Here is a 54,983-nt window from a genome sequence, read left to right as displayed (position 1 = left end):
CGGACCACTGGGCGAAGCTCTGCGACGAGCACGCTCCGCATGGTGAGGACATGGTCGTCAGCGTCGTCACGAACGACTGGTCGGACGACTGCAACAGCAGGCTGCTCGACGCACCGGCCGTCCACCTCCGGGTCGCGCGGGTGGGCAGCGCCTTCGCCTTCCACGCCTCGTCGGACGGTCGGACCTGGGACTTCGTCCGCACGTTCCGCCTGCGGTCCGGCTCGGCGCCCCTGTCGGTCGGCTTCCTCGCGCAGGCACCCACCGGCGACGGCTGCACGGCCGTCTTCGACGAGATCGCCTACGCCGAACGCACCCTGCCGGACCTGCGGGACGGTCGCTGACGGCCCCGACGCGACCAGCGGACGGACGGGAGGACCGTGGCGGCCCCGCCACGCGCCTCCAGTCCGGTCCTGGTCGCGACCAGACCTGCACGCCGGATGCACGCGCGTCAGACGCCGGCGGGCACCGCCACCCGCGTCAGACGCACCGGGACGGCCTTCGACACCGGGGTGTTGCTGCCCTTCGCCGCGCTGTCCAACGGCACGAGCACGTTCGCCTCGGGGAAGTAGGCGGCGGCGCAGCCGCGCGCACTCGGGTACGCGACGACCCGGTAGTCCCGCAGCACGCGCTCGACGTCGTCGTCCCAGACCGTCTCGACGTCGACGTGGTCGCCGTCGGTCAGCCCGAGCTCGGCCAGGTCGTCGGGGTTGACGAAGACGACGTGCCGGCCCTTCTTGATGCCGCGGTACCGGTCGTTCAGGCTGTAGATCGTCGTGTTGTACTGGTCGTGCGAGCGCAGGGTCTGGAGCAGCAGCGTGCCCTCGGGGCGCTCGACGTGCTCGAGCTCGTTCACCGTGATCATCGCCTTGCCGGTCTTCGTCGCGAACGTCCGCGAGTCCCGCGGGCCGTTCGGCAGCACGAAGCCCTCCTTGCTGCCGGCGCGGCGGGAGTAGTCCTCGAAGCCGGGCACGACGTGGCTGATGTGGTCGCGGATCACGTCGTAGTCGTCCCGCATGGCCTGCCAGTCGACCGGGACGCGGTCGCCCAGGGTGGCCTTCGCGAGCTCGCACACGATCGCGACTTCGGAGAGCAGGCCGGGGGCGACCGGCGGGACCTGCCCGTGGCTGCCGTGCACGGAGCAGACGGTGTCCTCGACCGAGACGAACTGCGGGCCGGCGGCCTGGACGTCGATCTCGGTGCGGCCCATGGTCGGCAGGATCAGGGCTTCCTGTCCGACGACGGCGTGCGAGCGGTTGAGCTTCGTGGACACCTGGACGGTCATCTCGGTGCCGCGGAACGCCTGCTCGGCGAGCTGGCTGTCCGAGATCGCGGCGACGAGGTTGCCGCCCATGCCCATCCAGAACCGGATGTCGCCGCGCTGCATCGCGTGGATGCCCTTGAGGGCGTCGACCCCGTGCTCGCGGGGCGGCTCGAAGTGGAACTCCTTCGCCAGGGCGTCGAGGAACGAGTCCGGCATCTGCTCCCAGATGCCCATCGTCCGGTCGCCCTGCACGTTGCTGTGCCCGCGGATCGGCGAGGCGCCGGCGCCGGGTCGGCCGATGTTCCCGCGGAGGAGCAGGAGGTTGATGATCTCCTTGATCGTGTCGACGGCCTTGGTGTGCTGCGTGATGCCCATCGCCCACGTGATGATCGTGCGCTCGGACCGCAGGTACCGCTCCGCGAGCTCGTCGATCTCCTCGATCGTCAGGCCGGTGGCGCGGACGACCTCGTCGTCGTCGACCTGCAGGATGTGCTCGACGAACGCGTCGTACCCACTCGTGTGCTTCTCGATGAACGCGTGGTCCACGACGGACCCGGGCGTGCGCTGCTCGGCGAGGACCACGCGCTTCGCGATCGCCTGCAGCAGCGCCATGTCGCCGCCGAGCCGGATCTGCAGGAACTGGTCGGCGATCTCGGTGCCGTGCCCGACGACGCCGCGGACGCGCTGCGGGTTCTTGTAGCGGCGCAGGCCGGCCTCGGGCAGGGGGTTCACCGCGACGATCTCGGCGCCGTTGCGCTTGGCGTCCTCGAGTGCGGTGAGCATGCGGGGGTGGTTCGTGCCGGGGTTCTGGCCCATCACGATGATGAGCTCGGTGTGCTCGAAGTCGTCGTACGCGATGGTCGACTTCCCGATGCCGACGGTCTCGGCCATCGCCAGGCTGGTGGACTCGTGGCACATGTTCGAGCAGTCGGGCAGGTTGTTCGTACCGAAGGCCCGGACGAACAGCTGGTAGACGAACGCCGCCTCGTTCGAGGTGCGGCCGGACGTGTAGAACGACGCCTGGTCGGGGGAGTCGAGGCCGTTCAGCTTGTCGGCGATGATCCGGAACGCCCGCTCCCAGCTGACCGGTTCGTAGTGGTCCTTCCCGGCGGGCTTCCACACCGGTTCGGTCAGCCGGCCCTGCATGCCGAGCCAGTACTCGGTCTTGTCGGCGAGGTCGTCGACGGAGTGCTCGGCCCAGAACTCCCGCGGGACGAGCACGGGCGTCGCCTCCCAGACCACGGCCTTGCCGCCGTTCTCGCAGAACTCGGCCGTCTTGCGCTTGTCCGGGTCCGGCCAGGCGCAGCTCATGCAGTCGAAGCCGCCCTTCTGGTTCAGGGAGAGCATGAGCTTGGCGGTGCGCGCGAGCCCGAGCTGCTCGATCGCGGGTCCCATCGAGTGCAGGACGCCGGGCACGCCGGCCGCCCAGTCCTTGGGTTCGCCGACCGTCATCTCGGCGTCGGTCACGTCGTCCTTCGGGGGCTGCTCGGTCACGGGGCGCTCACTGTCTCTCGAGGGGCGGTTGCTGGTTCGACGATCCGCTCGGGCCGGCTGTAGACGACCATGCTCTGGCCGCGCAGGAAGCCGATGATCGTGATGCCGACCTCCTTCGCCAGGTCGACGGCGAGCGACGAGGGTGCCGACACCGCCGCCAGGACCGGGATCCCTGCCATCGACGCCTTCTGTGTCAACTCGAAGCTCGCGCGGCCCGACACCATCAGGACGGTGCCGCTCAGGGGCAGTCTGCCTTCCTTGACCGCCCACCCGACGACCTTGTCGACCGCGTTGTGGCGCCCGACGTCCTCGCGGAGGACGAGCATCTCGCCGCTCCGCCCGTCGAACAGCGCCGCGGCGTGCAGCCCTCCGGTCTTCTCGAACACGTCCTGCGCCGCCCGGAGCCGGTCGGGGAACGTCGCGAGGAGCGCCGGGTCGAGCACCAGGTCGTCGTGGTGCACCGCGTGCTGCGAGGTCGTCCGGACTGCGTCGATGCTCGCCTTGCCGCACAGCCCGCAGGAGCTCGTCGTGTAGAACGCCCGCTCCAGGCTGGGGTCCGGGGCGGGGACGCCCGCCGCGAGCGTGACGTCCAGCACGTTGTAGGTGTTCAGGCCCTCGTCCGTGGCGCCGGCGCAGTACCGCGCGGCGGCGAAGTCCTCGCCCCGGGCGATGACCCCCTCGGACACCAGGAACCCCGCCGCCAGGTCGACGTCGTTGCCCGGCGTCCGCATCGTGATCGCGAGCGAGTTCCCGCCGACGCGGATCTCCAGCGGTTCCTCGACGGCGAGCAGGTCGTCACGCACCGACCGGGACGTCGCGACGGTGATGCGGGTGACGCGCTTCCGCGCCGTGATCCGGCTCATGGTCCGGGTCTACCACCCGAGTCGGTGACCCCGCCAGCGTGGTGCGGTTCGCGGTGGGATCGCACGCTTCTCCACAGGGTCGTCGCCCACAGGCTGCGGTCGTCGCGTCACCGTGTCCACGGCAGCCGGACGGGAGGCACGGCCTCGCCCGCCACGCGGCCCCCGGACCCGACGACCATCAGCCCGTCGGCGTCGGCCAGGCCCCGGAGCATCGCCGACGTCTGGTAGGCGGCCGGCACGGCTCCCCCGGGGGTGTCCCGGTAGGCGAGGACGAGGTCACCCGGACGTTCGTTCGGGACGTCGACGGCCAGTCGGACGGACCCCGTCGGCTCCGGCGCGCGTCCGAGCACACCGGCGACGAGCGGGCCGCCGAGCAGCACCGCCCCGACCATCGCCGCCATCGGGTTGCCCGGCAGGCACAGGTAGACGGTCGCCCCGCGACGGGCGAGGAGCATCGGCCGACCGGGGCGGACGGCGACCCGGTCGATCAGCAGCTCGGCGCCGATCCGGGCGAGCGCGCCGCGGACGTGGTCCGTCGAGGACCCCGCCGTGCCGCCGGTCGTGACGACGATCCGCTCCTGCGCGCCGTCGAGCACGCGGGCGGTGGCGTCGGCGTCGTCGGACACGCGCTCGGCTGCGACGGGGTCGGCCCCGAAGGCCCGGAGCACGGTCGGCAGCGTGTGGGTGAACACGTCGCGGACCTGGCCGGGGCGTGGGACGCCCGCGCCGACGATCTCGTCGCCGAGCACCGCGACCCGGGCCGTCGGGGCCGGCGCGACGAGCACGTCGTCGACGCCGGACGCCGCCGCGAGGGCCGCCCGCGGCGGGGTCAGCACCGTGCCCGCGGGGAACAGCGTGCTGTGCCGGGCGACCTCCTCGCCGGCGGGACGGACGTGGCGGCGGTCCGAGGGGGTGTGCCGGACGAGCCGGCCGTCGGCGTCGACCGCGGCGTCCTCCGAGCGCACCACGGCGGTCGTCCCGGGCGGCACCGGTGCACCGGTCGTGATCGGGCGTGCGTGCCCGGCGGCCAGGGTTTCCGTCGACGGCACGGCCCCCGCGACGATGCCCGCGCCGAGCGTCCACGGCCCGTCGCCCGCGACCGCCCACCCGTCCATCGCGGCCCCGTCGTGGCCGGGGACGTCCCCCGGGGCGACGAGGTCCCCGACGAGCGTCCGGCCGATCGCCGCCGCGAGGTCGAGTCGCAGGGGATCCGACCCGAACCCGGGGCCGGACGCCGCGAGGTCCGCCGTCAGTCGGACGCCCTGCCGGTGCGCCTCGGCGCGCGCGGCCTGCCAGGGGAGCAGGACCGCCGTCACCGGGCGCCGGCGTCGGTGCCGGAAGCGGTGCTCGCGTCGGTGCCCGGTTGCGTGCCCGGTTCGCTGCCCGTACCGCTGCTGTCGGCTCCGCGGGCGAGGGCGGCGCGGGTCGCGGTCGCCGCAGCGGCCTCCACGTCCGCCGGCGAGCCGCCCCGGAGCCCAGCGGCGTAGCCGACCAGGAACGTCGTGAGCGGGGCGGCGGGCCGGGCGACACCGTGCGCGGCGTCCCGGGCGAGGTCGAGCACGACGTCGCGGTCGAGCGTGAAGTCCTCGGGGAACCCGAGCGCCTCGGCGAGCTCTGCGGTCCATGCGGCGAGGACGTCGTCTGTGGTCATGCGGTCAGTCAAGCAGCCCGCTCGTCCCCGTGACCCGGGCGGCGTCCGCCGGTTCGTCCACGTCCGCACAGAGACCGCCGGACAGCGGCACCTCGACGAGCCGGAGCCCCGCGGTCAGTCGCCGCACGGCAGCGTCGGTCGGGTCGCCGAGCGCCCGGACGGCGTCACGCAGTGCGGACGACCGGTAGAGGGCGAGGAGTGGCTGCCGACGCCCGTCCTCGTCCACGGCGACGAAGCCGTCGGCGTCGACGGTGTCGTCCGCCGACCGCAGCAGCGCGTCGACCGCCCGCTCGGGCCGCACGAGGTCGCACGCGAGCACGAGCGTCCACGGCGCGGGCGCGGGGACCGCCTCGAGCCCCGCGGCGATCCCGGCCACCGGTCCGCCGAACGGCGGTTCCTCGCGCGTGACGACGACCCCGTCCGGCGCGGTCCGGCCCTCCCGGAGCCCGACGAGCACGACGCTGCGGGCCCTGGCTGCCGCGGCGACCGCGTGGTCCGACAGTGCCAGGCCGTCGGCGACCAGGGCCGTCTTGTCGATGCCGCTCATCCGCGACGCCCGACCCCCGGCGAGCAGGACGGCGTCGTGTTCCACGCTCGCGGTCTCGACCATCCCTGCACCCTACGTTCACCACTCCCGGCCCCGCTCGACCGGGGATCGCCACTAGCGTGACGGGTGTGACCCTCCGAACCCGACGGCGTGCGACGTGAGCGGCCTGCACGCCGTGCCGACGATCCACGACGTGGCGGCGCTCGCCGGGGTGTCGAAGTCCGTGGTGTCCCGGGCGCTCGCCGGGGCGTACGGGGTGGCGCCGGCGACCGTCGAGCGGGTCAAGCGCGCCGCGGTCGAGCTCGGGTACGTCGCGAACGCGAACGCCCGCGGGATGTCCGCCCACCGCACGCACACGGTCGGGGTGTTCGTCCGCGACGCCGCGACGCCGTTCTACGGGCACCTGCTCACGGCGTTCCAGCTGCAGGCGGCGGCCCGCGGCTACCGGGCGGTGACGGCGACGGGCGCCGGGTCGTTCCCGCTCGCCGAGGAACGCCGCGCGCTCGAGACCCTCGTGTCGCTCCGGGTCGAGGGGCTCATCGTCTGCAGCGGCGCCCTGCCGGTGGAGGACGTCCTGCCGTTCGCCCGACGCATCCCCACGGTGATCGCCGGACGTCCGGAGCGCGACCCGGCGGTCAGCAGCGTCTACTGCGACGAGCGCGGCGGCGGCCGGGCCCTGGCAGACCACGTGGCCGACGCCGGGCACGTGCGCGTCGCGGTGCTCACGATCAGCGCCGCGGGCTCCCTCACCCAGTCGGCCCGGACGGACGCGATGGCCCGACGGCTCCGGTCCCGCGGGGTCGACGTCCTGCGGATCCGTGCCGAGGACCACGGCAACGACCCCCGGGCGCTCGACTCCTTCGTCGCGGCCGTGATCTCGGCGGGCGGAGTGTCGGCGATCATGGCGCCGAGCGACCACTACGCCGTCGGGGTCCTCGAGGCACTGCGGCGCCGCGGGCTCTCGGCGCCGCAGGACTTCTCGGTCACGGGCTACGACGGCATCCGGCCGTACGACACCGAGCTGTTCGGGATCACCTCGTGGCGGCAGCCGCTCGACGTGATCGGCACGATGGCGGTCGACGCCGTCGTCGACCAGGTCGACGCCAGCCGGGCGAACGCCGCGCACGTCGCCGTCGACGGGGAGTTCGTCCCCGGCCGCACGCTCGCCAGCGCCTGAGCGCGCAGCGAGCGGATCGAGCCCGGACCCGCCGCGCAGCGACCCGCCCGACACCGGTCGTTCACCTCTTCGTCACCGCGGGTAGGGGTGCGCTCGGGAACGATCCCCACCACGATGGGGAACGTTCCCGAAACCGCGACGAACAGGACGAGCATGCCGACCCCCGCCACCCTCGACGCCCTCGCGGCGACCGCCCCCGCCGTCACCGCCAAGGGCGCCCGCGACGACAGCGACCCCTACCGCTACGGCGTCTACCTGCGCCCGGACCCCCGGACCTGCCGCGCGGTCACCATCGTCACCGACCAGCTCCGCGCCCAGTACGGCCTGGTGTCCTCCGGCGCGTTCCCGCCCCACGCCACCCTGGTCGGCAGCCAGCCGTTCGGGTCCGCCGAGTCCGAGGTGGTCGACGCCCTGACCGCGCTGCTCGACGGGCGACCCGGCTTCCCGGTGCACAACGCCGGGGTCCGCGAGCAGGGCATCGGCTACGTGTACGACGTCGCCACGACCCCGGACGGTTCGCGGAACACCGCGTTCGACCAGCTCGCGATCGACGTCGACGCGGCCGTGGCCCCGTTCCGCCGGCCGATGAACGCGCCGCTGCCGAACGACCACGACCCGGAGCACTACCGCCCGCACCTGTCGCTCGCGTCGCACGACCTGTACGTCCGGCCGGACCTGCACGACGAGGTCGGCGAGTTCATCCGCGGCCTCGACGTCCCGGTGCCGTCGGACTTCGCCGGCGACACCATCGTCCTCTACCGCACCGCGAGCCCCGACTGGACGGGTCGCTGGTGGCAGACGATGACGTGGGAGCACGTCCGGACCTGGAAGCTCCGCACGCCGTGACCGCGACGCTGCGCGACGTCGCGCGCCGGACCGGCATGTCCCGCTCGCTGGTGTCGCTCGCCCTGCGGGGCGACGACGGCGTGTCCGCACCACGTCGGGAACTGGCCGTGCGCGCCGCGGACGAGCTGGGCCTCCCGGTCGGGTCGCTGGCGCGACGTCGTGCAGCCGGCGCACCGCTCGTGCTGGGCATCCTGCTGACCGAGCGCGCGAACCCGTTCCACGCGGAGGTCCTGCGCAGTGCGCAGGCCACCGCGGACACCCTGGGGTTCGCGCTCCGGGTCGTCGACGCGTTCCGTGACGACGACCGCCTGGTATCCGGCCTGGAGGCACTGCACACGTCCACAGGGTCGGCCGACGGGGTGCTCGGGGTCGCGGTGGTCAGCAGCCGGCTCCCGCCGGCCGCGCTCGCCGCGGCCGCGGCGGACCTGCCGGTCGCGGTCCTCGGCTCGGCCGGCGAGGCGCTCGCCGGCCGCGGGGTGGACACGGTCCGCTCGGACGAGGAGTCCGGCATGCGGGAGCTCGTGCTGCACCTGACGGCGGCGGGCCACGTGCGCACGTGCTTCGTCGGCGAGAGCGACCACCCGTCGACCACCCGGCGTGGGCGTGCGTACGCCGCGGCCGTGGCGCTGCTGCCGACCGACGGCCGCGCCGAGGACGTCGGGTCGCTCGTCGCCGACCCGGCGCGGATCGCCCGACTGCTCGGCGACGGCGTGACGGCGTTCGTGACCGCCAACGACGCCACCGCCGCGCGGCTCGTCTCCGCGGCCGCCGGCGTCGGCCTCCGGTTGCCGGGCATCGCCTCGGTGACGGGGTTCGACGGGACCGCCCTCGCCGAGCGGCTCGACTTGACGACCGTCGACCAACCGCGCGCCCGGATGGGGGCCCGCGCAGTGGAGCTCGTCGTTGAGCGGCTCCGCGGGCGCCGGGTCGAGCGGCACGAGGTGCTCCCGACCCGGCTCGAGCAGCGGGGGTCCGTCCGTGCGGCCCCGCTCCTCCTCAGCCAGCGCGGGTGACGGTGGCGGAGAGGGCCGCGACCCGGGCGACGAGTCGCTCGTGGGGGTCGCCGGCCCCGACCGCGACGTAGTCCTCGGCGTCGACCGCCCGGTCCGTCGGGACGCCGTGGCGGAAGCCGCGGAACCGACCGCCGGCGCGCTCGAGCACCAGCGCGCCGGCGGCGACGTCCCAGGGGTGCGTCGCGAAGCCCAGCGTGACGTCCGACCACCCGGCGGCGACGTGCACCAGGTTGAGCGCGCCGCTCCCGGTGCTGTGGTGGTGCCGGAAGTCCAGGGTCAGGTCCCGGAGCAGGCCGAACGCGGCCGTCTCGCCGAGCAGCTCGAGGTCCTGCTGCACCGGGAAGCTCGTCAGCACCGTGGCGTCCCGCGGCGGTGCGGAGACGGACCGCATCGGTCGGCCGTCCAGGAACGCGCCGGTGTCGTCCGCACCGAACGCGTGGTCCGCGACGGGGTCGAGCACCACGCCGGCGACGACCGTCCCGTCCACCTCGGCCGCGATCGAGACGCACCAGTACGCCAGGCCCCGGGCGAAGTTGGCGGTGCCGTCGATCGGGTCGACGATCCAGCGCACGCGGGCGCCGTCGGGAGCGGGACCGGCCGTGCCCTCCTCGCCCAGGACCGTCGACCCGGGGACGGCCGTGGTCAGGAGTCCGGTCAGGGCGCGCTCGGCGGCCCGGTCGTGCTCGGTCACGACGTCGTGGGCGTCGCGTTTCGTGTGCACGACGACGTCGGAGCGGAAGGCACCCAGGAGCGACGGGGCGACGGCGCGTGCGGCGTCCTCGGCGGCGCGGCGGAGGACCGCGGGTGCCGACGGGTCGGTGCGGGGGAGCCCGGTGCGAGGGGGCACGGTCGGGGTGGGTTCGGTCATGTCCCCGGTGTACGACGCCCGCGGCGCTGGACGCGGAACCCCCGGCGTCGCGCGGCCGTCCCACGGGTGAACTCCGGCGACGGTCCGGGGTCCACGACGCCCCGTCCGGGCCCGGTGTCGAACACTGCGTGAACGGCGGGCGGCGGGACGTCGACCTCGCTTGCGACCGCCGCGGCCGCGCCTCCACAGTGGTGTCGTCCCCAGATCGGGAACGTTCCCTAACCCGAGGAGTCCCCACCATGACGGTCTCCGTCCGGCCCGGCCTCGTCGCCGGTCGCCAGCGGTCCGCCCCGGCCACCCGCTCCTGGCACCGAGCCGACCGACGCGTCGGCGTCGTGCTGCTCCTGCCCGCGCTGCTCGTCTTCGCGGTCTTCGTCTTCTGGCCGCTCGGCCGGGTGCTCCTCCTCAGCACGCAGGGCACCGACATCTTCGGGCAGCCCGCCGGCTCGGTCGGCCTGCAGAACTACGTCAGGACCCTCACCGACCCGGCGTTCGGTCGGACGATGCTCAACACCGCGGTGTTCTGCGCCGGGGTCGTCGCCGCCCGGGTGGTGTTCGGGCTGCTCATCGTGGTGCCGCTCACCGCGAAGCTCCGCGGCACGCCGGTCTACCGGGCGCTCCTGACGTCCCCGATGGTCGTCTCGGTGTCGGCCGCGTCCGTCGCCTTCGCCGCGATGCTCGCGCCGGGGACCGGTCTCGTCGACACCGTCGTGCAGCAGTTCGGCGGGACCCCGGTGCCGTGGCTGACGAGCACACACTGGGCGCTGTTCAGCGTGATCGTCGTCACCGCGTGGGGGTCGCTCGGCTTCACCGTCCTGCTGCTCCTCGGGGCGTTCGGGGCGATCGACCCCGAGGTCGTCGAGGCGGCCCAGCTCGACGGTGCCGGACCCCTCCGGGCGTTCTGGTCGGTGTCGCTGCCGCTCGTCACGCCGACGCTGTTCTTCGTCGTCGTCACCGGCACGGTCGAGGCCCTGACGACGTTCGGGCAGATCCAGATCCTGACCGGCGGGGGACCGGCGGACTCGTCGAAGACCCTCGTCTACGCGATCTACCAGCAGGCGTTCGGGTCGGCGAGCGCCAACTTCGGGCTCGCCGCTGCCCTCGGGGTCGTGCTCTTCCTGCTCGTCCTCGCGCTGTCGCTCGTACAGTTCGGCGTGCTCGAGAAGCGGGTGCACTACTGATGGGCCCGCGCACCGCACGACGCGTCCGCAGCACCCTGCTGCACGTCTGGCTGATCGTCGCCGTCGTGGTCGTCTGCTTCCCGCTGTACTACGTCTTCGAGGGGGCGCTCACCCCGTCCGAGTACCTGCACCAGGGGCTCCCGGGACTCGTGCCGATCCACCTCGACCTCGGCAACGTCGAGCGGGCACTGCAGGTCGCACCGCTCGGTCGGCAGTTCCTCAACAGCATCGTCGTCACGCTCGCCCAGACGACGTTGCAGGTCGTCATCGGCATCGTCACCGCGTACGCCCTGGCGTTCTGCCGGCTCCGCGGGACCCGGGCGATCTTCCTCGTGCTGCTCGCGAGCATGATGATCCCCGGCGAGACGACCCTGATCGCGAACTACCTCACGGTCGCGTCCTGGCACCTCATCGACACCCTGCTCGTCGTGTTCCTGCCGTTCGTCGCCTCGGCGCTGACGATCTTCCTGTTCCGGCAGGCGTTCCTGTCCTTTCCCGCCGAACTGCACGAGGCCGCCGTGCTCGACGGCGCCGGGCACTTCCGGTTCATCCGGTCGATGCTCCTGCCCGTCACCCGTCCGACGCTCGTCTCCGTGACGCTCGTCAGCGCGACCGCCGCCTGGAACGGGTTCTTCTGGCCGCTCCTCGTGACGAACTCGCCCGAGAACCGGACCGTGCAGGTCGGCATCGCGCAGCTGTCCAACGCCGAGGCCTCGGACGTCGGCGTCGTGCTCGCCGGCGCGGCGATGGTCACGCTCCCCGTGCTGCTGCTGGTCCTGGTGACCCAGCGCTTCCTCGCCGGCGGGATCACCGCCGGCGCCCTCAAGTAGCCCCGGCCGCACGACCCCGCGCGCACGACCTGGCCCGCCCGCACGACGCCCACCACTCCCGCCCCATCCCGACTCCGTCCCCACAGGAAGGCCCTCCCATGCCCGCTCGTCGCTCCTCCGTGCTCGCGGTCGCCGCCGTGTCCGCCGCGGCACTGCTCGCCCTCACCGGCTGCTCCGCCTCCGGCTCCGCCACCCCCGCCGCGTCCTCGGGACCGGTCACCGTCGACTTCTGGCACGCCATGACCGGCCCCGCCGCGACCGAGCTGGACGAGCTCGTCAGCCAGTACAACGGCTCGAACGAGCAGGGCGTGACGGTGAAGGCCACGTTCCAGGGCCAGTACGCCGACGTCCAGACGAAGTACACCGCCGCGGTGCAGTCCGGCTCGACCCCGGACCTGCTCATGATGAACGACGTCTCGACCGGCTTCATGGTCGACTCCGGGCAGACCGTCGCACCGTCCACCTTCGCGAAGGAGACCACCACCGGCGGGAGCATCGTCCCCGCCGCGAAGGCCTACTACAGCGCCGGCGACGGCCTCGCCGCGATGCCGTTCTCGGTCTCGATGCCCGTGCTGTACCTCGACAAGGCGATCGTCCAGCGCGCCGGACTCGACGTCACGAAGCCGCCGACGACCCTCGACCAGGTCGCGCAGTGGGCCGACCAGATCCACCGCACGACCGGCCTGTACGGCATGAGCATGAACATGGCCGACTCGTGGATGCTCGAGGAGCTCAGCGCCTCGGGCGGCCAGCCGTTCTGCACCCCGTCGAACGGCCGCACGGGCAAGGCCGTCACCGGCGTCTCGCTCACCTCGGACACGCAGGTCGCCTTCATGACGACGCTGCAGGGGCTGTACCAGGACGGTGCCGCGCTGAATCCGGGCACCGACTCGGCGGCGCAGAACTCGGCGTTCTCGAGCGGCAAGGTCGGCATGGTCCTCACCTCGTCCGGTGCCTACACGACCCTCGACCCGACCGGCACGAAGTCCGTCGTGTCCACCTTCCCGACCACCTCCGGCGCGAAGGACGCCGGCGCGGTCATCGGCGGCAACGCCCTGTGGATCTCCGGCAAGGGCCACTCGTCCGCCGAGCAGCGCGCCTCCTACGACTTCGCCGCGTGGCTCGAGACCCCCGAGGTGCAGGCCGAGTGGGCGAAGGCGACCGGCTACCTCGCGGTGAACACGGCCTCGAAGGACACCGCGGTCGGCAAGCAGTCGCTCGCCGACCCGAACGTCGCGACGATGTACCGCCAGCTCAGCGACGACCCGACGAGCACCGCGAGCGCGGGCTGCGTCACCGGCGCCTTCCCGACCGTGCGCTCGACCGTGATCGGCGCGTTCAACAAGGTGGTCGAGGGCGCGGACGTGCGGTCCACGATGCGGGCTGCGGAGACGCAGGCGAAGTCGCAGATCGCGTCGTACAACGCGGCCGCCGGCAAGTGACGCTGCCGGACTGACGGACGGGAGGCACGGGGCGCGTCCGCCCCGTACCTCCCGTCGTGCGTCGGCGGGTGCCATGATGTCGCTGTGTCGGACACGAGCGCGCTCCTGGTCATCGACCTCCAGCGCGGGGTCGTGCGGGACTGCTTCGACGCGGACGGAGTCCTCGCCCGCACGGCGATCCTCGTCGACCGCGCTCGGGCGAGCGGTGCGCCGGTGGTCTGGGTGCAGGACCACGGCGACTTCGCCGAGGGCTCCGCGGACTGGGAACTGGCAGCGCCGTTGCACCGTCTGACGGACGAACCCCTGGTCCGGAAGGAGTACCGCGACTCGTTCTCGGACACCGATCTCGGCGATGTCCTCCGGTCACTGGGTGTGCACCACCTCGTGGTGGCGGGAGCGCAGAGCGACTACTGCGTCCGGACGACGACCCAGGCCGCTGCCGTCCGCGGCTTCGACGTGACCCTGGTCTCCGACGCGCACACGACGACGGACGCCGAGCACGACGGGGTCCGCATCAGCGGCGAACAGATCGTCGCGCACACGAACATGTACTTCAGCGGTCTCCGGTACCCGGGGCAGCAGCACGCGGTCGAGCGGCACGACCGCGTGCAGTTCACACCGCTCGGCTGACGAGGCGCACCCAGCGCTCCTCGTCGAGCCCCGTGCCGGGGTCGGTCCGGGGCTCCCCACGCCGCGAGAAGCCGTGGCGAGCGTAGAAGCGCTTGGCTCGCTCGTTCACCGAGAAGACGAGCAGATGGGCTGCAGCTCGCCCGAGCGCAGCGTCGAGCAGCTGATCCGACATCCCGGTGCCCTGTGCGGCTGCATCGACGTAGAGCGTGCAGAGTTCCATCGCGGGCAGGCCGGGCTCGCTCGTCCGTGCTGTGCTCGACACCCCGAGGACGACGTCGCGGGCGCTGGCGAGCAGGACGCGACGCTCGCCACGGCGGATCCGTCCAGCCCAGCGCGCGCGGCGGTCCTGCGAGCTCGGGGCGTCGAGGAACGTGTCGGGGACGAGCCCTCGGTACGTCTGCTCCCAGGCCCGGACCTGGAAGGCCGCGACGGCCTCGGCGTCGTCGAGTTCGGCCACGCGGATCTCCATCGTCCGATCCTGCCGTACCGCACGACGCGTCAGGAGCAGCGCTCGAGCGCGAAGGACGTGCCGCGCCCGCCGAAGGACCGACCGGGGGCCGCGTCGGCGAAGGTCGAGCCCCAGTGCTGCACGACCCGGCAGCCGAGGTCGTCGGCGGCGCGACGGACGGGATCGGTGGCGGCGGCGCTCGACGCGACGACGAGCAGGTGGGTCCGACCCGACCGGACGATCGACTCCACCTGCGCTGCGGTGAAGACCGGGACCCGGCCGGAGAACCCGCCGTCGGTCAGGACCTCATCGCCGGTGTCGCCGATGACGTCGGCGGCGATCCGCCACGAGTCGGTGAGGAACAGCGGCGCCCCGTCCTGACCACCACCGGCACGCCGGGCCGCGCCGACGAGGGCGGCCTCGTCGGCGGGCAGCCGGGTGTGGCCGCCGACCACGTCCGGAGCGGAGATCGTGAACGCCGCGGTGCCGGCGGACCGACCGCCGGCGGACGAGCCGCCGCCGCGGCCGAGCGCGAACGCCCGCTCCGGGGTGCCGCCGCGGGCGAAGGCGCCCTGCCCGACACCGACCGACGCGTCGCCGCCGCTGCCGTCCCGTGCGGCGTCGAGGACCTGCAGCGAGAAGCACGCCGGTCCGAGCACCACCGCGGCGACGAGCAGCCCCGCCGCCGTCCGCCGCCCGCGGGTCGACGCCACGATCGGGTCGCTCCGACGCCAGCGGACGACGAGCAGCACGAGCGTCACCACGGTCGCCCCGACGGCGATCGCCCCGAGGAGCGCCGGCTCGGACGAGGCTCTCGCCAGCCACGCCCACCACGCACCCTGGACCACGAGCAGGCCGACGGGCACGAGCCGCATCCGGCGGTCGGTCGCGTCGACGAGGCTCGCGGCACCCCACCAGCCGAGCGCGCCGAGCGCCGCGAGCTGCACGCCGATCCCGGCGACGTACGCGGTGTGCGGGAGCCGCAGGACGGACAGCACCGCTACCGCCGTGACCAGCCACACGACCAGGGCGACGAGCGTGGCGGCGGGGACCCGTGCCTCCCGTCCGGCGGTCCGGCGCCACCACCGGGCCGCACCGATCCCGATGCCGGTGAGCGCAGCGGGCCACGACCAGCCGACCTGCGACGCGTACCGCGGCGAGAAGAGCTGCAGCAGCGAGTGCCCGCCGCCCCCGCGGCCGGCGGTCGCCGTGCGCCACGCGTCCGCGACGTGCGTCCCGGCGTGCCCGACGGCGGCACCCAGCGCGCCGACGGCTCCCGGCCACAGCCCGGGCAGGAAACGGTCGACACCGTTGTAGCCGAAGACCATCGCGAACACGCTGTCGTCGGTCGACCCGTCGAAGTACGGGTGGTCACCGGTCGGCAGCAGGCCGAGCACGACCGACCACGCGAGGCTCGCGACGATCGCGGCGCCGAGCAGCGCGGCGACGTGACCGGTGGCACGGCGCCACCGCGCTTCGGGACCCGCGGTGGCGATGACCGTGGCGAGCACCAGGGCGGGCAGCACCATCCAGGCCTGCAGCATCTTCGCCTGGAAGCCGACCCCGACGAACAGCCCGGCGAGCAGCAGCGGCCACCACGTCCGGGTCAGCGCGGCCCGCTGCCACCACACCAGCGCGACGGCGAGCGACATCGTGAGGAGGCCGTCCTCCATCGGGTGGCCGAACATCGACACGAAGATCGGGGTGCTCGCGGCCAGTGCCGCGGCGACCAGGCCGGCCCGGGCGCCGAGCCAGCGGAGGGCGACCACGGCGACGGCGAGCGTCGTGACCGCGCCCTCGACCACCTGCGGCAGGGCGAGCGACGCGGTGGACATCCCGAACAGGTGGATGCTGATCGCCTGCGGCACCGCGAAGCCGGCGAGCTTGTCGAGCGTCACCGTCGCGCCGGGGTCGAACGAGCCGGACAGGAACGCGGGCAGCGACTCGGACATCGACCGAGCGGCTGCGGCGTAGAAGGACATGTCGCCGCCGCGGGCGAGGTTCCAGCTCGTCAGGACGGCGCCGAGCACGACGATCGCGACCAGGGTCGTGCGCTGGGGGACGGTCTGGTGCAACCACCGTGCGGGGCGCGCGGCGGCGGGGTCGCCCGACGTCGGGGCGGGGTGGTTCGGGTCCATGCGCCGAACATCCCGCCGGAGTCGATGAAGGAGCCTGGGGTCGCCGGTCCGCAGGACTCCGGTTCGTTCAGGAGCGGTACCAGGATGCCGGTCGGTAGGGTTCCCGGATGCGTCCTCGTCACTCCGCTCATCGTGCTGCGCTCCTGCTCGCCGGCCTCGCTGCCGTGTCGGTCGTGGTGGCTGCTGCCGCCGAGCACCTCGCCTGGCCGGTCGCCCCGGCGTTCCCGTGGGCGCACAGCGGGTCGTACTCGTACGTCGCGGGCCGGTCGGGCGAGGCCGTCGCGCACGTCGCCCAGGTGGTGGCGTGGGGGTCGTCGGCGCTCGCCGTGGTGCTGTCGCTGGCCGCGGCGGTGGCGGGCGTGGTCGCCAGCATCGCTCGGCGGACAGACGGGGCAGCGCGCTCCTGACAGCCCGCGGGTCCGCTGCTATGTTCGGCGGCACAACAAATCCCGCCCGACACCGGTGTCGGCGGGTGCCGGGGAGTGGTCGGGATGCACGGATCGGTCGGACAGGACGCGGCGGTCGGTCCTGACGCAGGACAGCAGCACGCGGTCGCACACCGCACGGGCACGGCGGTCCTGACCGTCGTCGACCACCGCGGCGAACCGCTCCGCGACGCCGAGGTCACCGTCGAGCAGACCCGCCACGCCTTCACGTTCGGCAACATCGGGTTCGACTTCATCGGCCTCGCGAACGGCGAGCGGGACCCGATCGGCACGGCCGACCCCGACCACCTCGCGGACCTGTTCACCGACGTGTTCACCACCGCGACGCTGCCGTTCTACTGGGGCACCTTCGAATCGGAGCCCGGCCGTCCCGCGACCGACCGCCTGCGTCGCACCGCGGCGTGGTTCCGCGACCGCGGCCTCGACGTCAAGGGCCACCCGCTCGTCTGGCACACCGTGCAGCCCGACCGGCTGCTCGGCCGGCCCCTCGAGGAGGTCGAACGGCTCCTCCGCGAGCGCATCCACCGCGAGGTCGGCACCTTCGACGGACTCGTCGACACGTGGGACGCGATCAACGAGGTCGTCATCATGCCCGTGTTCGACAACGGGCCGAACGCGATCACCCCGCTCGCCCGGGCGAAGGGCCGCATCCCGATGGTCCGGTTGGCGTTCGAGGAGGCCCGCGCGGCGAACCCCCGGGCGACGCTCCTGCTCAACGACTTCGACCTGTCCAGCGCGTACGAGTGCCTGATCGAGGGCGTGCTCGAGGCCGGGGTGCAGCTCGACGCGATCGGTCTCCAGACCCACATGCACCAGGGCTACTGGGGCGAGGAAACGATGCTCGCGATGGTCGACCGCTTCGCCCGGTACGGCCTCCCGCTGCACCTGACCGAGACGTCCCTCGTCTCCGGCGAGCTCATGCCCGCGGACGTCGTCGACCTGAACGACCACCGCGTCGACTCGTGGCCGTCCACCCCGGAGGGCGAGGCGCGACAGGCCGACGAGCTCGAGCGGCACTACCGCAGCCTGGTCGGGCACCCCGCGGTCGAGGCGATCACCTACTGGGGCATCACCGACGCCGGGGCCTGGCTCGGGGCGCCGATCGGTCTGGTGCGGGCGGACGGGACGCCGAAGCCGTCGTACGAGGCACTCCGTCGTCTCGTCACGGACGAGTGGTGGACGCCTCCGACCGTGCTGCGCACGGACGACCGCGGGCAGGTGCGGGCCACCGGGTTCCGCGGCGCGTACCGGGCGACCGTCCGCGGGACGGCGACGGACTTCTCGATCGGTCGGCAGTCGACGGAGGTCACGCTCACGACGTGACCGGATGACGGACGGGAGGCACGTGGCGGGCCCGCCACGTGCCTCCCGTCCGTCCCGGCCTGCGTGCCCGCCGGACGCGAGACGCCGCCACCTGGGCGGGACGCCGCCGGGATCCGCGGCGTCTCGCGACCACGAGGGCGGCTCGCGGCCGTCCGCGTGGACTCCGGCGTACCGTCCGCTCCGTGGACGAGATGCTGATCGGGGTCGAGGAGCACTGGACGTCGGAGCCGGTCGACAAGGCGTTGCGGGCTCTGTCCGGGGACGCCGCCGACGCGAGCCTCGTGCTCAACGACCACGGGGACACTGCTCGACGGCTGGCCGACCTGGGCGAGCTGCGGCTCGAAGCGATGGACCGCCAGGGCGTCGACGTGCAGGTGCTCTCGCTCGCGCCGCCCGGTGCGCAGGTGCCCGCGGCGGTCGACGCGGTCGCACTCAGCCGAGACGCGAACGACCGCGCGGCCGACGCGGTCCGGGCGCACCCCGACCGGTTCCGGGCGATGGCGACGCTGCCGCTCGTCGATCCGGTCGCGGCAGTGGCCGAGCTCGAGCGCGCGGTCGCGTCGGGCCTGACCGGTGTGATGGTCTACGGCCGCGTCGGCGACGTGATGCTCGACGACCCGCGGTACGACGACCTCTGGGCCGTGGCCGAGCAACTCCGGCAGCCGGTGTTCATCCACCCGCAGGTCCCGCCCCGGGCCTTCCGCGACGCGGTCTACGGCGGGCTCGGGGCGCCGGTCGACCTCGCACTCGCGACCTTCGGGTGGGGGTGGCACCTCGAGGCCGGCACCGCTGCGCTCCGGTTGATGGCGAGCGGTGCCCTGGACCGGCACCCGGACCTGCAGCTCGTGCTCGGGCACTGGGGCGAGCTCCTGCTGTTCTGGCACAGCCGGGCGGACGGCGTCGCCCGGATGGCGGGCCTCGACCGGTCGGTGACCGAGTACCTCCGGCAGAACGTCTGGACCACGGCGTCCGGCATGCTCGACCCGGCGCTGCTGCACCACGCGCTCGCGGTCACCTCTGCCGATCGACTGCTGTTCTCGACCGACCACCCGTTCCAGGACCCGTCCGCGACGGAGATCGCGGCGTTCCTCGACGCCTTCCCGGACGACGACGGCCGGCGGGCGTTCGCCTCGGGGAACGCCCGCCGGCTGTTCGACCTCAGCTGAGGTCGAGCGTCCGCTCGAAGGTCCGGGTCACCGGCGGTCCGGCGAGGACCTGGGCGAGGGCGTTCGCGGCGCCCTCCGGGGTGGCGCGCCACGCGACGTAGGCGTCGTGGTCGTCGGCCGTCGTCCAGCGCTCGAGCACGACCACGCGGTGGGCGTCGGCGTCGTCGACGAGCACCTCGAGGGACTCGTTGCCGGGGAAGCCCGCCGTCTGTGCGAGGGTCTCGCGGACCGCCGAGGCGATGGTGTCGTGGTCGACGTCGTCGCGGAACTGGACCTCGAGGAAGACCGTCTGGGTCACGGGTGCACCTTTCGTCTGCGGGCGGCCGGCGTTCGGCCACCCGTCGAGCCAACCGCGCGGTGCTCCGCGGTGTTCCACGCGAGGATCACGGGTAGTTGAGACGTTTGCGGCTGAGCCCCTGCTCTCCGAGCGCCATCACGAAGGGTGGAGCGACCGAGCCCAACCGGTGGATCGAGCGTTCGTGCCGGAGACAGAGATCTCCCATGGCCTCGCCGGTCAGCTCGCCCCGCACGAAGGCGATGATCCGGGCCTCGTGCATGTAGATGGCACGGGCCTCGAGCGGCCGGCTCGCGACCCGGTGGTCCTTCGCGAGCAGGAGGAACCCCGAGCGGGTGCCTTCGGCGATCCACTCCTCGTCCGGCATCGCCTGCGCGCGACGGTCCCCGTACTCCTCAGCCAGGGTCCGGGCGTCCCACCCGGCTGCGCGGAGACGTGCGACCAGGATCCGGCCACCCACGGAGCGGTCGAGCAGGAACCGTGCGGGTGTCACGGTCAAGCGGCTTGCACCAGGATCGACCGCAGCTCGTCGTCCTCCAGCGAGAAGTCCGAGGCCACGTCGCGCATCCGTTCCCCTGCTCGGACCCGGCTGACGACGTCCTCCACGCTGACACCGATGCGAGCGATCGTCGGTCGGCCGGAGTTGCGACGCGGGTCCACGACGACCTCCGCCCGCTCGTAGGCGGGCAAGCGGAGGAAGTCCACGAACCCGTCACGGTAGGAGATGGTCTGCAGGAACTCGGCGACGACGTCGCGAAAGACACCCTGACCGTTCCGCACGACGACGAGCTCCCGGTCCCCGTTCTCGATCAGGATCTCCGCGCCGTCGGTCCGGAGCCGCTCGCTCAGGAGTGCGTACTCAACGCCGATCTCCTTCCGGAGAGCATCGATGGCGGGCCGGATGCGCGCCATCGGGAGTCCGGCTCGGCGGAACGTCTCGACGATGTAGCCCTCGGCGAGGGCGTTGAACGGGACGGTGTACCCCCGGCCGTCGCTGACTCCGGTGAGGATCGGCTCGCTCCACCCCCACGCATCAGCCGCTCGCTGGCGGAAACGGTGCCCGTGGGACCAACGGGCGAACGACGTGGACGGCGCCCGGACGATCTGCGCGGCCTCGGTCAACGAGTAGATGGGCGTCGTGTGCGCGACATCGTCGATCGACGTTTGCATGCAAACACCCTACCTCGGCGCTGTTCGCTGCCGCCGTGACCGCTGCGGACGAGACCGGCCCCTTCTTCCACGGCTCCCGGGCGGAACTCCGCCTGGGAGACCTGCTCGTGCCCGGACGCCCGTCGAACCACCGGCCCGAGGTGGTGATGCGGCACGTGTACTGCACGGCGCTGCGGGACGGTGCCGGGCTCGCAGCCGAGGTCGCCGTGCTCCTGGTGGAGATCGCCGGCGGCGACGCGTCGACCGTCGCTCCCCACGTCTACGAGGTCGAGCCCCTCGGATCGCTCGAGGACGACCCGAACGTGACCGACCAGAAGTTCCCCGGCAACCCGACCCGCTCCTACCGCTCGACCGAGCCACTTCGGGTCCTCCGCGAGGTCCAGGACTGGACGCCCCTGACACTCGAGGCCCGCGCGCTCTGGTGCACTCGACTCCTGCGGATGCGCGACGACCCCGCCGCCGTCATCCGCAACTGAGGCACCCCGGACCCTCCTCCTCGCACGACGCAACGTGGGCGGTTCCTCGCAGTGACATCCCGCTGTGAGGAACCGCCATCATTGCGTTCCGCGGTCTGCCGGGACGTGTGACGACAAAATCCTTCCGTTGCAAGGTTTTCGATGCTAGCTTCTGCTTCACCTAGCAGCACTAGGTATTCAGAGGGCCTCGCGCCCCCGATGACTCGAGGAGGAGTCATGTCGACACCGACGTCGAAGGAAGAGCCCCAGACCGGGCTCGCCGGAACCGCCAACCCGCCGGTCACCGCGGCTGCCGGGGCGACGAGCACCGACCCCGCAGCCGCGTCCCGCGCGTTCTCGGTCGAGGGCATCACGCAGTCCGTGAGCACCATGCGCGTCGGCGCCGGGTACATGTGGGCGCTCAGCCTCGCGCAGTTCGGCCTCTTCGCCGCACTGCTCACCCCGGTGTTCGTGAGCATGGCGATCAAGGCGACGGTGCTCAACCCGACCAGCCCCGAGACGATCGTCGGCTCGGTCCTGCCGTTCGGTGCCCTCGGTGCACTGCTCGCGAACCCGCTCGCCGGTGCGCTGTCCGACCGCACCCGGACCCGCTGGGGTCGTCGCCGGCCGTGGATGGTCATCGGCGTCGTCGTCTTCGTCGTCGCCCTCGCCTGGCTCGCCTTCTCGCCGAACGTGCTGCAGCTGACCTTCGCGTGGGTCCTGGCGCAGGTCGCCGCGAACGCGGTCCTCGCCACCCTGACCGCGAGCTTCGCGGACAACGTGCCCGAGTTCCAGCGCGGCAAGGCGTCGAGCGTCATCGCCCTCGCGCAGAACATCGCGATCCTCGCGGGCCTGTACCTCGCGGTGTACCTGACCGGGAACCTGCCGGTGCTCTTCATCGCGCCGGGCGTGCTCGCGATCGTGGTCATCCTCGTCTACGCGTTCGTCGCCCGTGACGAGCTGCCGACCCGCGCGATCAAGCCGTTCAGCTGGGTCAACCTCATCTCGTCGTTCTGGACGAACCCGATCAAGCACCCGGACTTCGGGCTCGCCTGGTGGGGCCGCTTCCTCATCACCTTCGGCACGTTCATGTTCACGACGTACCGCGTGCTGTACATGCAGGAGCACCTCGGCATCAAGAGCCTGGCGGAGGCCACCGCGACCGTCGCCTTCGGCGTGCTGCTCTACACGATCGCCCTCCTCGTCAGCGCCGCCGTCTCGGGCTGGGTGTCGGACCGCGTCCGTCGCCGCAAGGTCTTCGTCTGGGGCTCCACTGCGCTGACCGCGGTCGGCCTGGTGATCCTCGCCCACGTCGACTCCGTCGGCGGGTTCTACTTCGCCGAGATCGTGCTCGGCTTCGCGTTCGGCATCTACGCCGCGATCGACACGGCGCTCGTCGTCGACGTGCTGCCGGACCCGGAGCGCCCGGGCAAGGACCTCGGCGTCATCAACATCGCCAACGCCCTGCCCCAGTCGCTCGCACCCGCGGTCGGCCTGTTCCTGCTCGGTATCGGCGGTGGGCAGAACTACACGCTCATGCTCTGGGGTGCCGGTGTCGCCGTGCTCCTCGGCGCCCTCGTCATCCTCCCGATCAAGAAGGTCCGGTGACACCCGTGATCCCCACCGTCTCCCTGCAGCTCTACACGGTGAACGCCGCCCTGGAGCCCGACCTCGACGCCGGCGTCGCCCGGCTCGCCGCGATCGGCTTCGACACCGTCGAAGCGTTCGCCTTCGTCGACCGGGCCCCGCAGCTCAAGCAGGCGTTCGACGCGCACGGCATCAGCGCGAAGACCGGCCACGCCTTCCTGGTCGAGGAGTCCATCCCGCTGCCGGACGGTTCCGTGATGACCGCCCCGTCGCACGCGGACACGTTCGCCGCGGCGGCGGTGCTCGGCATCGAGATCGTCATCGACCCGTTCGTCGGTCCGGACGCCTGGACGACCCGCGAGGGCGTCGAGCGCGTCGCCGCCCGGCTGAACGCCGCCGCCGAGGAGGCAGCGGCGCAGGGCATGCGCGTCGGCTACCACAACCACGACCACGAGCTCCGTCCGCGCATCGACGGCAAGCCCGCGCTCCAGGTGCTCGCCGAGCTGCTCGACCCGCGCGTCGTGCTCGAGCTCGACCTGTACTGGGCGTCCGCCGCCGGCATCGACGTCCCCGCCTTCGTCGCCGAGCTCGGGGACCGCATCGTCGCCGTGCACGTGAAGGACGGCCCGATGCGCGAGGGCATCTCGACCGCGTCGGTCCCGACCGACCAGACCCCGGCCGGCCAGGGCGACGTCCGGCTCGCCGAGGCCCTGGCAGCTGCGACCGCGCTCGAGTACGCGGTCATCGAGTTCGACGGCTTCGACGGGGAGATCTTCGACGGCGTCGCGCAGTCCCACCGGTGGCTGACGGAGACCCTCAGCGCGGCCGCCACCCCGAACAAGGACGAGGTGCACGCATGACCCGCACCGGCCGCGTCGGCGTCGGCTTCATCGGCGCCGGCATGATCAGCGAGCAGTACCTGACGAACCTCACGACGTTCCCCGACGTCGAGGTCGTCCGGATCGGCGACATCGACACGGCTCGCGCCGCCGAGTCCGCCGCGAAGTGGGGCGTCCCCGCGTCCGGCAGCGGCGAGGACGTCCTCGCCGACCCGGACGTCGAGATCGTCGTGAACCTCACGCTGCCGGCCACCCACGTCGAGGTCTCGACCGCGGCCCTGCGCGCCGGCAAGCACGTGTGGAGCGAGAAGCCGATCGGTGTCGACCGCGAGAGCGCCGCCGGCCTGGTCGCCCTCGCCGACGAGCTCGGCCTCCGCCTCGGCATCGCCCCCGACACCGTCCTCGGCACCGGCTGGCAGACCGCCAAGCGCGCGATCGAGGCGGGCGCGATCGGCACCCCGCTCACCGCCGTCACGAGCATGCAGTGGCAGGGCCCGGACGTCTTCCACCCGAACGCGTCGTTCCTGTACGCGAAGGGCGCCGGTCCGCTCTTCGACATCGGCCCGTACTACTTCACCGCGCTCGTGCACCTGCTCGGCCCGGTCGAGTCGGTCGTCGCGACCGGGTCGCGGTCGCGGGAGACCCGGCAGCTGGTCGTCGGCCCGAACGCCGGGCAGGAGTTCCCGGTCGAGGTCCCGACGCACGTGTCGGTCCTGACGTCGTTCGAGCGGGGCGGGAACGCGCAGTCGCTGCTGTCCTTCGACACCCCGCTGTTCCGGCACGGCGTCTTCGAGGTCAACGGGACCGAGGGCACGATCGTCCTGCCGGACCCGAACACGTTCGGCGGCGGTCACCCGATCCGCATCGCCCGCCCGCTCGGCACGGACGTCTCGTTCCCGTTCGAGCAGGACTGGGAGACGCTCTCGGACGAGGAGCCGACGGTCGGTCGCGGCCTCGGTGTGCTCGACATGGCCCGCGCGATCCGCGGTGGCGGCTCGCACGTCGCCACCGGCGAGGTCGGGTACCACGTCCTCGACACGATGGTCGCCGTCGAGGAGTCGATCGCGCGCCGCGCGTTCGTCCCGGTCGCGTCGACCGTCGCGCCGATCGCGTCGCTGCCCGAGGACTTCGACCCGCTCGCCGCGACCTTGGAAGGCGCGCCCGCCTCGGTGTAGGTGAGCGGTGACGGACGGGAGGCACGGTGTCGGCCGGCACCGTGCCTCCCGTCCGTCACGTGGTGCGTCGCGGACGCAGGACGGCCTCGTAGACCGCCACCAGGTCGTCGACCCGCTGCTCGACGCGGCCACGCGCCGCGACGAGCGCGGCACTCGCCCGTTCGAGCCGCTCCGGCTCGTCGTGCAGCGTGCGGACCACCGCGGCGATGCCCGCGGCGTCCGGGGTGGGGGTGGTCCACCCGCCGCCCGCGGGGACGACCTCGGCCAGGTCGGGGTCGCAGTGCACGACCGGCAGCCCGGTCGCGACCGCCTCGAGCATCACCATCGGCTGGTTGTCGAAGTCCAGGGAGCTCGAGACGAGCACGTGCGCGTCGCGCATGGCCGCGAGTACCCGGTCGTGCGGGGTCGAGCCGTGCAGCGACACCGGGGTCCCGGACGCCGCGCGGGCGACCGCGGTGCGCGCGACACCGTCGCCGAGCACGTCGACGACCGTGCCCGCGGGGAACGAACGGGTGGCCGCGACGAGGACCTCCGGGCGCTTCTCCGGCGACAGCCGACCGACCCACAGCACCCGCAGCGGCTCGCCGGGTGCGCGCGTGCGGACCCGGGCCGGGCCGATCGTGTCGAGGACCGTCGGCTCGATGCCGTTCGACAGCACCGACACGGGCGTGCGCACGCCGCGGTCCACGAGCTTGTCCGCGAAGTGTTGCGACGGCACGACCACGTGCGCGCTCGCCCGGGACTGCGCGAGCATGACCCGCCACATCCGCCGGGCCGTGCGCGTCCGGGTGAACGGCCGGTCCGGGGCGACGGGGATCCCACGGTGGTCGACCTGGGTGCGGTGCAGGAACGCGAGCAGCGCGGTGGTCACGGCCGGGACGGGCAGGACGTTGCGCGTGTAGACGTCGATGCGGCCGTGCATCGTGTGCACCACCGGGAGGTCCAGGTCCTGCGCGGCGCGGATGCCGGCGAGGGCCGCGAACATCTCGGAGTGGGTGTGCACGACCTCGGTGCGCCGGGCGGCGAGCTCGCGGCTCAGCACGGCACGGACCCGACGGGGCGGCCAGGCGAACGGGTAGCCGTCCGGCCGGAACACCCGGGAGACGGGCAGGCCGACGACCTCGTGGGCGCCCTCGTGCCGCGGGACCGCGGGGTCGTCCGGGCAGTAGACGGTGACCTCGTGCCCGGCGGTCGTGAGTGCCTCGGCCAGGGAGCGCACCGCCGTCTGGACGCCACCGAGCGTCGGCAGGTAGTAGTCGGTGACCAGGGCGATCCGCACGTGCCGAGCCTAGGGGCCGGGTGGCAGGGCCGCCGGGTGCCCCTAGGATCGGTCGGCATGGGGCCAGGGTCGTCGGAACGTGTCCTGGTCACCGGTGCGAGCGGATTCGTCGGCGGGCACGTCGTCCGGACGCTCCGCGAGCACGGCTACCGGGTCACCGCCGCCGGCCGACTGGCCGACGCACTCCCCGAGGGCGACGTGTTCGTCGGGGACCTCGACGACCTCGGTCGTGCCGAAGTGCCGGCGGACGTCGTCGTGCACTGCGCTGCCCTGTCGTCGCCGTGGGGGCGGTGGGCGGAGTTCGAGCACGCCAACGTCACCGGCACCGCGCAGGTCCTGCGGTACGCCCGCCGGGTCGGGGCGCGGCGGATCGTGCACGTCTCGTCGCCCGGGATTTACGCAGCACCCCGCGACCGGCTCGCCATCCGCGAGGACCAGGTCGACCCGAGCCGCCCGATGAACCACTACATCCGCTCGAAGCTGCACGCCGAGGCGCTCCTGCGCGCCGCGGTCGGCGACCCCGACGGGCCGGAGATCGTGGTGCTGCGGCCCCGCGGGGTGATCGGCGCCGGCGACACCGGGCTCGTCCCACGGCTGCTCCGGGTGCACGAGCGCGCCGGGGTACCCCTGCTGCGCGGCGGTCGCGGGCTCGTCGACCTGACCGCCGTCGAGAACGTCGCGCACGCCGTCCGGCTCGCGGCCGAGGTGCCCGAGGCGGCAGGACTGGCGTTCAACGTCACGAACGGCGACCCCCGGCCCTTCGTCGACCTGCTCGACCAGCTGCTCGCCGGACTCGGGCTCGACCCCCGCCACCGGTCCCTGCCGGCCCGTCCCGTGGCCGCGCTCGCCGGGGCGCTCGAGGCGGTCTGCGCCGTGCTGCCCGGCCACCCCGAGCCGCCGGTCACGCGGTACACGGTCTCCACGATCACGCACTCGCAGACACTCGACATCACCCGGGCCCGCAGCGTCCTCGGGTACGCGCCGCAGGTGTCCCTCGACGACGCCCTCGCGAGCTACGCCGGTGCCCGTGGCTGAGGCGTCGCTGCACGCGTACGCGTGCGGGTCCACGACGCACGACGTCGGACTGCTGCTCCGCGGGGCCCCGCGGCAGCGCCGGGTGTTCCCGGCGACCGTGTTCCTGTTCCGCACGGGGGACCGGCAGGTGCTGTTCGACACGGGGTACGCACCGCTGCCGTGGCGGACCGGGATCGCCGGACGCCTGTACCGACGCCTCCTGCCGCCCGTGGTACGGGCGGGGGCGACCCTCGCCGACGTCGTCGACACCGCTGCCGTGACGGACGTCGTGCTCTCGCACCTGCACCCGGACCACGTCGGCGGCCTCGCGGCGGTCCCGCACGCGCGGGTGCTCGTCAGCGAGGGGACCCGCCGCCAGCTCGCACGGCCGAGGGTCCGGGACGGGGTCCTGCGCGGCCTGCTGCCCGACGACCTGGCGGACCGCCTCGTGGTCGTCCCGGACGCCGCGTTCCACCCGGGGCCCGCTGCGCTGGCCGGACTCGGGCTCGCCGACCCGTTCGGCGACGGGCGCTTCCGGCTCGTGCGGCTCCCCGGGCACACCGACGGACAGCTCGGTGCCCTCGTCGACGGCCGGGTGCTGCTCGCCGCCGACGCCGCGTGGTCCCGGGACCTGCTCGGGCACGAGGACCGGATCCGTGCCCTGCCCCGGGCCGTCGCCCACGACGCCGGTGCCCAGCGCGACACCGCGCAGCGGCTCCTGGCGCTCGAGCGCGCGGGTGTCAGACTGCTCTTCAGCCACGACGAGCATCCGACCGGGGTGGACCTGCTCGCCGAGGACGACCGAGGGGGATCATGAAGCACTGCGCCATCGCCGGCTGGGGGACCGTCCTGCCGGAGCGGACCGTGACGTTCGGCAGCGGGGACCGCACGGTCACCCGCCACCGGATCGCGGACGACGTCTCGCACCTCGACATGCTCGCCGGCGCCGCCGAGCGGGCGATCGCCCACGCCGGGATCGCCGCCGACGACCTCGACCTCGTCCTCGCCGCGTGCGCCGCCGGGGTCCAGCCGATCCCGTGCACCGCGGCACTCGTGCAGGAGCGCGTCGCACCGGGGGCCCGGGCGGCCGCGTTCGACGTGAACTCGACGTGCACGAGCTTCGTCACGGCGCTCGACGTCGCCTCGCGCTACCTGGAGGACGGCGACCACGAGCGCGTGCTCGTGGTCTCGGGCGACGTCGGCTCGCGCTTCCTCGACCCGGCGCAGCGCGAGTCCGCCGAGCTGTTCTCGGACGCCGCGGCGGCCGTCGTGCTCACCCGCGGCGACGGCACGCAGGGGGTCCTGTCGGCGCTGCAGCAGACCTGGCCCGAGCACGCCCACGACACCGAGCTCCGGGGTGGGCTCTCGTGGTTCCCGGCGCAGGCCTTCGCGGACGGTGACCCGGCGGACTACCTGTTCGACATGCACGGGCGGCGGGCGCTCATGGGGATGCTCCGCGTCCTGCCGGGGTTCTTCGAGCGGTTCTTCATGCGCAGCGGCCTGACCCTGGACGACGTCGACCTCGTCGTGCCGCACCAGGCGAGCGGCGCCCTGGGCATCGCGATGCGCCGGATCGGGATCCCCGAGGGGAAGTACGTCGACGCGGTCGCCGAGTACGGGAACATGGTGTCGTCCTCGGTGCCGTACACACTCGCCCGGTGCCTCGACGACGGACGGCTGCGGCGCGGGGACACCGTGCTGCTGTGCGGGACCGCTGCGGGCCTGACCGCGAACGCCATGGCCGTGCGGCTCTGACCGACGCCGCGGCAGCGCGCCGCCGACCGCCGACGCCGGCCACGATCACGTCCGCGACGTCGCGCTCGGACGCGACGACGCCCCCGTCGCGTCCACGACGAGGGCGTCCCGGTGGCCCCTGATCCCCAGCCACCGCTCGCGCGGGGGCGTCCAGCACCGGACGGCCCCCGCGAGGTCACAGGTCAGCGCGTGGCGCGACCGGCGCGCGGCAGGAGCACACCGAGCACGATCATCGCAACGGCGAGGACCGCGTGCAGGGCGTTGTCCGCGACGTTCAGCGGCACGAAGTTCGCGCCACCGGCCATGCCGGCGGTGAACAGGCCGTAGACGAAGAGCACGGCGTAGACGATGCCGCCGATGAGCAGGTAGGAGCGAGCCCCACCGGCGGTGCGCGCGGCGAGCAGGCCGACGACACCGAAGAGCAGGTGCACGATGTTGTGGAGCACCGAGACCTGGAACAGGCCGAGGAGCATCGCCATCGAGCCGTGGCCGGCCACCGACATGGTGCCCATGTCCATGGTGAGGCCGGGGATGAAGCCGGCGATGCCGACGATCAGGAACACGACCCCGAACAGCAGGGCGCCCTTCTGCGTCAGCGTCGAGCCGTAGCCGGTGTTCCGCGTTGCTGCATTGCTGGTCATGATGAGTCCTTCCGGAGGTGTTCGTCGGTGCCCGGTCCCTTCCGCTCGGGGAAGGCGCACCGTCGTACAGGGGTTTCGGAGTCCCTGTGTAGACGGTTTGGGTCGACTTGCCAGCGATTGTCCATCCTGCGCTGCACAGTGCGACCGATCGCCCCCGAGCTGGGGGAGGCGGGACGGGTCATCCCGGGGGATGATGCCCGGTCTCCCCCCTGCGGGGGACGCGTCGGCCGCCGGTGCGGCAATAGCGTGACGACGTGATCGAGATCGAGCATCTTTCCAAGCGGTACGGCGCCAAGCTCGCCGTCGACGACATCTCGTTCGTCGTGCGGCCCGGCAGCGTGACGGGCTTCCTCGGCCCGAACGGCGCCGGCAAGTCCACGACGATGCGGATGATCATGGGCCTCGACGAGCCCACGGCGGGACGCGCGACGGTGAACGGTCGCCCGTACACCTCGTTCCGCGATCCGCTCCGGCAGGTCGGGGCGCTGCTCGAGGCGAAGGCCGTGCACTCCGGTCGCAGCGCCTACAACCACCTGCTGTCCCTCGCGGCGACGCACGGCATCCCGAAGTCCCGGGTGCACGAGGTCATCGAGCTCACCGGGCTCGAGTCCGTCGCGAAGAAGCGCGTCGGTGGGTTCTCGCTCGGGATGGGGCAGCGCCTCGGCATCGCGACGGCACTCATCGGCGACCCGAAGACCCTGATCCTGGACGAGCCGGTCAACGGCCTCGACCCGGACGGCGTGGTGTGGGTCCGCCAGCTCGCCCGGCGCCTCGCCGCCGACGGTCGCACGGTCTTCCTGTCGAGTCACCTCATGAGCGAGATGGCGCAGACCGCCGACCGCGTGGTCGTGCTCGGCCGCGGCCGCGTGCTCGCCGACGCCCCGATCGCCGAGTTCGTCGCCGGGGGATCCGCCGGCGGCGCCGCACGGACACTCGTGCGCACCCCGCAGCCCGACCAGCTCTTCCGCGCGCTCGGCTCCGCCGCGTCCGGGATCACCCAGCGCGAGGACGGCGCCTTCGAGGTCGTCGGCCCGGACGCGCAGCACATCGGCACCGTCGCGGCGCAGACCGGTTCGGTGCTCCACGAACTCACCCCGATGGGTGCGAGCCTCGAGGAGGCGTACATGGCCCTCACGAGGGACGACGTCGAGTACCGGGCGGAGGCCACCCGATGAGCGCCGCGACGACGACGGCGCCCGGCAAGGTCGGCCTCGGCTTCCCGCGCCTGGTCCGCAGCGAGTGGATCAAGTTCCGCAGCATCCGGTCGACGATCTGGTGCTTCGCGATCCTCGTCGCCCTGACGATCGGCCTCGCCGCGCTCCTCGGGGCGCTCGTCGAGCAGCCCGAGGGTGCCGGGACGGTCCCGCAGGCCGTGGCCAACGCGCAGATCGTCATGATCAACACCGTCGGGGTCGGGTTCTCCGCCCTCGTGGTCGCGGTGCTCGGTGTGCTCATCATCACCGGCGAGTACACGACCGGGCAGATCCGCTCGACGTTCACGGCCGACCCGGGGCGACTCGGCGCGGTCTTCGCGAAGGTCGCGGTGCTCGCCGTCGCGACGTTCCTGGTGAGCGCCGTCGCGACGTGGATCGGCGTCGCGATCTCGGTCCCGCTCCAGGCGGCGAAGGGCGTGCAGGCCGACCTGGCGGACCCGGCGGTGTTCCTGCCGATCCTCGGGTCCTCGGTCTACGTGACGCTCCTGGCCGTCCTCGCGTTCGGCATCGGGCTGCTCGTCCGGTCGAGCGCCGGCGGCATCGCGATCACGCTCGGGCTCATGCTCGTCGTGCCGATCATCCTGCAGCTCGTCGGCGGACTGCTCGGCGTGCAGTGGGTGCTCGACTCGATGCAGTTCCTGCCCGAGCAGGCCGGTCGACAGCTGTACGCCTACGAGTCGTCCGGCGCGACGACCGCGGCGCCCGGCACGACGACCGAGGGCCTCGTCCTGAACGGCTGGGGCGGCTTCGGGATCCTCGCGGCGTGGGTCGTCGCCGTCGGTGCCGTCGCAGTGTCGGTCACCAAGTCGCGCGACGTCTGAGACGCGACCGGAGACGGACTGGAGGCGCGGTGCCAGCTGGCACCGTCCTCCCTCGCAGGCTCGGTCGGCGCGCCCCGCGCAAGGCTTCGCCTTGCCACAGAGCGGGGCGCGCCCGTCCGTCTCGTGGTCGCATCGGACGCGACCGTCCCCGCGGTCAGGACCGACGCGGGAACAGCGCCTGCAGGGCGCGCGCCAGCAGGCCCGGCCGCACCTGCGGCGCGACGACCTGCACGGCACGCGTCGGCGTGCGGAACGCCAGGTCGTGCAGCATGTTGCGCTTCGACCCGTCCCAGTTCGCGAACAGGTATGAGCCGCCGATGAACGACATGCTCCGGACCGGGGTGCGCTTCCAGGAGTCGGCGCGCACGTAGTACCCGGCGTGGCCGGCGTGGATGTGGTCGATGACGGTGTCGACGTCGATGACACCGGTCGTGGTGACGACGGCGGTGATGCCCGTCTTGTCGCGGGCGACGTACTCGATGAGGTGTTCGGTCACGGCGTGCTCTTCGGTCTGCTCGACTCGCGGGACCCGTTCGCACGACCCCTGGGTGTCGGGGCACGGCGTCTGCGGGAACGGCGAGCGAGGGCGCTGCTGGATGACTGGAACCGCCGTTGCTTCCGGCGTCGATGGTACGCCCCTGCACCGATGCACAGCCGGTCGAGCCGCACAACGCAGCGGCCGGAGGAGCAGGCTGGACCACATGCGCCACACCAGCACCACCCGTACCGCCGGAGGGCTCCTGCTCGCCGCGACCACGATCGCGCTCCTCGCCGGGTGCTCCGGCGGCGGGACGCCGACGCCGACCGCCACCCGGACGGTGACGGCGACGCCCTCGTCCTCGGCGTCCGCGACACCGGTCGACGGCACGGCAGCGACGCCCTCGGCGACCGCGACGTGCGGACCGTCGGACGGTGCCGCGGCGGCCGCGGGCCCGATCGCCGACCTGGCGCTGCCCGCGGGTCTGGAGTCGGCCCGGTGGGACGCGTCCCGTGCCGACACGTCGCAGTACGACGGGTGCGCGGCGCTCTCGGCCGTCACGGTCTCGGTGGCGGACGCGACCGCGAGCTCGCCCGTGGCCGTGCTGCTCTTCCACGACGGCACGTACCTCGGCACCGCGACGAAGCTGCAGTACCCGTTCGTCCCCGACGTCAGCCGCCCGTCGGCCGACGCCGTCCGGGTCGTCTACCACTTCCCGCAGGGGCAGGACAGCAACGCGGACCCGACCGGCCGCGCGACGGCGACCTACACGTGGGACGCTGCGGCGGGCCGGGTGGTCATGACGGGCGACGTGCCCCCGACACCCTGACGGTCGGCGCCGGCGGGCAGCGACCGGGTCGCGGCCGCGCCGCGCCGCGGCGCGCCCCCGGGTGGTGGGATGCTGGTCCGCATGCCCTCCCGTCAGACGGTCGCCGCCGCCCTGCCCGGCCTCGCCGCCGCCCTGGTGATCGGCATCGTCGCGACCCTGGTCGGCCGGCTCGTCCCGGTCGTCGGCGGTCCGGTCCCCGCGGTCGTCCTCGGCGCGCTGGTCGGTGCCGTCCTGCGACGGCGACGCGGTGCGGGTGACCTCGGCCCCGTGCAGCCCGGCGTCAAGTTCGCCTCGAGCCGGGTCCTGCAGGCCGCCGTCGTCCTGCTCGGCGCGCAGCTCTCGATCGGCGAGGTCGTCCGCATCGGCGGCGAGACCCTTCCCGTGATGCTCACCACCCTCGTCGTGTGCCTGGTGGCCGCGTGGGGTCTGGGCCGGTTGATCCGGGTCTCGAGCGCGCTCCGCACACTCATCGGCGTCGGGACCGGCATCTGCGGCGCCTCGGCGATCGCCGCCGTCACCCCCGTCATCGGTGCCGCCAGCGCCGAGGTCGCCTACGCCGTCTCGACGATCTTCCTCTGCAACATCGCGGCCGTCTTCGTCTTCCCCGTCGTCGGGCACGCCCTCGGACTCTCGCAGCACGCGTTCGGCGTCTTCGCCGGGACCGCGGTGAACGACACGTCCTCGGTCGTCGCGACCGCGACGATCTACGGTCGCCAGGCGACCGACACGGCGGTCGTCGTGAAGCTGGTCCGGACGCTCATGATCATCCCGATCGTGGTCGGGCTGGCCGGCCTGGAGGCACGCCGCACCGCCCGCACCGACCTCGCCCCCGCCTCGGGGCCGGACCGGGCCGGGGGCGTCCGCGTGCTGCGGCTGGTGCCGTGGTTCCTGGTCGGGTTCCTCGTGGTCGTGCTCCTGCGCACCGTCGGGGTGCTCCCGTCGGCGGCCGCCCCGGGGTTCAGCACCGTCGCGACGTTCCTCATCACGGTGGCGCTCGGCGCGATCGGGGTCTCGACGGACTTCGGCGCACTGCGTCGCGCCGGGTTCCGGCCGATGCTGCTCGGGATCGCGCTCTGGGTGCTCGTCGCGGGGACGAGCCTGGGGGTGCAGGCGGTCCTCGGCCAGCTCTGAGCTGGCGCAGGCGCGTCCGCGCCGCCGTCGGTGGAGCAGGAAACGTCGAGTGGCGCGAGGCAACCCGACGTCGTCTGCTCCATGGACGCGCCCCGCGCGCCCGCGACCGCACGACGGAGGGGAGGCACGGTGCCAGCTGGCACCGTCCTCCCGTCCGACCCGCGGCGTCAGCCGCGCAGCGCCTCCGTGAGCTTCACGCGACCGCCCGTCCGGAGCAGCGCGTTCTCGTAGACGCGGGCCCCCACGAGGACGACCACCACCACCGAGACGGCGACCACGAGCAGCGACAGGACCGGCTCCCACCACTCGGCCGTCCCGAGGAAGATCCGCATGGGCATGCCGATCGGCGCGCTGAACGGCACGTAGGACATGATCCCGACGACGGTGGGGTCGTCCGCGGCCACCACGATCAGGATGTACGGGATCATCACGAGCATCATCACCGGCATGGTGACGCTGCCGACGTCCTCCTGGCGCGAGACCAGCACGGCCGAGGCGGCGAACATCGCGGCGATGAGCACGAAGCCGACCGCGAAGAAGGCGACGAACCACAGCACGCTCGGTCCGAGCATCGAGAACATGTTGTCCTGGCCGGTGACCGCGAGGGCGACGGCGGCGGCGATCGCCACCGCGACGATCTGCGCGAGGGCCATCACGCTGTTGCCGAGCACCTTGCCGGCCAGCAGCGCCCGCGCCGGGATCGCCGCCATCAGGATCTCGACCACGCGGGTCGACTTCTCCTCGACCACGCTCTGCGTGATCGACGAGCCGAACGTCACCGCCGAGGCGAAGAACACCACGCCGAACATGATCCCGATGAGCGAGACGAGCCCGGCGGGCAGTGCGGCCGGGTCGAGCAGCTCCACCCGTGGCGTCTCGCTCAGCGCGGTCACGACACCGGTCGGGGCGTCGTCGAGGGCGACCACCGAGTAGCCGAGCGCGTCGTCCGCGGGCACGATCGCCGCGTCGACGTCGCCGCTGCGCACCAGCCGCTCGGCCTGGGCGACGGAGCTGGTCGGCGTGACGTCGAGGCCCGCCGTGGACGGCAGCGAGACGCCGTCGACCACGGCGACCGGGGTGGTGTCGTCGGCGGTGGCCTTGCCGACGACGCCGCCGATCACGATCGAGGCGACGACCGCCACGAGCAGGATCGCGGCGGAGACGATGAACGCCTTGCTGCGGATGCGTGCCTGGATCTCGCGGACGGTGACGAGCTGCACCGCGCCGAGGAAGGAGCCGTTCACCGGACCACCTCGCGGAAGACCTCGCTGAGACGGGGGACCCGCGGCGCGAACGACCCGACGGTGCCGTGCTGCACGGCCCGCTGGAGCACGGCCTGCGCGGTGGCGTCGTCCGCCTCGAACACGGCGTAGCCGCCGTCGAACTCGCGGACCGTGACGCCGGGCTCGGTGCGGAGCCACGCCAGGTCCCCGTCGACCAGGAGCTCCCACGCCGCCGGGCCGGCCGCACGGCGCAGGTCCTCCTGCGGTCCTGCGGCGCGGATGGTACCGTCGGCGATCACGACGACGTCGTCGCACAGGCGCTCGACGACGTCGAGCTGGTGGCTCGAGAACAGCACCGGCACGCCGCGGGCAGCGGTCTCGCGGAGCACCCCGAGGACGGTGTCGACGGCCATCGGGTCGAGGCCGGAGAACGGCTCGTCGAGCACGAGGACCTCCGGGTCGTGCGCGAGCGCCGCGGCGACCTGGACCCGCTGCTGGTTGCCGAGCGAGAGCTTCTCGACGGCGTCGTCGGCGTGCTGGGTCAGGTCGAGCCGCTCGAGCAGCGCGGCCGTGCGCTCCGCCGCGGTGCGCTTGTCGACCCCGTGCAGCCGCGCCAGGTACGTGACCTGCTCGGCCACCGGCATCTTCGGGTAGAGCCCGCGTTCCTCGGGCATGTACCCGAAGCGGCGCCGGTCGGCCGGACCGACGGTCGTGCCGTCGATCGACACCGTGCCGGCGTCCGCCTGGAGCACGCCGAGCAGGATCCGCATGGTGGTCGTCTTGCCGGCGCCGTTGCCGCCGACGAACCCCGTCAGTCGGCCGCTGCCGACCGTGAACCCCACGTCGTGGAGTACCCGGCGGTCGCCGAAGTGCTTCGTGACGCCTGCGATGGTGAGCATCGTCGTTCCCCTTCCGTCGACGGTCCTCGCCGACGGCTCGACGCTACGGGCCAGGAGGCGCGGGGCACCTCCGGCGGGAGACGGGACTTCCCGACGTGGCTGCTCCACCGCACGGGGGAGCAGGGGGCGTCAGCTCGAGGCGGTGATGCCGCGCTCGAACGCCCACACGACCGCCTGGATCCGGTCGCGGACGCCGGTCTTCTGGAGCACGTTCGACACGTGGGTCTTCACGGTGGCCTCGCCGACGTAGAGCGTCCGGGCGATCTCGGCGTTGCTCAGGCCACGGGCGAGCAGGCGCAGCACCTCGGTCTCGCGCTCGGTCAGGCCGACCGCGGCGATCGCGGCGGCGCCGGTGTCGGTCGCGCGGTCGCTTCTGGTGCCGGTGGCCGGCGTTCGTACTGGGTCGGGGGCGTGCGCGGCAGCCGCGGTCGTCGCGGTTGCCCGGCTGATCACCCGGCGCGTGACGTCGGGGTCGAGGAGCGCGTCCCCGGCCGCCACCGTGCGGACCGCGTCGATCAGCCGCTCGGGGGAGGCGTTCTTGAGCAGGAACCCGCTCGCCCCGGCCTCGAGCGCCGCGAACAGCGCCCCGTCGTCGTCGAAGGTGGTCAGGACGAGGACGGCCGGCGGGTCCGGGAGCGCGGCGATCCGCCGGGCCGCCTCGAGCCCGTCGACGCCCGGCATCTGCACGTCCAGGCAGACGACGTCCGGACGCAGCGCGAGGACGGCGTCGACCGCGGCCGCTCCGTCCGGGGCCTCGCCGACCACGCGGAAGCCCGGCTCGGACTCCAGGATGACGCGGAAGCCCGCGCGGACCAGGTCCTGGTCGTCCGCGAGCACGATCGTCAGGTCGTCGGTAGCCATGCCCGCACCAGGTACCCTCCCCGAGCCCGCGGCCCGATCTCCACGCGGCCGCCGACCGCCGCGACGCGCTCGCGCATCCCGACGTGCCCCAGGCCGCTCCCCGTCGCCCGGCGGACCGCGCGCTCGCCGTGTCCGTCGTCGGCCACCTCGACCTCGATGCCGTCGTCGAGGTACCGGAGCCGCACGTCCGCACGTGCCGTCGGACCCGCGTGCTTGAGGACGTTCGTCACGGCCTCCTGGGCGATGCGGAAGGCGACGGCGCCCACGGTCGGCGGGACGGGACGTTCGTCGCCGACCACGACCAGGTCCGCGGCGTGACCGGCCGTCCGGACCGCGTCGACCAGCTCGGGCAGTCGTCCGAGTCCGGCGGTGCTCGGTGCGGTGTCCGGTCGGTCCGACAGTCGGCCGGTGTCGTCGGCGCGCAGGGTCCCGAGCATCCGACGGAGTTCCTCGACCGCCGTGCGCGCGCTGTCCTCGACGACCCCGAGCGACGCCGTCGCCTGGGCCGGGTCGCGGTCGACCACGCGCCGTGCCGCACCCGCCTGCACGCCCATGAGCGAGACGTGGTGGGCGACGACGTCGTGCAGTTCGCGGGCGATCCGGACGCGCTCCAGCGTGACCGCCTGCGCCGCCGTCCGCTCCCGCTCGGCCGCGAGCTCCGCCGTGCGCTCGTCGAGCTCGTGCTTCGCGACGGCCGATGCCCAGGCCCGGTTGCCGGCGTACCAGGCGCCACCGAAGTAGATGACGTTGATCAGGATGTTGAGCAGCGAGTACGCCACGTAGGGCGCGATGATCGCGTCCCGGTCGTTCGGCAGCGCGTTCGGGACCGCCCACCCGAACGAGATCGCGAGGAACAGCCACACGAACATGCCGACGATGACGACCCACCGCACGACCTCGGCCCGCACCCGGTCCGAGCACCACGCCCCGACCGTGTACAAGGCGATGAACAGCGTGAAGTTGACGAGGAAGACCTCGGGCACGTGGAGCAGCTGCGTCGCGGCGAACGCCAGGGCCGACCAGACCGCGACGGTCATCGGCCAGCGGCGGCGCAACGCGATCGGGACCGTGTTGGCGAGGATCATCAGCCCGGAGACCCACCACGCGGCCTGGTCGTCCTCGTAGAAGCCGGACGCGCTGTACAGCGTCGTCGTCACGACCATCCCTGCGGCCAGGACCACCGCGAGCAGGGCGTCCCTCCGGTGCTCGCGCGGACCGACCGGCAGCCGTGCCCAGTCCGCCGTCATCCGCCCCATGCGGACCACGGTAGCGGCACGGACTCGCCGCTCACCAGTCGCCGAGCGTCTGCCCCACGAGCAGTGCGGCGAAGACCAGGGTGGCGATCGCGATCACCACCCACGCTGCGGCGGAGCCCCACCGCCGTTCGACGAGCCGCGACCGCACCTGCACCGCCGATGCCGCCGCGACACCCGTGATCGCGGCGAAGCCCGCCCAGTGCGACGGCAGCACGAGCGACGGGAGCAGCTCGCCCACCACCCGCAGGACGAAGGCCAGGGCGGTCAGCCCACCGGCCACGAGGAACAGCGACTCGGCCAGGTCCGGCGAGGTCCGAGCACGCACGGGAACGTCCATGGTCTTGCGGTACCGGTCGACCTCGGGCAGCAGCTCGACGACCTCGGCCGGCAGGTCACCCTCGCCGGGGAGCACCAGGAACCTCCGCAGGTCCGGCCGTGCGACGCCCGACGACGCCAGCAGGCGGGCAGCCCGGTCCCGCTCGACGGCCGTCGCGACCCCCGGGAGGCCGATGGCCCAGCGCCCGGCCTGGTCCGGGTGTCCCATCGACCGGTACCGCTCGACGAGCGCGAGGCGCCGCGCGGTGTCCTCCGGCGCCGCCTCGACCATCCGACGGAGCAGCAGGAGCGCGTCCCGGCGGTCGCCGTCGGCCCAGAGCCGGTCGGCGTCCTCGGTGGTCGGGTCGACGTGCACGCGACCATCATCCGGTCTCGGCGGTTCCGGTGACGACGTGCTGGCGTCCCGGCGGGTGCAGGCGTACCGTCCCGGACGACGGCGTGGTCGACGAGGACGGCGCCGCACCGAGCAGGGGAGTACGCCGTGCAGTTCCTTCTCAACGTCATCGACGACGGACAGTCCCAGGTCGCCGGGCGCACCGCGTCCGCCACGCAGACCGAGTCCGACGCCGTCGACCGGTTCAACGCGGGACTCGGCGACGCCGTGGTGTTCGCCGCCGGGGTGTCCGCGCCCGCGGACGCCACCGTCGTCGACGGCCGCGGCGGGCAGGAGTCGCGCACCTCCGGTCCGGCGTCGAACACCCCCGGCTACGTCGCGGGCTTCTGGGTGCTGGAGCTGGCGGACGCCGAGACCGCGTTGCGTACCGCGACCGAGGCCTCCGTGGCGTGCAACCGACGGATCGAGCTCCGGCCGATCCTCTGACCCGCGGTCAGGCGACCCGCGCCGCACGCCGCCGCCGCGCCAGGGGCAGGGCAGCGGCCAGGAGCACGACCACCGCGGCGGCCGTGCACGTCGCGCCGGTGCCGAGCAGCCCGACGAACGAGCCCGCCACGGCGGCGCCGACCGCCTGCCCGGCGACGAGCAGCACGAAGAGCATCGAGGTGCCGGCCGCCGCGTGTGCGGCGTCGACCTCGGTGGTCCAGGCGATGAGCGCCCCGGTCGCCGCCGTGTAGCCCCACCCGAACACCGCGCAGGCGACCAGCACCACGGGCGCGACGCCGGGTACCGTGCCGATCGCGAGCACCGCGGCGGCGGCGGCCACGGCGGTGATCGCCCACTGCCGCCCGGCGGTCAGCCCGGACGTCCACCGCGCGGTGACGGTGACCGCGGCGCCGCCGAGCCCGATCGCGACCCAGGCGACGATCGTCACCGCCACCGGTAGACCCGCGTCGACGAGGGCCGCCCGACCGAAGGTCCAGACGACGGCGGACCCGGCGCCGAACGCCAGGGCGGCGACGACCGGGACGCGGTGCGCGACGACCCAGCGTCGATCGGGCCACCGGCCGGCCGACGTCCCGCTGCTCGGGTTCTCCGTCGCCGGTCGTCCGCTGGGACGCCCTGCCGCGAGCAGCGTCGCCGCGCCGACCAGCAGGGTCACGGCCCCGGCCGCCGTCCATGCGGCACGCCACTCCGGCAGCAGCAGCAGCGCGAGCAGACCCGCGACCACGAGTCCCGGACCGGTCCCGGCGTTCACCACCGCCTGCGCCCGCGACCGGCCCTCGGCCGCGACCCGTTCGCGCACGAGCTGCACGAGTGCGGGGGAGGCCAGCCCCGCACCGGTCGACGCCACGACCGCGGCGGCGCCGAACACGAGCGCGGTCGGCGCTGCCGCCATCACGACCGCGCCGAGACCCGCGGCCAGGGTGGCCGCGGCGACGAGTCGGCGCGCGGAGCGTCCGGCGGACACGAACCCGACGAGGGCACCGACGCAGTAGAGGACGGACGCACCGGAGGACACGGCGCCGCCGACCGCCGCACCGAACCCGAGGTCGCGCTGCACGTCCGGCAGGTACAACCCGAGGGCCAGTCGGACGAGGCCGTAGGTCGCGGCGATGGTCCCCAACCCGGTCGCCACCAGGATCCGGTCGGATGACGAAAACGATCGTTTCACTTCTGCGATCGTAGGCTGGCTCCGTGGTCATGCGTCCAGGCACCGAGCAGCGCGTGCTCGACGCCGCCGAGGAGCTCTTCTTCTCGCGGGGCATCGCCGCGACTCCGATCGACGTGGTCCTCGAGCGCGCACACGTGTCGTCCGCGACCCTGTACCGCGGGTGGTCGAGCAAGGAAGCCCTGGTCGCCGCCGCTCTCGACCGCCGTCACGACGACTGGGTCGCCACCTGGGACCGTGCGGTCGACCGGGCGCGGGACGACCGCGGGCGGCTCCTCGCGGTCTTCGACGCCCTCGACGACTACCGCGCGACACCGGCAGGGTCACGCTGGTGCGCGTTCCTCGGCACGGCCGCCGAGTACGTGGACGCCCCGGCCGACGTGCGCGCCGTGCTCGACCGCGAGACCGACACGCTGCGTCGACGGTTGACCGAGACGGCCCGCCCCCTCGTCGGCGGACGGGCGTCGGCGCTCGCCGAGCAGCTCCTGCTCGTGGTGTCCGGGTCCCTGGCGATGCGCCTCCGAGATCCGGCGGCCGGGACGGTGACGGCGCGCGCGGTCGCCGACGCACTCCTGCCCTGACGCGGGCCGGGCCGTGACGCGGGTCCGGCGCGGACGCGCGGCCGGACCGTACTGGACGCGCGGTGCGGGTGACGCGCGCTGGTCACCCGCACCGCGCCTCCAGTCCCTCACCGCCGCGTCGACGGCGGGACGGTCGCCGGATCAGTGCGTGCGGGCGACCAGGCCGTCGACGGCGGCGAGTACCTCGGCGACCTCGGTGCGCGTCGTGTAGTCGACGTGCACGTCCGCGAAGCGGACGACCCCCGAGTCGTCGAGGACGAAGACCGAGGGGAACGGGACGGCCGCGGTGTCGTCCGCGTTGCTGTCGGCGACGTCGAAGCCGAGTTGCGTGTGCGCCGCCCGCGCGGCTGCGCTCGGTTCCGTGACGATGCCGAACCGCCCCGCGAGGACGTTCTCCGGGTCCGTGAGCACCGGGAACGCGAGCTCGCCGTTCGCGATGGACTGCTCCGCGGCCTCCGGCGTCTGCGGCGAGACGGCGACGAGCTGCACGCCGCGCTCCTGCAGCGCCGGCAGGAGCTCCTGCTGGTACGTCCGGAGCGTGATGTTGCAGTAGGGGCACCAGGCACCCCGGTAGAAGACGAGGACGGTCGGGGTGTCCCCACGCACCGCCTGCAGCGAGGTCGTCTCGCCGGTCGGGGTGACGAGCGGCCCGTCGGGCGCAGCGTCACCCGCCGCGACGACACCGTCGGGCACACCGGCGCTCCGCAGGTCGCGCTGCTCGCCGTCGAAGACCGCGGACAGCTCCGGGCCGATCTGGGCCGTGAAGCCCTCGTTGAACTCGTCCACCTGGCGGGCGATGGTCTGGTCGGTCACGGGATGCTCCTCGGGTCGGGCGGGGCGGAACTGCGGCGTCGGTGCCGGTGCGTGGAGCGTAGGCACGGGCGGTCGTCGCCGGCACCGGCTGCGTCACGGGAGGTCACGGAGCGTGCTCGGCTCTGCTCAGATCTTCGGGGGGTTGATGATCGGGTCGTCCCAGTCCGGGAACGGCGGGTACTCGCCCGGCAGGGACTCGTCTGGGTAGTCGCCGTCGCTGCGGCCGCCGACCGCTTCCATGAGCGCGAGGTCGTCGTTGGTCCAGAAGAGTTCGCTGTACACGGTCAGGGAGTACCTGCCGTTGGATTGGACGACGTACTCGATCTGCCAGCCGTCGTCGGTCTTGGCCCAGGTGTCGTGGTCACGGCCGGGGTGGCCCTCGCGGTGTCGCCAGCCCTGTTCGTCGAAGTAGTCGACCATCGGCTGCAGGTCCCGCGCATCACCCGTGGCTCCCGGGGGCTCCCAGATCCGATCGGTCCGCAGGTCGTAGCTGTTGAGCGTGTCTGCGCCCGGGAGCGGCTCGAGGCCGTCGCCACCGATGCCCGGCACACGGTCCCCGCCGATCCAGTCCCAGGGGCCGTGGTTGACCGACCGTTGTGCGCCCGCCAGCAGCTCTTGCATGTGCTCGTAGTGCTGGCGGTACGCCTCGAACTCCTCGTGCAGGGACATCGTCGCGACGTCTTCCTGGGTCAGCCCGGCAGCGTCAGTCGGCATGGGTCCTCCTCGGTTCGTGCAGCCCGTCAGGGTTCCGACGAGCAGGGCGGCGGTCAGCAGGGCGCAGAGTGATCTGGCGCGATTCATCGAGGGGCTCCCGTGGCGATGATCGAGGCGATGTTCTGCTGCGCGGTCGCGTCCGGACTCAGGTAGCCGACTTGGCCGTCCCTCTCGGGGAACATGTCGTGGCCGGTGACGGCCAGCGTGCCCGCGGCCGCTTCGGAGCTGAACACCTGGACGCCCGGAACGTCCCGGGGGTCGGTCCGGCCGATGCGCCCCCAGATCGCGGTGTGGTCCGCTTCACCCTCCGTCGCGAACACGTGGCGGGCGCGCAGGTGTTCTGGCTTGGTCGCCTCCGTGAAGCCCACCGACCCGTACGTGACGAAGGTGTCGACCGGGTACCGCACCTGCTCGAGTGCCTCGGCAGCGGTCGTCGAGCCGTACGAGTGGCCGAGGACCGACAGAGAACGAGGTGTGGTCCCTCGACTGTCGTGGATCCCGTCCAGGAAGGACGCGAGCGTCGCGCCGCCGGCCGCGGCGCGCTGCTGGGCGGGCACTTCGGCGAAGGCCGGCGCGCGGTACCCGGACCCGGAGACGACTGCGAAGGAGTCCGTTCCGCTCTTTCTGGCAGCCGCCCTCAGGAGCGCGGACGCCGCCCGGACCTTCTGGCCGCTGCTGTCGAGGGTCGTGGTGGCGCCGGGCACGTTGACCGTCAGGTTCGTCGCGGTGTCGAGGTTGCCGACCGAGATCGCTGCGACCGGCGCACCGTTCGCCACGCCGAAGCCGACGAGCTGGGCGACGGTGTCCGATGGTGTGTCCAGGTCCGCCGCGAGTTGGTCGGCCTGCCGCAACCCCGCCGCCAGAGCCTGCACCTGCTCGGTGAAGTCCTCGAGGCTCACCGCGCCGTACGTGTACGCCAGCCCGAACACCCGGTAGAGCCGGCCGGGATCCCGGAGCGCTGCCGCGAGCACCGCACGCGAGACGACGTCTCGCGACGCCGCCGGGATTCCGTCCAGGGCCGCCACCCGGATCTGGGTCGTCAGCGGGAGCGCCCGGAGGTCGTCGGCGGTGAACCCCAGCGCCCGCCACCGCTCGGCGACCTGCGCCGGGGTCAGTGACGGATCGAGCAGCCGCTCCACCGCGTGCGGCAGCGTCGAGCTCCCGGCGGCATCGAGCACGGCGTCCGCGAGCGTCCCACCGCCGGCCGCTGCGAACGCGTCCGCGATCCGCTCGGCCCAGCCCGCGTCTTCCTCGTTCTCCGCCAGGAGCTCGCCGAACCCGAGCGGCAGGGTCGCGACGTCGATCGGGACCCACCCGCACCGGCTCGTGAACCCAGACCAGGCGTTCCGCACGCGCACGAGGTCCTGCTCCATCGCGCCGTCGAGCGCCCGGGTCGTGGCAGCGAACCGCCGGAGGTGCTCCGGGTCGGCGCTGCTCCGACCGCCCGAGTGCCCCGCGGTCCGGGCGCGACGCCGGGGACGGAACGCGGCGGACACCGGCGTCGGACGGACCGGCGCATCGGACGGCTCGGGGTCGAGCACCGCGGCACCTGCGTCTAGCACGGGTTCCCACACGGCGCCGACGCCCACCAATGCGCGTTCGCGGTCCGCCGTCCGCGCGCGCCAGGCAGCGTGAGCAGCGAGCCGGCGCCGTTCCTGGTCCGCTTGGTGCCGCACGATCCGCACCTGGTCGGCCAGGTCGTCGAGGGCCGCGGCGAGCCGCACCCGGTCGCCGGACTCGATCACCCGAGCAGCCTCGAAACACCTCGCGTACCCGCCCGCGAAGTCGCGGAGCGCGGCTTCCGCCGCCCCGCGGCGCGGCAGCGCGCTCCCGCGGAGCGCCAGCGCGGTCTCCGTCGCGCACGCGACGAGCCGTGCTGCCGCGGCCTCGTCGAACTCGATCCCCATCGCCCACCCCCATCGCCATCGGGCAATGTGTGGAACGTAGCATTTCACAAGAGAGGGAGCCAAACATGTTCATTCCCGACGGGAGGCACGGGGCGGGCCTGCCCCGTGCCTCCCGTCGGTCAGCGGCGCACGCTGGTGCGCTCCGCACAGCGTTGCGCACCCCGCACCACGGATCGACGTGGCGCGGCGTGCTTCCGGTGGTGCGGAAGCGGGCCGCGCGCGCGCCCGCGCCGCGCGCAGGCCGCGCGCAGCGCAGCGCCCGCGCGCCTCAGGCGCGACCGCGGTTGCGGCGCCGGATCTCCTTCGGGGCACGCCCGGCGGTGAACGACCGCGCGGGGTCGACGAGGAACGCCTGCCGGAGCGCCTGGCGCCCCACGAGCATCCGGAAGCCCATCTGGTCGCGGTTGCTCAGCGTGACCTCGGCGTCGACCGTGACCCCGGCGAGGGCGATCGGCGTGAGCACGACGATGCGCTCCTGGGTGTGGCCCGTCGAGCTGCGGACGATGCGGCGGTCGTGCACGGCGCACTCGTAGGTGACGGCGTCGGCGTCGGAGTCCTGCCACGGGTGCACCGAGAAGCGCACGCGGTCCCCGGCGAGCTCCTCGAGGTCGAACGCGTGCAGCGCCGAGCTGCGGGCGCCGGTGTCGAGCTTCACCTTGATCCAGGGCAGCTCCAGGGCGGGCAGGGCAGCCCACTCACGCCATCCTGCGATCGTCGGGTTCCGGGCCATGCGCCCATCCTGTCGCATGCTTTGATTGAGCGTCGCCGTCGACGTCCTCGAACCCCCGTGGAGCACCCCGATGAAACTCGCCATCCTGTCGCGCGCCCCGCACGCGTACTCGACGCAGCGCCTGCGTGCCGCGGCGATCGACCGCGGGCACGACGTCAAGGTGCTGAACACCCTGCGGTTCGCGATCGACCTGACCGCCGACGAGCCCGACCTGCTCTACCGCGGCCGGCTCCTCAGCGACTACGACGCCGTGCTGCCCCGGATCGGGAACTCGATCACGTACTACGGCACCGCGGTCGTGCGGCAGTTCGAGCAGATGGACGTGTACACGCCGAACACCGCCACGGGCATCACGAACTCGCGCGACAAGCTCCGGGCGAACCAGATCCTGTCGCGCCACCACATCGGCATGCCCGCGACGACGTTCGTGAACAGCCGCGCGGACGTCCGCGGCGCGATCGACCGGGTCGGCGGCGCGCCCGTGGTGATCAAGCTGCTCGAGGGCACGCAGGGCATCGGCGTGATCCTGGCGCCGGAGGCCAAGGTCGCCGAGTCGATCGTCGAGACGCTGCACTCGACGAAGCAGAACGTCCTCATCCAGTCGTTCATCTCGGAGAGCCGCGGCCGGGACATCCGCGCGCTCGTCGTCGGCGACCGCGTGGTGGCCGCGATGCGACGGAGCGCGAGCGGGGACGAGTTCCGCTCGAACGTGCACCGGGGCGGGACCGTCGAGAAGGTCACGCTGTCGCCGGAGTACGAAGAGGCCGCGGTCCGCTCGGCCCAGATCATGGGACTCCGGGTCGCCGGCGTCGACATGCTCGAGGGCAACGAGGGACCGCTGGTGATGGAGGTCAACTCGTCGCCGGGCCTCGAGGGCATCGAGCGCGCGACCGGCCTCGACGTCGCCGGGGCGATCATCGACTTCATCGGCAACCAGGTCGCGTTCCCGGAGATCGACGTCCGCCAGCGCCTCAGCGTCTCGACCGGGTACGGCGTCGCCGAGCTGCTCGTGCACACGAACGCGGACCTGGTCGGCAAGACGATCAAGGAGTCCGGGCTGTGGGACCGGGACATCACCGTGCTGACGCTGCACCGCGGTGCGACCGTCATCCCGAACCCCCGCAGCGGCGTCGAACTGCAGGCGAGCGACCGCCTGCTGTGCTTCGGCAAGCTCGAGGAGATGCGCTCGATGATCCCCGACCGTCGTCGTCGTCGCAGCAAGGTGCGCAAGCTGCCGAAGGACGCCTGACCCTGCGTTCCGCGGAGACGGACCCCACACCCAGCCATGATGCGGAAGTATGAGCCGGTGACGATACTCGCTGACCGCCCCGTCGACCCCACCCCGAACGACGACGTGGAGAGCCCGGGCAACGCCACCGCCAAGCACCACAACGTGTCGCTGCTGTCGGTGGCGACCACGACGGCGGAGCGCGTCACGACCTCCGCCGACATCGAGGCACGCCTCCGTGGTGCCCTGCGCCGCCTGCGGCTGCCGATGGGCCTGCTCGAGCGCGTCGCCGGGGTCACCGAGCGCCGCAACTGGGGCGAGGGCCAGACGTTCCAGGACGCCGCGATCGACGCCGGCCGCCGTGCCATGGCCGAGGCGGGCATCCGCCCCGAGGACGTCGGGCTGCTCATCAACACCTCGGTGACGCGCCCGCACCTGGAGCCGAGCGTCGCCGTCCGCCTGCACCACGGGCTCGGACTGCCGTCGTCCGCGATCAACTTCGACATCGCGAACGCCTGCCTGGGCTTCGTCAACGCGATGAGCGTCGCCGCGGGCATGATCGACTCCGGCCAGATCAAGTACGCGCTGGTCGTGGACGGCGAGGACGCCGACCAGGTGCAGCTCAACACCATCGACCGCCTCAACCAGGGTGGTCGGAACCGCAAGGACTTCATGAGCGAGTTCGCGAGCCTGACCCTCGGGTCGGGTGCCGCGGCCGCCGTGCTCGGCCCGTCCGACGTGCACCCCGAGGGGCACCGGATCGTCGGCGGCGTCACCCGCGCGGCGACCCAGTGGTACGACCTGTGCGTCGGCAGCGTGGACGGCATGTTCACGGACGCGAAGATGCTGCTCAAGGGCGGCATGGAGCTCGTCGTCGCCGCCTGGAACGAGGCGCGTGCGCACTTCGACTGGGCCGACATGGACCGGTACGTGCTGCACCAGGTGTCCGACGTGCACACGAACGCCTTCGTCGAGGCGATCGGCATCCCGCGTGCCAAGGTCCCGACGACGTACCAGCGGTACGGCAACGTCGGCCCGGCGTCCATCCCGATCACCCTCGCCGACGAGGTCGCCCGCGGCGGCATCGCCCGCGGCGACCGGGTGTTCCTGGGCGGCGTGGGCTCCGGCATCAACACGGCGATGATGGAACTGCGCTGGTGAGGTCCGTCCTCCCGCGCGTCGCCGCCGCAGCGGCTCCGGCGACGCTCCCGCCGCCCCTGCCCGGACTCGACCCGGCCTGGTCGCGACTGGTCACCGTGCCGGGTGGCACGGACCGGCCTGGAGGACCGGATCGCCCCGCGCGGACGTGGCACCTCCTCGACACGGCGGGCTCCCTCGACGCCATCGGCGTCACCCCGGTCGGCACCGTCCTGTGCGTCCACGGGAACCCGACGTGGTCCTACCTGTGGCGCTCCGTGGTCACGCGGACCCTCGAGGTCGCCCGCGCCGGCGGTCCGGCCTGGCGCGTCGTCGCGGTGGACCAGCTCGACATGGGCTTCTCGGAGCGCACCGGCACGCTGCACCGGCTGGCCGACCGCGTCCGGGACCTCGGTGCCCTCACGGACACGCTCGGGCTGACCGGTCCCGTCGTCACCCTCGGACACGACTGGGGCGGCGTGGTGTCCCTCGGTTGGGCGGTCGACCACCCGGGTGCCGTCGTCGGCGTCATGACGTGCAACACCGCGGTGCACCAGCCCGACGACGCCCCGATCCCCGCGCCGCTCCGGCTCGCGCTCCGGCCACAGGTGCTCGGCCGCGGCACCGTCCTGACGCCCGCGTTCCTCGAGACCACCCTCGCGATCGCGCACCCACGGCTCGACCGTGCGACGGCGGACGCCTACCGGGCGCCCTACCGCGGCGCCGCACGGCGCGGGGGGATCGGCGGATTCGTCGCCGACATCCCGGTCGACGCGGCGCACCCGAGCGCGGTCGAGCTCGACCGCATCGCCGCCGGGGTCGCCGCGCTCGACGTCCCGGCCCTGGTGCTCTGGGGCCCTCGTGACCCGGTGTTCCTGGAGAGGTACCTCGACGACCTCACCGCGCGGCTGCCGCACGCCGACGTCCACCGCTTCGAGGGCGCCGGGCACCTGCTGCCCGACGACGCCGACGTGGCGGGCGCGGTGACCGACTGGCTCGGCGACCACCTGCCGGACGGAGGGCCGCGGGACGGAGCCGGCCCGCGCCTCCCGTCCGTCGATGCAGACCCCGCGGCGGACGCGGGCCGCCCGCTGTGGGCCGCACTCGACGACCAGCGCGCGTCCGACGGCCCCGCGCTCGTCGAGATGGCCGCACCCGGCGGCCCGCGCACGGTCTCCTGGCGTCTGCTCGCCCGGCGCGTCGACGAGATCGCGGTCGGGCTCGCCGACCTCGGCGTCCGGCACGGCGACCGCGTCTCGCTCCTCGTCACCCCGGGCGCCGACCTGACCGCAGTCCTGTACGCGTGCGTCCGGATCGGTGCCGTCGTCGTGGTCGCGGACGCCGGACTCGGCCTGCGCGGTCTGACCCGTGCGGTCCGCGGAGCGCGACCGGACTGGATCGTCGGCGCGCTGCCCGGTCTCGCCGCGTCGCGGGCGCTCGGCTGGCCCGGCCGTCGGATCGCGACCCTCGCGCTCCCCGCACCCGCTCGTCGGGCACTCCGCGTCGAGCACTCCCTGGCCGAGGTCGCACGTCGCGGCGCCCGCCTGCTCGCGTCGGGGCGGGCCCTGCCGGCCGAACCGTCCGCCGACGACCGGGCCGCCGTGCTCTTCACGTCCGGTTCGACCGGGCCGGCGAAGGGCGTCGTGTACACGCACCGGCAGCTCGGCGCCGTCCGGGACGTGCTCGCGGCGCAGTACGGCGTGGGCGTCGGGACCGGGCTCGTCGCCGGGTTCGCGCCGTTCGCGCTCCTCGGACCGGCGCTCGGCGCGCGCTCGGTGGCGCCGGACATGGACGTCACCGCGCCCCGGACGCTGACCGCGCGGGCGGTCGCGGACGCCGTGGCCGCGGTCGACGCGACGGTCGTGTTCCTGTCTCCGGCGGCGCTCGCGAACGTGGTCGACACCGCCGGTGCGCTGACCGACGCCGACCGGACCGTGCTCGCCGGGGTGCGCCTGTTCCTGTCCGCCGGGGCGCCGGTGTCCGCGACGCTGCTCGAGGCCGCCGCGCGCCTGATGCCGAACGCCTCCGCGCACACGCCCTACGGCATGACCGAGGGCCTGCTGATGACCGACGTCGACCTGGACGGCGTGCGCGGTGCCGCCGCCGGGAGCGGTTCGGGTGTCGCGGCAGGATCCGGTGTCGGGTCCGGGATCTGCGTCGGCGTCCCCGCGCCGGGCGTCCGGGTCCGGATCGCGCCGCTCGACGAGCACGGGGTGCCGACCGGCGCGCCGACGGACGATCCCGGGGTGACGGGCGAGGTCGTCGTCGCGGCGCCGCACGTGCGCGACCGGTACGACCGGCTCTGGCGCACCGACCGGGTCTCGCGCAACGGGGTCGACGACCCGCGCGGCCACCGCACCGGGGACGTCGGTCACCTGGACGCCGAGGGGCGCCTGTGGATCGAGGGGCGCCTGCAGCACGTCGTGACCACGCCCGCCGGCGTCGTCACACCGGTCGGACCCGAGCAGCGGATCGAGGGCGTCGACGGGGTCGGCCGTGCCGGGATCGCCGGCATCGGACCCGCCGGCACACAGCAGGTCGTCGCCGTCGTCGAGACCGTCCCGCCGGTCCGCCGACCGGGACCCGCGTCCGCCGACCTGTCCGCCGCCGTCCGTGCGGCCGCCGGGGTGCCCGTCGCCGCGGTGCTCGTCGTCCCGGTGCTGCCGACGGACGTCCGGCACAACTCGAAGGTCGACCGTGCCCGGCTGGCGCGCTGGGCGGCGGGGGTACTCGGCGGTGGTCGGGTGCGCGACCCGCGACGGACCCGCCCGTGAGGGTCCTGGTCACCGGCGCGAGCGGGTTCCTCGGCGCCGCGACCGCGAACGCCGTGCGGGACGCCGGACACACCGTGCGCACGCTGCAGCGCCGGCCGTCCGGGGTCGAGGGCGTGACGGACGTGCTCGGCTCCGTGACCGACACCGACACCGTCCGCGCGGCCGTGGCCGACGTCGACGCCGTCGTGCACCTCGCGGCGAAGGTGTCGCTCGCCGGTGACCCCGCGGACTTCGCACGCGTCAACGTCACGGGGACGCAGACCCTACTCGACGCGGCACGCGCGTCGGGAGTGCAGCGCTTCGTCGCCGTGTCGTCCCCGTCCGTGGCGCACACGGGCTCGTCGCTCGCCGGGGTCGGCGCGGGTCCGGCCGAGCCCGAGGCCGCCCGCGGGGACTACGCCCGGACGAAGGCCGCGGCCGAGCTCCTCGCGCTCGCGGCGGACGGCCCCGGGTTCGCGGTCGTCGCGGTCCGCCCGCACCTGGTCTGGGGGCCGGGGGACACCCAGCTCGTCGGACGGATCGTCGAGCGGGCCCGAGCCGGTCGGCTGCCGCTCCTCGACTCCGGGGCGGCGCTCATCGACACGCTCTACGTCGACAACGCAGCCTCGGCGATGGTCGCGGCGCTCGAGCACGCGGCCGACCCGGACGTGCACGGCAACGCGTACGTCGTGACGAACGGCGAACCGCGGCCGGTGGGGGAGCTGCTCGCCGGGATCTGCACGGCGTCGGGCGTCCCGGCACCGCGGTGGCACGTGCCCGCCGGGCTCGCGCGGGTCGCAGGTTCCGTCGTCGAGGCCGTGTGGCGGGTCCGACCGGGGGCGGACGAGCCGCCGATGACACGGTTCCTGGCAGAGCAGCTGTCGACCGCGCACTGGTTCGACCAGCGGCGGACCCGAGCGGACCTGCAGTGGGCGCCGACGGTGTCGATCGACGAGGGGCTCCGGCGGCTCGCCGGTCGTTGAGCCGCGGGCGTGTCCACGCGCACAGCGACACCTCACGCGCGTCGACGCGCGTGAGGTGTCGCTGAGGCCGTGGAGTGGCGGTCAGGCCGTGCCCGGCAGCACGGGGGAGCCGCGGCGAACCCGTGTTCGGGTCACGGGCTCGCCGCGGCGGTCAGGGAGGTCAGCCGGTGAAGCGCTGCCAGAGCTCGGTGACGATCGGCCACACGTCACCGGCACGGTCGGCCGAGGCGATCGCCACGGTGACGACCGGGTAGGCCGTCACCGCCAGGCTCACCAGCACGGCGAGCACGACGGCGAACACGGTCGTGACGGTGTGCCGTCGGGTGAGCCCGAGGACGACCAGGGCGAGGACGACCACCGCGCCGAGCAGGGTCACGAGGGTGACCCGCAGGAACGGGAAGGGCACGAGGCCCGCGGTCGTCGCGGTCACGCCCCCGAGGAACCCGACGAGCGGCAGGTACGCGCCGAGGGCGATCGCGAGCACCAGGACGATGCCGATCCCGGAGGTGATCCAGACGCCCCGCGGCCGGGGCCGGGGCGGACGGGACACACGGGCCCGCCGACCCGACCACACGGCGCTCATCGTCCGGCCTCGGCTCCGCCCGTGTCGGCGTCGTGGTCACGGCGGGTGTCGGCCTCGTCACGGACGACGTCGGCGGCGTGCTCGATGCGGTCGGCGGCGTCGTCGAGGGCATCGGCGACGCGCTCGTCGGTGCTCGCACCGGCGGCGTCGGACGCACCCGTGTCGACCTCGTGCTCGCCGCGGGCCGTGCCGGCACCCTCGCCGCGCACCGCGTCGGCCGCCGAGTCGGCGGCGTCGGACGCAGCGGCACCAGCGTCGGCCGCTGCGTCGGTCGCGGCGGCTGCGGCGCCGGAGGCCCGGTCGCGGACCTCCTCGGAGGCGGAGACGGCGGCGTCCTTCGCGGCACGCACCGCGTCCTTCGCGGCGTCGCCGGCCTCGGACGACTTCTCGGCCGCACGCTCGGCGGCGTCCGACGCGGTCGACCGGGCTGCGTCCACGGCGTCGGCAGTGCGCTCCCGTGCCGTGTCCGCGGCGTCGGCGATGCGGTCACCGGCGTCGGCGGCGGCATCACGGGCGCGGTCGGCGACGTCACCGGCGGCGTCCTTCGCCTTGACGGCGGCCTCGCGCGTGGCGTCGGCGGCGTCCTGTGCGACGTCCTTCGCCCGCTCGGCGACCTCGGCAGCGCCCTCGCGGACGTTCTCCGCGGCACCGGCGACGGCGTCCTTCGTGCGGTCCACGGCGTCGCCGACGGCGTCCTTCGTGCGGTCCACGGCGTCGCCGACGGCGTCCTTGGCCTTGTCGATCGCGGTGGGCTCGTCGTCGAACGGCCCGTGCACGTCGAGCACGCGGACGTCGACCGTGGTGGGCTGCCCGGCGCCGAGCTGCGAGACCGCGGCGGTCACCTGACGGCGGACCTCCTCGGCGACCTCGCGGACGGGCTGCGGGTACGTCACGACGAGCGACACGGTGACGTCGAGCGTCCCGTCGACCTCGTCGACCTGCACCCCCGGCGCCCCGGCGGAGCGCCCGAGCTGGGAGCGCACGCGGTCGGCTGCGCGCGCGACGAGTCCGCCCAGGTGGTGGACGCCCGGCACGCCGAGCGCCGTCTCCGCGGCGGTCCGCGCGGCGACCGCGAGGGGGCCGGCGTCCTCGGGGAGCGGAGTGGTGAGTCCGGACGGCAGGTCGACCTCGGTGATCTGCGTCCGGGCGTTCGGATCGTGCTGCATGGCTTCCTCCTCGAACAGGACGGCCGTCGCTCCCGTGACGGGAGCGACGGCCGTCGGCTGCTTACTTCTTGAAGACGTCCTTGATGTCCTCGCCGGTCTGCTTCGTGCTCGCGGCGGCCTGGTCCTTCTTGCCCTCGGCGACCTTGGAGTCGTCGTTGGTGGCGTTGCCGAAGGCCTCCTTCGCCTTGCCGGCGACGTCCTGAGCGGCGTTCTTGATCTTGTCGTCGAGTCCCATGGTGGGTTCCTTCCTGTGTGTGCGGGTGCGCCTTCCGGACGCCCCGGTGGTGGTGGTGCGCTGAGCGGATGGTCCTAGTGGACGCGGGTGGTCTTGGCCAGTGCGGTTCTGGTGCCGCCGGTGAGGTGGACCAGGACCGGGAGTTGCTGGCCGAGGGTGGTGTCCAACGTGTTGACGGCGTGGTCGACGGCGTCGAGGACGCTCACGGCGTCCCCGCCGCGGCGGACGTGGACCCGGATCCGGGCGGCGCGCTGCTGCTTGACCGTGTACGTGTCGACCTTCGCGGCGACGACGTCGTGGACGCCGTCGAGTTCGTGGTCGATGACGTCCCGCACGAGGGCGACGTTCACGGTGACCTGGTCGTCCCCGGTCTTCGTCCGGGCAGCGACACTGGTGCCGCCGCCGCCGCGGGTGAAGACCACGATCAGCGCCAGGACGATCACGACCGCGCACACGGCGGCGATGATCCACAGCGACGCCGCCGGGACGGTGACCTTGTCGGGCAGGGTCAGGGAGGGCTGGAGGGCGTCGCGGACGGGGGTGAGGACCCCGGCGCCGATGGTGACCCCGACGATGACCGCGACCAGGCCCAGCAGCAGCAGGATGATGCGGTTCAGGGTGCGGTTGGTGGTGGTCATGCCAGCGTTCCCTTCTGCTCCACGTGCACCTTCACGTGGGTGCCGTGCTTGCCGCCGAGCCGGCCGAGACGGTCCTGGACGGCTTGCTGGACGACGTGGGTGTCGACGGGGATACCGGACAGGGGCACCACCCGCACCTCGGTGCGGTGCCCACGTGCCGACGCGGATGCGTTGGACTCGGGGACGCCGGCGGCGAGGGCGGCCGCGTTCGCGGCGGTCGAGGCCAGGATCCTCGTGTCGATCACGACCGCGCCCCGGTCGTGGTCCACGACCGAGCGGGGCTGCCGGCCGGGCCCCAGGGCCAGGACGATCAGGACGATCCCGGCGATCACGAGGACGGCGGCGGTCACCTCGGCGATGGTCGTGAACGCGGCGTCGGGCTGCAGGGCGGCGTCGACGATGGTCTGCGGGTCGGCCAGCAGGGGGCGCTGGCCGATGGCCTTCAGGACCGCTTCGACACCGATCCACGCCGCGACCAGGGCGGTGACGATCAGGGTGATCGCGACCGCGGTGGACCGGGACCGGTGCACGCTCCGGCGGCGCAGGCGCCGCTCGAGCGAAGAAGTGCTGCTCATCAGTTCCTCCTGTTACCGGACCCGGTCCTCGTGCTCACGCACGATCCCGGTCAGTTCGATGTGGGCACTGCCCACCTGCCGCCCCGACAACTCCGACACCCGCGCCTTGATGGCATCGGCTGCCCGCGAGGCAGCGGACAGGATGTCCGGCTGCTCGCGGATCGGCCCCGTCACGTCGAGTGCGAGGCTGCCGGCGTGGTCGCCGACGTCGATGCGCAGTCGCTTGGCGGGGACGCCGAGGCGCTCCGCGGACGCGGCACGGGCGAGGGTCGTCAGGGCTCGGGCGGTGATCTCGACCCGGCCCGGGACGGCGCTCGTGTGGACGCCTTCCGGGCCGGCGTTCACCGGGAGC

Annotated in this window: 58 protein-coding genes (1 of these 58 only partly in view); 28 read left to right on the top strand and 30 right to left on the bottom strand. The window is 73.5% G+C overall.

Features of this window, described 5'->3' with window-relative positions; translation table 11 throughout:
• Nucleotides 1-341: the 3' portion of a DUF1349 domain-containing protein gene (locus tag HUN58_RS01555; RefSeq protein ID WP_208745320.1), read on the top strand. 277 nt of this gene lie to the left of the window's left edge; 341 of the gene's 618 nt are visible here — the last part of the coding sequence; its start codon lies off the left edge, out of view; its stop codon occupies nt 339-341.
• Between the two features lie 107 nt (nt 342-448).
• On the opposite strand, the gene HUN58_RS01550 is transcribed toward HUN58_RS01555, so the two are convergent.
• The 5 genes from HUN58_RS01550 to HUN58_RS01530 form a co-directional block, all read right to left on the bottom strand.
• Nucleotides 449-2,713: an FdhF/YdeP family oxidoreductase gene (locus HUN58_RS01550; RefSeq protein WP_114851435.1), complete on the bottom strand. Its 2,265-nt coding sequence runs from the start codon at nt 2,711-2,713 to the stop codon at nt 449-451.
• 38 nt (nt 2,714-2,751) lie between these two features.
• On the bottom strand, nt 2,752-3,618 hold the full coding sequence (gene fdhD, locus HUN58_RS01545) for a formate dehydrogenase accessory sulfurtransferase FdhD (protein ID WP_208745319.1): 867 nt from the start codon (nt 3,616-3,618) through the stop codon (nt 2,752-2,754).
• Between the two features lie 107 nt (nt 3,619-3,725).
• Entirely contained in the window at nt 3,726-4,934 is a 1,209-nt protein-coding gene (locus HUN58_RS01540; RefSeq protein ID WP_208745318.1) for a molybdopterin molybdotransferase MoeA, read from the bottom strand.
• On the bottom strand, nt 4,931-5,269 hold the full coding sequence (locus HUN58_RS20385; protein WP_114851373.1) for a DUF6457 domain-containing protein: 339 nt from the start codon (nt 5,267-5,269) through the stop codon (nt 4,931-4,933). The genes HUN58_RS01540 and HUN58_RS20385 overlap by 4 nt, the downstream gene beginning before the upstream one ends.
• 4 nt (nt 5,270-5,273) lie before the next feature.
• On the bottom strand, nt 5,274-5,879 hold the full coding sequence (locus HUN58_RS01530) for a molybdenum cofactor guanylyltransferase (protein WP_208745317.1): 606 nt from the start codon (nt 5,877-5,879) through the stop codon (nt 5,274-5,276).
• A 94-nt stretch (nt 5,880-5,973) separates the two neighbouring features.
• On the opposite strand from HUN58_RS01530, the gene HUN58_RS01525 reads away from it, so the two are divergent.
• From HUN58_RS01525 to HUN58_RS01515, 3 genes are all read left to right on the top strand, one after another.
• Nucleotides 5,974-6,993: a LacI family DNA-binding transcriptional regulator gene (locus HUN58_RS01525; RefSeq protein WP_144804812.1), complete on the top strand. Its 1,020-nt coding sequence runs from the start codon at nt 5,974-5,976 to the stop codon at nt 6,991-6,993.
• Nucleotides 6,994-7,146: 153 nt separating this feature from the next.
• On the top strand, nt 7,147-7,839 hold the full coding sequence (locus tag HUN58_RS01520) for a 2'-5' RNA ligase family protein (RefSeq protein WP_208745316.1): 693 nt from the start codon (nt 7,147-7,149) through the stop codon (nt 7,837-7,839).
• Nucleotides 7,836-8,852 (top strand): LacI family DNA-binding transcriptional regulator, encoded by a 1,017-nt coding sequence (locus HUN58_RS01515; protein WP_208745315.1) that lies wholly within the window; start codon nt 7,836-7,838, stop codon nt 8,850-8,852. Before HUN58_RS01520 ends, HUN58_RS01515 begins: the two co-directional genes overlap by 4 nt.
• On the opposite strand, the gene HUN58_RS01510 is transcribed toward HUN58_RS01515, so the two are convergent.
• Nucleotides 8,836-9,720 carry an inositol monophosphatase gene (locus HUN58_RS01510; protein ID WP_208745314.1) on the bottom strand — a complete coding sequence of 295 codons (885 nt, stop codon included), beginning with the start codon at nt 9,718-9,720 and terminating at the stop codon, nt 8,836-8,838. The genes HUN58_RS01515 and HUN58_RS01510 overlap by 17 nt on opposite strands.
• Nucleotides 9,721-9,959: 239 nt before the next feature.
• Here HUN58_RS01510 and HUN58_RS01505 point away from each other — a divergent pair, with 239 nt between their 5' ends.
• The 4 genes from HUN58_RS01505 (at nt 9,960) to HUN58_RS01490 (ending at nt 13,803) form a co-directional block, all read left to right on the top strand.
• A complete protein-coding gene (locus HUN58_RS01505; protein ID WP_144804820.1) occupies nt 9,960-10,901 on the top strand; it encodes a carbohydrate ABC transporter permease in 942 nt (313 codons plus the stop codon).
• Nucleotides 10,901-11,731 carry a carbohydrate ABC transporter permease gene (locus HUN58_RS01500; RefSeq protein WP_208745313.1) on the top strand — a complete coding sequence of 277 codons (831 nt, stop codon included), beginning with the start codon at nt 10,901-10,903 and terminating at the stop codon, nt 11,729-11,731. The genes HUN58_RS01505 and HUN58_RS01500 overlap by 1 nt, the downstream gene beginning before the upstream one ends.
• A gap of 98 nt (nt 11,732-11,829) precedes the next feature.
• Nucleotides 11,830-13,173, top strand: coding sequence for an extracellular solute-binding protein (locus tag HUN58_RS01495; RefSeq protein WP_208745312.1), 1,344 nt, complete (start codon nt 11,830-11,832; stop codon nt 13,171-13,173).
• Nucleotides 13,174-13,257: 84 nt separating this feature from the next.
• Nucleotides 13,258-13,803 carry a cysteine hydrolase family protein gene (locus HUN58_RS01490; RefSeq protein WP_058740825.1) on the top strand — a complete coding sequence of 182 codons (546 nt, stop codon included), beginning with the start codon at nt 13,258-13,260 and terminating at the stop codon, nt 13,801-13,803.
• Here HUN58_RS01490 and HUN58_RS01485 read toward each other — a convergent pair.
• Nucleotides 13,787-14,272, bottom strand: a complete 486-nt coding sequence (locus HUN58_RS01485; protein WP_114851364.1) for a GNAT family N-acetyltransferase — start codon at nt 14,270-14,272, stop codon at nt 13,787-13,789. The genes HUN58_RS01490 and HUN58_RS01485 overlap by 17 nt on opposite strands.
• Before the next feature lie 29 nt (nt 14,273-14,301).
• Nucleotides 14,302-16,389 carry a glycosyltransferase family 39 protein gene (locus tag HUN58_RS01480; protein ID WP_114851363.1) on the bottom strand — a complete coding sequence of 696 codons (2,088 nt, stop codon included), beginning with the start codon at nt 16,387-16,389 and terminating at the stop codon, nt 14,302-14,304.
• Between the two features lie 107 nt (nt 16,390-16,496).
• On the opposite strand from HUN58_RS01480, the gene HUN58_RS01475 reads away from it, so the two are divergent.
• From HUN58_RS01475 to HUN58_RS01465, 3 genes are all read left to right on the top strand, one after another.
• The gene (locus HUN58_RS01475; protein ID WP_180224723.1) at nt 16,497-16,796 is read left to right on the top strand and encodes a hypothetical protein; all 300 of its coding nucleotides are present in this window, start codon (nt 16,497-16,499) and stop codon (nt 16,794-16,796) included.
• 84 nt (nt 16,797-16,880) lie between these two features.
• Nucleotides 16,881-18,158 (top strand): endo-1,4-beta-xylanase, encoded by a 1,278-nt coding sequence (locus tag HUN58_RS01470; RefSeq protein ID WP_180224724.1) that lies wholly within the window; start codon nt 16,881-16,883, stop codon nt 18,156-18,158.
• Nucleotides 18,159-18,349: 191 nt separating this feature from the next.
• Complete coding sequence (locus HUN58_RS01465) at nt 18,350-19,324, top strand: amidohydrolase family protein (protein ID WP_180226121.1); 975 nt, start codon at nt 18,350-18,352, stop codon at nt 19,322-19,324.
• Here the strand turns inward: HUN58_RS01465 and HUN58_RS01460 are convergent.
• From HUN58_RS01460 to HUN58_RS01450, 3 genes are all read right to left on the bottom strand, one after another.
• Nucleotides 19,317-19,622, bottom strand: a complete 306-nt coding sequence (locus HUN58_RS01460; RefSeq protein WP_114851432.1) for a putative quinol monooxygenase — start codon at nt 19,620-19,622, stop codon at nt 19,317-19,319. The two genes, HUN58_RS01465 and HUN58_RS01460, sit on opposite strands and share 8 nt — an antisense overlap.
• A gap of 85 nt (nt 19,623-19,707) precedes the next feature.
• Entirely contained in the window at nt 19,708-20,112 is a 405-nt protein-coding gene (locus HUN58_RS01455) for a hypothetical protein (RefSeq protein WP_180224725.1), read from the bottom strand.
• A gap of 2 nt (nt 20,113-20,114) precedes the next feature.
• Nucleotides 20,115-20,789 (bottom strand): DUF433 domain-containing protein, encoded by a 675-nt coding sequence (locus HUN58_RS01450; RefSeq protein ID WP_141862746.1) that lies wholly within the window; start codon nt 20,787-20,789, stop codon nt 20,115-20,117.
• A 35-nt stretch (nt 20,790-20,824) separates the two neighbouring features.
• Between HUN58_RS01450 and HUN58_RS01445 the strand changes: the two genes are divergently transcribed.
• From HUN58_RS01445 to HUN58_RS01430, 4 genes are all read left to right on the top strand, one after another.
• On the top strand, nt 20,825-21,265 hold the full coding sequence (locus HUN58_RS01445; RefSeq protein ID WP_180224726.1) for an NAD(+)--rifampin ADP-ribosyltransferase: 441 nt from the start codon (nt 20,825-20,827) through the stop codon (nt 21,263-21,265).
• 216 nt (nt 21,266-21,481) lie between these two features.
• Complete coding sequence (locus tag HUN58_RS01440) at nt 21,482-22,852, top strand: MFS transporter (protein WP_174777560.1); 1,371 nt, start codon at nt 21,482-21,484, stop codon at nt 22,850-22,852.
• A gap of 5 nt (nt 22,853-22,857) precedes the next feature.
• Entirely contained in the window at nt 22,858-23,691 is an 834-nt protein-coding gene (locus HUN58_RS01435; RefSeq protein WP_114851357.1) for a sugar phosphate isomerase/epimerase, read from the top strand.
• Nucleotides 23,688-24,845 carry a Gfo/Idh/MocA family protein gene (locus HUN58_RS01430; protein ID WP_114851356.1) on the top strand — a complete coding sequence of 386 codons (1,158 nt, stop codon included), beginning with the start codon at nt 23,688-23,690 and terminating at the stop codon, nt 24,843-24,845. The genes HUN58_RS01435 and HUN58_RS01430 overlap by 4 nt, the downstream gene beginning before the upstream one ends.
• A gap of 55 nt (nt 24,846-24,900) precedes the next feature.
• Here the strand turns inward: HUN58_RS01430 and HUN58_RS01425 are convergent, their stop codons facing one another.
• Nucleotides 24,901-26,124 carry a glycosyltransferase gene (locus HUN58_RS01425; RefSeq protein WP_180224727.1) on the bottom strand — a complete coding sequence of 408 codons (1,224 nt, stop codon included), beginning with the start codon at nt 26,122-26,124 and terminating at the stop codon, nt 24,901-24,903.
• Between the two features lie 57 nt (nt 26,125-26,181).
• Between HUN58_RS01425 and HUN58_RS01420 the strand changes: the two genes are divergently transcribed.
• From HUN58_RS01420 to HUN58_RS01410, 3 genes are read left to right on the top strand one after another with little or no spacing between them, the layout of a single operon-like run.
• Nucleotides 26,182-27,159 carry an NAD(P)-dependent oxidoreductase gene (locus HUN58_RS01420; protein ID WP_114851354.1) on the top strand — a complete coding sequence of 326 codons (978 nt, stop codon included), beginning with the start codon at nt 26,182-26,184 and terminating at the stop codon, nt 27,157-27,159.
• The gene (locus HUN58_RS01415; protein ID WP_180224728.1) at nt 27,152-27,955 is read left to right on the top strand and encodes an MBL fold metallo-hydrolase; all 804 of its coding nucleotides are present in this window, start codon (nt 27,152-27,154) and stop codon (nt 27,953-27,955) included. Before HUN58_RS01420 ends, HUN58_RS01415 begins: the two co-directional genes overlap by 8 nt.
• The gene (locus HUN58_RS01410; protein WP_180224729.1) at nt 27,952-28,893 is read left to right on the top strand and encodes a 3-oxoacyl-[acyl-carrier-protein] synthase III C-terminal domain-containing protein; all 942 of its coding nucleotides are present in this window, start codon (nt 27,952-27,954) and stop codon (nt 28,891-28,893) included. Before HUN58_RS01415 ends, HUN58_RS01410 begins: the two co-directional genes overlap by 4 nt.
• A gap of 182 nt (nt 28,894-29,075) precedes the next feature.
• On the opposite strand, the gene HUN58_RS01405 is transcribed toward HUN58_RS01410, so the two are convergent.
• Complete coding sequence (locus HUN58_RS01405; RefSeq protein WP_058740836.1) at nt 29,076-29,534, bottom strand: DUF4383 domain-containing protein; 459 nt, start codon at nt 29,532-29,534, stop codon at nt 29,076-29,078.
• 254 nt (nt 29,535-29,788) lie between these two features.
• On the opposite strand from HUN58_RS01405, the gene HUN58_RS01400 reads away from it, so the two are divergent.
• Complete coding sequence (locus HUN58_RS01400) at nt 29,789-30,709, top strand: ABC transporter ATP-binding protein (RefSeq protein ID WP_180224730.1); 921 nt, start codon at nt 29,789-29,791, stop codon at nt 30,707-30,709.
• A complete protein-coding gene (locus HUN58_RS01395) occupies nt 30,706-31,569 on the top strand; it encodes an ABC transporter permease (protein WP_141862733.1) in 864 nt (287 codons plus the stop codon). Before HUN58_RS01400 ends, HUN58_RS01395 begins: the two co-directional genes overlap by 4 nt.
• Before the next feature lie 154 nt (nt 31,570-31,723).
• Here the strand turns inward: HUN58_RS01395 and HUN58_RS01390 are convergent, their stop codons facing one another.
• Nucleotides 31,724-32,065 (bottom strand): hypothetical protein, encoded by a 342-nt coding sequence (locus HUN58_RS01390; RefSeq protein ID WP_058740839.1) that lies wholly within the window; start codon nt 32,063-32,065, stop codon nt 31,724-31,726.
• Nucleotides 32,066-32,270: 205 nt separating this feature from the next.
• Here HUN58_RS01390 and HUN58_RS01385 point away from each other — a divergent pair, with 205 nt between their 5' ends.
• A complete protein-coding gene (locus HUN58_RS01385) occupies nt 32,271-32,876 on the top strand; it encodes an LppP/LprE family lipoprotein (RefSeq protein WP_180224731.1) in 606 nt (201 codons plus the stop codon).
• A gap of 81 nt (nt 32,877-32,957) precedes the next feature.
• Nucleotides 32,958-34,007, top strand: coding sequence for a YeiH family protein (locus HUN58_RS01380; protein ID WP_217488570.1), 1,050 nt, complete (start codon nt 32,958-32,960; stop codon nt 34,005-34,007).
• A gap of 167 nt (nt 34,008-34,174) precedes the next feature.
• On the opposite strand, the gene HUN58_RS01375 is transcribed toward HUN58_RS01380, so the two are convergent.
• The 5 genes from HUN58_RS01375 to HUN58_RS01355 all read right to left on the bottom strand — a co-directional run bounded on the left by HUN58_RS01375 (nt 34,175) and on the right by HUN58_RS01355 (nt 38,937).
• Nucleotides 34,175-35,251, bottom strand: coding sequence for an ABC transporter permease (locus HUN58_RS01375; RefSeq protein WP_180224733.1), 1,077 nt, complete (start codon nt 35,249-35,251; stop codon nt 34,175-34,177).
• A complete protein-coding gene (locus tag HUN58_RS01370) occupies nt 35,248-36,129 on the bottom strand; it encodes an ABC transporter ATP-binding protein (RefSeq protein ID WP_141862728.1) in 882 nt (293 codons plus the stop codon). The genes HUN58_RS01375 and HUN58_RS01370 overlap by 4 nt, the downstream gene beginning before the upstream one ends.
• Nucleotides 36,130-36,258: 129 nt before the next feature.
• A complete protein-coding gene (locus HUN58_RS01365; protein ID WP_114851346.1) occupies nt 36,259-36,990 on the bottom strand; it encodes a response regulator transcription factor in 732 nt (243 codons plus the stop codon).
• Nucleotides 36,972-38,246, bottom strand: coding sequence for a sensor histidine kinase (locus HUN58_RS01360; protein ID WP_254631591.1), 1,275 nt, complete (start codon nt 38,244-38,246; stop codon nt 36,972-36,974). The genes HUN58_RS01365 and HUN58_RS01360 overlap by 19 nt, the downstream gene beginning before the upstream one ends.
• 31 nt (nt 38,247-38,277) lie before the next feature.
• A complete protein-coding gene (locus HUN58_RS01355; protein WP_180224734.1) occupies nt 38,278-38,937 on the bottom strand; it encodes a hypothetical protein in 660 nt (219 codons plus the stop codon).
• A 126-nt stretch (nt 38,938-39,063) separates the two neighbouring features.
• On the opposite strand from HUN58_RS01355, the gene HUN58_RS01350 reads away from it, so the two are divergent.
• Nucleotides 39,064-39,402 (top strand): YciI family protein, encoded by a 339-nt coding sequence (locus HUN58_RS01350; protein WP_180224735.1) that lies wholly within the window; start codon nt 39,064-39,066, stop codon nt 39,400-39,402.
• A 7-nt stretch (nt 39,403-39,409) separates the two neighbouring features.
• On the opposite strand, the gene HUN58_RS01345 is transcribed toward HUN58_RS01350, so the two are convergent.
• Nucleotides 39,410-40,591 carry an MFS transporter gene (locus HUN58_RS01345; RefSeq protein WP_208745311.1) on the bottom strand — a complete coding sequence of 394 codons (1,182 nt, stop codon included), beginning with the start codon at nt 40,589-40,591 and terminating at the stop codon, nt 39,410-39,412.
• Between the two features lie 29 nt (nt 40,592-40,620).
• Here HUN58_RS01345 and HUN58_RS01340 point away from each other — a divergent pair, with 29 nt between their 5' ends.
• Nucleotides 40,621-41,169 (top strand): TetR/AcrR family transcriptional regulator, encoded by a 549-nt coding sequence (locus tag HUN58_RS01340; protein ID WP_254631663.1) that lies wholly within the window; start codon nt 40,621-40,623, stop codon nt 41,167-41,169.
• 141 nt (nt 41,170-41,310) lie between these two features.
• Here the strand turns inward: HUN58_RS01340 and HUN58_RS01335 are convergent, their stop codons facing one another.
• The 4 genes from HUN58_RS01335 to HUN58_RS01320 form a co-directional block, all read right to left on the bottom strand.
• Entirely contained in the window at nt 41,311-41,982 is a 672-nt protein-coding gene (locus HUN58_RS01335; RefSeq protein WP_180224738.1) for a peroxiredoxin-like family protein, read from the bottom strand.
• Nucleotides 41,983-42,108: 126 nt separating this feature from the next.
• On the bottom strand, nt 42,109-42,696 hold the full coding sequence (locus tag HUN58_RS01330) for a hypothetical protein (protein WP_180224739.1): 588 nt from the start codon (nt 42,694-42,696) through the stop codon (nt 42,109-42,111).
• Between the two features lie 83 nt (nt 42,697-42,779).
• Nucleotides 42,780-44,603: an alpha/beta hydrolase gene (locus tag HUN58_RS01325; protein WP_180224740.1), complete on the bottom strand. Its 1,824-nt coding sequence runs from the start codon at nt 44,601-44,603 to the stop codon at nt 42,780-42,782.
• Between the two features lie 268 nt (nt 44,604-44,871).
• Nucleotides 44,872-45,333, bottom strand: coding sequence for a RimK/LysX family protein (locus HUN58_RS01320; protein WP_180224741.1), 462 nt, complete (start codon nt 45,331-45,333; stop codon nt 44,872-44,874).
• A gap of 70 nt (nt 45,334-45,403) precedes the next feature.
• On the opposite strand from HUN58_RS01320, the gene rimK reads away from it, so the two are divergent.
• The 4 genes from rimK to HUN58_RS01300 all read left to right on the top strand — a co-directional run bounded on the left by rimK (nt 45,404) and on the right by HUN58_RS01300 (nt 51,434).
• On the top strand, nt 45,404-46,582 hold the full coding sequence (gene rimK / locus HUN58_RS01315) for a 30S ribosomal protein S6--L-glutamate ligase (RefSeq protein WP_058740865.1): 1,179 nt from the start codon (nt 45,404-45,406) through the stop codon (nt 46,580-46,582).
• Nucleotides 46,583-46,687: 105 nt separating this feature from the next.
• Nucleotides 46,688-47,722 (top strand): 3-oxoacyl-ACP synthase III, encoded by a 1,035-nt coding sequence (locus HUN58_RS01310; protein ID WP_180226123.1) that lies wholly within the window; start codon nt 46,688-46,690, stop codon nt 47,720-47,722.
• Nucleotides 47,719-50,472, top strand: a complete 2,754-nt coding sequence (locus HUN58_RS01305; RefSeq protein ID WP_254631590.1) for an alpha/beta fold hydrolase — start codon at nt 47,719-47,721, stop codon at nt 50,470-50,472. Before HUN58_RS01310 ends, HUN58_RS01305 begins: the two co-directional genes overlap by 4 nt.
• Nucleotides 50,469-51,434, top strand: a complete 966-nt coding sequence (locus HUN58_RS01300) for an NAD(P)-dependent oxidoreductase (RefSeq protein ID WP_180224742.1) — start codon at nt 50,469-50,471, stop codon at nt 51,432-51,434. Before HUN58_RS01305 ends, HUN58_RS01300 begins: the two co-directional genes overlap by 4 nt.
• Nucleotides 51,435-51,594: 160 nt before the next feature.
• Here the strand turns inward: HUN58_RS01300 and HUN58_RS01295 are convergent, their stop codons facing one another.
• From HUN58_RS01295 to HUN58_RS01270, 6 genes are all read right to left on the bottom strand, one after another.
• Complete coding sequence (locus HUN58_RS01295; protein WP_114851334.1) at nt 51,595-52,017, bottom strand: MFS transporter permease; 423 nt, start codon at nt 52,015-52,017, stop codon at nt 51,595-51,597.
• Nucleotides 52,014-53,183 carry an Asp23/Gls24 family envelope stress response protein gene (locus HUN58_RS01290; RefSeq protein WP_180224743.1) on the bottom strand — a complete coding sequence of 390 codons (1,170 nt, stop codon included), beginning with the start codon at nt 53,181-53,183 and terminating at the stop codon, nt 52,014-52,016. The genes HUN58_RS01295 and HUN58_RS01290 overlap by 4 nt, the downstream gene beginning before the upstream one ends.
• 61 nt (nt 53,184-53,244) lie before the next feature.
• Nucleotides 53,245-53,418 carry a CsbD family protein gene (locus HUN58_RS01285; RefSeq protein ID WP_114851332.1) on the bottom strand — a complete coding sequence of 58 codons (174 nt, stop codon included), beginning with the start codon at nt 53,416-53,418 and terminating at the stop codon, nt 53,245-53,247.
• Nucleotides 53,419-53,492: 74 nt separating this feature from the next.
• Nucleotides 53,493-54,056, bottom strand: coding sequence for a hypothetical protein (locus HUN58_RS01280; RefSeq protein ID WP_141862709.1), 564 nt, complete (start codon nt 54,054-54,056; stop codon nt 53,493-53,495).
• Nucleotides 54,053-54,631, bottom strand: coding sequence for a DUF6286 domain-containing protein (locus tag HUN58_RS01275; RefSeq protein ID WP_141862707.1), 579 nt, complete (start codon nt 54,629-54,631; stop codon nt 54,053-54,055). The genes HUN58_RS01280 and HUN58_RS01275 overlap by 4 nt, the downstream gene beginning before the upstream one ends.
• A 12-nt stretch (nt 54,632-54,643) precedes the next feature.
• The coding region (locus HUN58_RS01270) for a hypothetical protein (protein ID WP_217488569.1) at nt 54,644-54,983 on the bottom strand (340 nt) is incomplete at its 5' end.

The sequence above is a fragment of the Curtobacterium sp. Csp1 genome, assembly GCF_013347185.1.
This window is presented reverse-complemented; position numbering and strand designations above follow the sequence as displayed.

Coding starts and splice junctions, on each gene's coding strand:
- HUN58_RS01550 (WP_114851435.1), bottom strand. CDS start 2,713: ATGACGGTCGGCGAACCCAAGGACTGGGCGGCCGGCGTGCCCGGCGTC.
- fdhD (WP_208745319.1), bottom strand. CDS start 3,618: ATGAGCCGGATCACGGCGCGGAAGCGCGTCACCCGCATCACCGTCGCG.
- HUN58_RS20385 (WP_114851373.1), bottom strand. CDS start 5,269: ATGACCACAGACGACGTCCTCGCCGCATGGACCGCAGAGCTCGCCGAG.
- HUN58_RS01530 (WP_208745317.1), bottom strand. CDS start 5,879: ATGGTCGAGACCGCGAGCGTGGAACACGACGCCGTCCTGCTCGCCGGG.
- HUN58_RS01520 (WP_208745316.1), top strand. CDS start 7,147: ATGCCGACCCCCGCCACCCTCGACGCCCTCGCGGCGACCGCCCCCGCC.
- HUN58_RS01510 (WP_208745314.1), bottom strand. CDS start 9,720: ATGACCGAACCCACCCCGACCGTGCCCCCTCGCACCGGGCTCCCCCGC.
- HUN58_RS01505 (WP_144804820.1), top strand. CDS start 9,960: ATGACGGTCTCCGTCCGGCCCGGCCTCGTCGCCGGTCGCCAGCGGTCC.
- HUN58_RS01500 (WP_208745313.1), top strand. CDS start 10,901: ATGGGCCCGCGCACCGCACGACGCGTCCGCAGCACCCTGCTGCACGTC.
- HUN58_RS01495 (WP_208745312.1), top strand. CDS start 11,830: ATGCCCGCTCGTCGCTCCTCCGTGCTCGCGGTCGCCGCCGTGTCCGCC.
- HUN58_RS01485 (WP_114851364.1), bottom strand. CDS start 14,272: ATGGAGATCCGCGTGGCCGAACTCGACGACGCCGAGGCCGTCGCGGCC.
- HUN58_RS01480 (WP_114851363.1), bottom strand. CDS start 16,389: ATGGACCCGAACCACCCCGCCCCGACGTCGGGCGACCCCGCCGCCGCG.
- HUN58_RS01475 (WP_180224723.1), top strand. CDS start 16,497: ATGCGTCCTCGTCACTCCGCTCATCGTGCTGCGCTCCTGCTCGCCGGC.
- HUN58_RS01470 (WP_180224724.1), top strand. CDS start 16,881: ATGCACGGATCGGTCGGACAGGACGCGGCGGTCGGTCCTGACGCAGGA.
- HUN58_RS01465 (WP_180226121.1), top strand. CDS start 18,350: ATGCTGATCGGGGTCGAGGAGCACTGGACGTCGGAGCCGGTCGACAAG.
- HUN58_RS01450 (WP_141862746.1), bottom strand. CDS start 20,789: ATGCAAACGTCGATCGACGATGTCGCGCACACGACGCCCATCTACTCG.
- HUN58_RS01440 (WP_174777560.1), top strand. CDS start 21,482: ATGTCGACACCGACGTCGAAGGAAGAGCCCCAGACCGGGCTCGCCGGA.
- HUN58_RS01430 (WP_114851356.1), top strand. CDS start 23,688: ATGACCCGCACCGGCCGCGTCGGCGTCGGCTTCATCGGCGCCGGCATG.
- HUN58_RS01420 (WP_114851354.1), top strand. CDS start 26,182: ATGGGGCCAGGGTCGTCGGAACGTGTCCTGGTCACCGGTGCGAGCGGA.
- HUN58_RS01410 (WP_180224729.1), top strand. CDS start 27,952: ATGAAGCACTGCGCCATCGCCGGCTGGGGGACCGTCCTGCCGGAGCGG.
- HUN58_RS01405 (WP_058740836.1), bottom strand. CDS start 29,534: ATGACCAGCAATGCAGCAACGCGGAACACCGGCTACGGCTCGACGCTG.
- HUN58_RS01395 (WP_141862733.1), top strand. CDS start 30,706: ATGAGCGCCGCGACGACGACGGCGCCCGGCAAGGTCGGCCTCGGCTTC.
- HUN58_RS01385 (WP_180224731.1), top strand. CDS start 32,271: ATGCGCCACACCAGCACCACCCGTACCGCCGGAGGGCTCCTGCTCGCC.
- HUN58_RS01380 (WP_217488570.1), top strand. CDS start 32,958: ATGCCCTCCCGTCAGACGGTCGCCGCCGCCCTGCCCGGCCTCGCCGCC.
- HUN58_RS01370 (WP_141862728.1), bottom strand. CDS start 36,129: ATGCTCACCATCGCAGGCGTCACGAAGCACTTCGGCGACCGCCGGGTA.
- HUN58_RS01365 (WP_114851346.1), bottom strand. CDS start 36,990: ATGGCTACCGACGACCTGACGATCGTGCTCGCGGACGACCAGGACCTG.
- HUN58_RS01360 (WP_254631591.1), bottom strand. CDS start 38,246: ATGGGGCGGATGACGGCGGACTGGGCACGGCTGCCGGTCGGTCCGCGC.
- HUN58_RS01340 (WP_254631663.1), top strand. CDS start 40,621: ATGCGTCCAGGCACCGAGCAGCGCGTGCTCGACGCCGCCGAGGAGCTC.
- HUN58_RS01330 (WP_180224739.1), bottom strand. CDS start 42,696: ATGCCGACTGACGCTGCCGGGCTGACCCAGGAAGACGTCGCGACGATG.
- HUN58_RS01325 (WP_180224740.1), bottom strand. CDS start 44,603: ATGGGGATCGAGTTCGACGAGGCCGCGGCAGCACGGCTCGTCGCGTGC.
- HUN58_RS01320 (WP_180224741.1), bottom strand. CDS start 45,333: ATGGCCCGGAACCCGACGATCGCAGGATGGCGTGAGTGGGCTGCCCTG.
- rimK (WP_058740865.1), top strand. CDS start 45,404: ATGAAACTCGCCATCCTGTCGCGCGCCCCGCACGCGTACTCGACGCAG.
- HUN58_RS01295 (WP_114851334.1), bottom strand. CDS start 52,017: ATGAGCGCCGTGTGGTCGGGTCGGCGGGCCCGTGTGTCCCGTCCGCCC.
- HUN58_RS01290 (WP_180224743.1), bottom strand. CDS start 53,183: ATGCAGCACGATCCGAACGCCCGGACGCAGATCACCGAGGTCGACCTG.
- HUN58_RS01285 (WP_114851332.1), bottom strand. CDS start 53,418: ATGGGACTCGACGACAAGATCAAGAACGCCGCTCAGGACGTCGCCGGC.
- HUN58_RS01280 (WP_141862709.1), bottom strand. CDS start 54,056: ATGACCACCACCAACCGCACCCTGAACCGCATCATCCTGCTGCTGCTG.
- HUN58_RS01275 (WP_141862707.1), bottom strand. CDS start 54,631: ATGAGCAGCACTTCTTCGCTCGAGCGGCGCCTGCGCCGCCGGAGCGTG.